Annotated in this window: 51 protein-coding genes and 1 tRNA gene; 12 read left to right on the top strand and 40 right to left on the bottom strand. The window is 42.9% G+C overall.

Annotated elements, in window-relative coordinates; translation table 11 throughout:
- Positions 1–305 precede the first annotated feature (305 nt).
- A complete protein-coding gene (locus ANME2D_RS17065) occupies positions 306–4415 on the top strand; it encodes an S-layer protein domain-containing protein (RefSeq protein ID WP_052368924.1) in 4110 nt (1369 codons plus the stop codon).
- Here ANME2D_RS17065 and ANME2D_RS12945 read toward each other — a convergent pair.
- Entirely contained in the window at positions 4390–4830 is a 441-nt protein-coding gene (locus tag ANME2D_RS12945; protein ID WP_048092495.1) for a nitroreductase family deazaflavin-dependent oxidoreductase, read from the bottom strand. The two genes, ANME2D_RS17065 and ANME2D_RS12945, sit on opposite strands and share 26 nt — an antisense overlap.
- A 148-nt stretch (positions 4831–4978) precedes the next feature.
- Between ANME2D_RS12945 and ANME2D_RS12950 the strand changes: the two genes are divergently transcribed.
- Positions 4979–5395 (top strand): DUF22 domain-containing protein, encoded by a 417-nt coding sequence (locus ANME2D_RS12950; protein WP_048092497.1) that lies wholly within the window; start codon positions 4979–4981, stop codon positions 5393–5395.
- 5 nt (positions 5396–5400) lie between these two features.
- Positions 5401–5907, top strand: a complete 507-nt coding sequence (locus ANME2D_RS12955) for a hypothetical protein (protein ID WP_048092499.1) — start codon at positions 5401–5403, stop codon at positions 5905–5907.
- Between the two features lie 50 nt (positions 5908–5957).
- On the opposite strand, the gene ANME2D_RS12960 is transcribed toward ANME2D_RS12955, so the two are convergent.
- The 18 genes from ANME2D_RS12960 to ANME2D_RS13050 all read right to left on the bottom strand — a co-directional run bounded on the left by ANME2D_RS12960 (position 5958) and on the right by ANME2D_RS13050 (position 23357).
- Positions 5958–6389: a peptidylprolyl isomerase gene (locus ANME2D_RS12960; RefSeq protein ID WP_048092504.1), complete on the bottom strand. Its 432-nt coding sequence runs from the start codon at positions 6387–6389 to the stop codon at positions 5958–5960.
- Between the two features lie 103 nt (positions 6390–6492).
- Entirely contained in the window at positions 6493–6915 is a 423-nt protein-coding gene (locus tag ANME2D_RS12965; RefSeq protein ID WP_052368925.1) for a putative toxin-antitoxin system toxin component, PIN family, read from the bottom strand.
- Positions 6916–6924: 9 nt separating this feature from the next.
- Positions 6925–7188, bottom strand: a complete 264-nt coding sequence (locus ANME2D_RS12970; RefSeq protein ID WP_052368926.1) for an AbrB/MazE/SpoVT family DNA-binding domain-containing protein — start codon at positions 7186–7188, stop codon at positions 6925–6927.
- Between the two features lie 138 nt (positions 7189–7326).
- Complete coding sequence (locus tag ANME2D_RS12975) at positions 7327–7761, bottom strand: universal stress protein (protein ID WP_048092506.1); 435 nt, start codon at positions 7759–7761, stop codon at positions 7327–7329.
- Positions 7758–8246: an NADH-quinone oxidoreductase subunit B family protein gene (locus ANME2D_RS18480; RefSeq protein ID WP_048092508.1), complete on the bottom strand. Its 489-nt coding sequence runs from the start codon at positions 8244–8246 to the stop codon at positions 7758–7760. Before ANME2D_RS18480 ends, ANME2D_RS12975 begins: the two co-directional genes overlap by 4 nt.
- Positions 8243–8581 (bottom strand): 4Fe-4S dicluster domain-containing protein, encoded by a 339-nt coding sequence (locus tag ANME2D_RS18485; RefSeq protein WP_198527432.1) that lies wholly within the window; start codon positions 8579–8581, stop codon positions 8243–8245. Before ANME2D_RS18485 ends, ANME2D_RS18480 begins: the two co-directional genes overlap by 4 nt.
- 8 nt (positions 8582–8589) lie before the next feature.
- Entirely contained in the window at positions 8590–10158 is a 1569-nt protein-coding gene (locus tag ANME2D_RS12990) for a hydrogenase large subunit (RefSeq protein ID WP_048092510.1), read from the bottom strand.
- Between the two features lie 4 nt (positions 10159–10162).
- Complete coding sequence (locus tag ANME2D_RS12995; protein WP_048092512.1) at positions 10163–11617, bottom strand: hydrogenase 4 subunit F; 1455 nt, start codon at positions 11615–11617, stop codon at positions 10163–10165.
- A 5-nt stretch (positions 11618–11622) separates the two neighbouring features.
- Entirely contained in the window at positions 11623–12282 is a 660-nt protein-coding gene (locus ANME2D_RS13000; protein ID WP_048092514.1) for a hypothetical protein, read from the bottom strand.
- A gap of 3 nt (positions 12283–12285) precedes the next feature.
- A complete protein-coding gene (locus ANME2D_RS13005) occupies positions 12286–13233 on the bottom strand; it encodes a respiratory chain complex I subunit 1 family protein (RefSeq protein WP_048092516.1) in 948 nt (315 codons plus the stop codon).
- The gene (gene hyfB, locus ANME2D_RS13010) at positions 13234–15261 is read right to left on the bottom strand and encodes a hydrogenase 4 subunit B (protein WP_081810283.1); all 2028 of its coding nucleotides are present in this window, start codon (positions 15259–15261) and stop codon (positions 13234–13236) included.
- A 154-nt stretch (positions 15262–15415) separates the two neighbouring features.
- Entirely contained in the window at positions 15416–17899 is a 2484-nt protein-coding gene (locus ANME2D_RS13015) for a vWA domain-containing protein (RefSeq protein ID WP_048092523.1), read from the bottom strand.
- Positions 17899–19764, bottom strand: a complete 1866-nt coding sequence (locus ANME2D_RS13020) for a vWA domain-containing protein (RefSeq protein ID WP_048092525.1) — start codon at positions 19762–19764, stop codon at positions 17899–17901. The genes ANME2D_RS13015 and ANME2D_RS13020 overlap by 1 nt, the downstream gene beginning before the upstream one ends.
- Positions 19765–19915: 151 nt before the next feature.
- Entirely contained in the window at positions 19916–20185 is a 270-nt protein-coding gene (locus ANME2D_RS13025; RefSeq protein ID WP_048092527.1) for a type II toxin-antitoxin system HicB family antitoxin, read from the bottom strand.
- Complete coding sequence (locus ANME2D_RS13030; protein WP_052368927.1) at positions 20178–20375, bottom strand: hypothetical protein; 198 nt, start codon at positions 20373–20375, stop codon at positions 20178–20180. Before ANME2D_RS13030 ends, ANME2D_RS13025 begins: the two co-directional genes overlap by 8 nt.
- A 95-nt stretch (positions 20376–20470) precedes the next feature.
- Positions 20471–21334: a DUF58 domain-containing protein gene (locus ANME2D_RS13035; RefSeq protein WP_048092529.1), complete on the bottom strand. Its 864-nt coding sequence runs from the start codon at positions 21332–21334 to the stop codon at positions 20471–20473.
- 176 nt (positions 21335–21510) lie between these two features.
- The gene (locus tag ANME2D_RS13045; RefSeq protein ID WP_048092533.1) at positions 21511–22458 is read right to left on the bottom strand and encodes an AAA family ATPase; all 948 of its coding nucleotides are present in this window, start codon (positions 22456–22458) and stop codon (positions 21511–21513) included.
- Between the two features lie 23 nt (positions 22459–22481).
- Positions 22482–23357: a DUF7502 family protein gene (locus tag ANME2D_RS13050; RefSeq protein ID WP_048092535.1), complete on the bottom strand. Its 876-nt coding sequence runs from the start codon at positions 23355–23357 to the stop codon at positions 22482–22484.
- A gap of 237 nt (positions 23358–23594) precedes the next feature.
- On the opposite strand from ANME2D_RS13050, the gene ANME2D_RS13055 reads away from it, so the two are divergent.
- From ANME2D_RS13055 to ANME2D_RS13065, 4 genes are all read left to right on the top strand, one after another.
- A complete protein-coding gene (locus tag ANME2D_RS13055; RefSeq protein ID WP_048092537.1) occupies positions 23595–23978 on the top strand; it encodes a hypothetical protein in 384 nt (127 codons plus the stop codon).
- A gap of 72 nt (positions 23979–24050) precedes the next feature.
- Positions 24051–24791 (top strand): 3-oxoacyl-[acyl-carrier-protein] reductase, encoded by a 741-nt coding sequence (fabG, locus tag ANME2D_RS13060; protein WP_048092539.1) that lies wholly within the window; start codon positions 24051–24053, stop codon positions 24789–24791.
- Between the two features lie 136 nt (positions 24792–24927).
- Entirely contained in the window at positions 24928–25083 is a 156-nt protein-coding gene (locus ANME2D_RS18165; RefSeq protein ID WP_157834122.1) for a hypothetical protein, read from the top strand.
- Positions 25084–25349: 266 nt separating this feature from the next.
- On the top strand, positions 25350–28118 hold the full coding sequence (locus ANME2D_RS13065) for a bifunctional acetate--CoA ligase family protein/GNAT family N-acetyltransferase (protein WP_081810284.1): 2769 nt from the start codon (positions 25350–25352) through the stop codon (positions 28116–28118).
- Positions 28119–28138: 20 nt separating this feature from the next.
- Here the strand turns inward: ANME2D_RS13065 and ANME2D_RS13070 are convergent.
- A tRNA-Ser gene (locus tag ANME2D_RS13070) sits at positions 28139–28224 on the bottom strand.
- 82 nt (positions 28225–28306) lie between these two features.
- Between ANME2D_RS13070 and ANME2D_RS13075 the strand changes: the two genes are divergently transcribed.
- A complete protein-coding gene (locus ANME2D_RS13075) occupies positions 28307–28975 on the top strand; it encodes a S4 domain-containing protein (protein ID WP_048092541.1) in 669 nt (222 codons plus the stop codon).
- Between the two features lie 261 nt (positions 28976–29236).
- Here the strand turns inward: ANME2D_RS13075 and ANME2D_RS13080 are convergent, their stop codons facing one another.
- The 5 genes from ANME2D_RS13080 to ANME2D_RS13100 form a co-directional block, all read right to left on the bottom strand.
- Positions 29237–29968 carry a sulfite exporter TauE/SafE family protein gene (locus ANME2D_RS13080; protein WP_048092543.1) on the bottom strand — a complete coding sequence of 244 codons (732 nt, stop codon included), beginning with the start codon at positions 29966–29968 and terminating at the stop codon, positions 29237–29239.
- Between the two features lie 149 nt (positions 29969–30117).
- On the bottom strand, positions 30118–30315 hold the full coding sequence (locus tag ANME2D_RS13085; protein ID WP_048092545.1) for a hypothetical protein: 198 nt from the start codon (positions 30313–30315) through the stop codon (positions 30118–30120).
- A gap of 14 nt (positions 30316–30329) precedes the next feature.
- Positions 30330–31568 carry a tetratricopeptide repeat protein gene (locus ANME2D_RS13090; RefSeq protein ID WP_157834123.1) on the bottom strand — a complete coding sequence of 413 codons (1239 nt, stop codon included), beginning with the start codon at positions 31566–31568 and terminating at the stop codon, positions 30330–30332.
- 276 nt (positions 31569–31844) lie between these two features.
- A complete protein-coding gene (locus ANME2D_RS13095) occupies positions 31845–32027 on the bottom strand; it encodes a hypothetical protein (RefSeq protein ID WP_048092549.1) in 183 nt (60 codons plus the stop codon).
- A 186-nt stretch (positions 32028–32213) separates the two neighbouring features.
- Positions 32214–33197, bottom strand: coding sequence for an EVE domain-containing protein (locus ANME2D_RS13100; protein ID WP_157834124.1), 984 nt, complete (start codon positions 33195–33197; stop codon positions 32214–32216).
- A 489-nt stretch (positions 33198–33686) separates the two neighbouring features.
- On the opposite strand from ANME2D_RS13100, the gene ANME2D_RS19095 reads away from it, so the two are divergent.
- The gene (locus ANME2D_RS19095; RefSeq protein ID WP_157834174.1) at positions 33687–33884 is read left to right on the top strand and encodes a DUF2193 family protein; all 198 of its coding nucleotides are present in this window, start codon (positions 33687–33689) and stop codon (positions 33882–33884) included.
- A gap of 147 nt (positions 33885–34031) precedes the next feature.
- Here ANME2D_RS19095 and ANME2D_RS13105 read toward each other — a convergent pair whose 3' ends face one another.
- The 11 genes from ANME2D_RS13105 to ANME2D_RS13150 all read right to left on the bottom strand — a co-directional run bounded on the left by ANME2D_RS13105 (position 34032) and on the right by ANME2D_RS13150 (position 40870).
- Complete coding sequence (locus ANME2D_RS13105) at positions 34032–34973, bottom strand: Vms1/Ankzf1 family peptidyl-tRNA hydrolase (protein ID WP_048092553.1); 942 nt, start codon at positions 34971–34973, stop codon at positions 34032–34034.
- Positions 34966–35394: a Brix domain-containing protein gene (locus tag ANME2D_RS13110; RefSeq protein ID WP_081810285.1), complete on the bottom strand. Its 429-nt coding sequence runs from the start codon at positions 35392–35394 to the stop codon at positions 34966–34968. The genes ANME2D_RS13105 and ANME2D_RS13110 overlap by 8 nt, the downstream gene beginning before the upstream one ends.
- Complete coding sequence (locus tag ANME2D_RS17505; RefSeq protein WP_081810286.1) at positions 35391–35528, bottom strand: DNA-directed RNA polymerase subunit P; 138 nt, start codon at positions 35526–35528, stop codon at positions 35391–35393. The genes ANME2D_RS13110 and ANME2D_RS17505 overlap by 4 nt, the downstream gene beginning before the upstream one ends.
- 24 nt (positions 35529–35552) lie before the next feature.
- Entirely contained in the window at positions 35553–35837 is a 285-nt protein-coding gene (locus ANME2D_RS13115; protein ID WP_048092557.1) for a 50S ribosomal protein L37ae, read from the bottom strand.
- A 2-nt stretch (positions 35838–35839) separates the two neighbouring features.
- Positions 35840–36628 (bottom strand): exosome complex protein Rrp42, encoded by a 789-nt coding sequence (rrp42, locus tag ANME2D_RS13120; RefSeq protein WP_198527433.1) that lies wholly within the window; start codon positions 36626–36628, stop codon positions 35840–35842.
- Positions 36615–37349, bottom strand: coding sequence for an exosome complex exonuclease Rrp41 (gene rrp41, locus ANME2D_RS13125; protein WP_048092559.1), 735 nt, complete (start codon positions 37347–37349; stop codon positions 36615–36617). Before rrp41 ends, rrp42 begins: the two co-directional genes overlap by 14 nt.
- 52 nt (positions 37350–37401) lie before the next feature.
- Entirely contained in the window at positions 37402–38199 is a 798-nt protein-coding gene (gene rrp4, locus ANME2D_RS13130) for an exosome complex RNA-binding protein Rrp4 (RefSeq protein ID WP_048092561.1), read from the bottom strand.
- A 4-nt stretch (positions 38200–38203) separates the two neighbouring features.
- Positions 38204–38899, bottom strand: coding sequence for a ribosome assembly factor SBDS (locus tag ANME2D_RS13135; protein WP_048092563.1), 696 nt, complete (start codon positions 38897–38899; stop codon positions 38204–38206).
- A 6-nt stretch (positions 38900–38905) separates the two neighbouring features.
- Positions 38906–39679 carry an archaeal proteasome endopeptidase complex subunit alpha gene (psmA, locus tag ANME2D_RS13140; RefSeq protein WP_048092565.1) on the bottom strand — a complete coding sequence of 258 codons (774 nt, stop codon included), beginning with the start codon at positions 39677–39679 and terminating at the stop codon, positions 38906–38908.
- Positions 39680–39797: 118 nt separating this feature from the next.
- Positions 39798–40199, bottom strand: a complete 402-nt coding sequence (locus tag ANME2D_RS13145; protein ID WP_048092567.1) for an Rpp14/Pop5 family protein — start codon at positions 40197–40199, stop codon at positions 39798–39800.
- Positions 40196–40870 (bottom strand): RNase P subunit p30 family protein, encoded by a 675-nt coding sequence (locus ANME2D_RS13150; RefSeq protein WP_052368928.1) that lies wholly within the window; start codon positions 40868–40870, stop codon positions 40196–40198. Before ANME2D_RS13150 ends, ANME2D_RS13145 begins: the two co-directional genes overlap by 4 nt.
- Before the next feature lie 275 nt (positions 40871–41145).
- Between ANME2D_RS13150 and thsB the strand changes: the two genes are divergently transcribed.
- Both thsB and ANME2D_RS13160 read left to right on the top strand, forming a co-directional pair.
- Positions 41146–42807 carry a thermosome subunit beta gene (gene thsB, locus ANME2D_RS13155; RefSeq protein ID WP_048092569.1) on the top strand — a complete coding sequence of 554 codons (1662 nt, stop codon included), beginning with the start codon at positions 41146–41148 and terminating at the stop codon, positions 42805–42807.
- A gap of 48 nt (positions 42808–42855) precedes the next feature.
- Complete coding sequence (locus ANME2D_RS13160; protein WP_157834125.1) at positions 42856–44022, top strand: hypothetical protein; 1167 nt, start codon at positions 42856–42858, stop codon at positions 44020–44022.
- Positions 44023–44283: 261 nt separating this feature from the next.
- On the opposite strand, the gene ANME2D_RS13165 is transcribed toward ANME2D_RS13160, so the two are convergent.
- Both ANME2D_RS13165 and ANME2D_RS13170 read right to left on the bottom strand, forming a co-directional pair.
- Positions 44284–44523 carry a type II toxin-antitoxin system HicB family antitoxin gene (locus ANME2D_RS13165; protein WP_048092575.1) on the bottom strand — a complete coding sequence of 80 codons (240 nt, stop codon included), beginning with the start codon at positions 44521–44523 and terminating at the stop codon, positions 44284–44286.
- Positions 44524–44525: 2 nt separating this feature from the next.
- Complete coding sequence (locus ANME2D_RS13170) at positions 44526–44720, bottom strand: type II toxin-antitoxin system HicA family toxin (protein ID WP_048092578.1); 195 nt, start codon at positions 44718–44720, stop codon at positions 44526–44528.
- A gap of 279 nt (positions 44721–44999) precedes the next feature.
- On the opposite strand from ANME2D_RS13170, the gene ANME2D_RS18490 reads away from it, so the two are divergent.
- Entirely contained in the window at positions 45000–45143 is a 144-nt protein-coding gene (locus ANME2D_RS18490) for a hypothetical protein (RefSeq protein WP_198527434.1), read from the top strand.
- Between the two features lie 414 nt (positions 45144–45557).
- Here the strand turns inward: ANME2D_RS18490 and ANME2D_RS13175 are convergent, their stop codons facing one another.
- The gene (locus ANME2D_RS13175; RefSeq protein ID WP_048092580.1) at positions 45558–45779 is read right to left on the bottom strand and encodes a type II toxin-antitoxin system HicA family toxin; all 222 of its coding nucleotides are present in this window, start codon (positions 45777–45779) and stop codon (positions 45558–45560) included.
- Entirely contained in the window at positions 45779–45997 is a 219-nt protein-coding gene (locus ANME2D_RS13180; protein ID WP_048092582.1) for a type II toxin-antitoxin system HicB family antitoxin, read from the bottom strand. The genes ANME2D_RS13175 and ANME2D_RS13180 overlap by 1 nt, the downstream gene beginning before the upstream one ends.
- Between the last annotated feature and the right edge of the window lie 1128 nt (positions 45998–47125).

The raw sequence follows: 47125 nt of genomic DNA on the forward strand, positions 1-47125 counted from the left end.
AACTAAATATAATTATTATGTATTAAATACTTCGGTCAAATGGGGTTTTTCAAAATTCTCTTGAGTCTTTTCAACTGATCTGATTTAGCAAATTCAATTAGATCAAAAAACTACATATCTAAAGATATAAAGATATTAAATTACATATAATATCGATAAAACTGCTTCAAGTTGGCGTTTGTCACAGAAATTATTTATAGAATGAGTTCTTAGGAAACAACAGTCCTATAGGTATCGCATGTTTGTGATATGGTTTATTAGGTGAGGTATGAGGATAATAGAGATACGGTTTTCAGAGGAAATATATGAGAATTAAGGGATTTATTACAGGGATTGCTTTTGTATTGTTGATGGTATTGAGCACGATATACTTAACAATGGCAGCGGCGCAAGATATAACTATAACAGTAATTTCGCCAGCCAATAATTCTGCTATAAATGGAACTTTTGAATTTTCAGCAACAGTAATCGACACACTTGATGATATAACAAAGGTTGAATTTTTTTATAAAAATGAATCTATACCTTGGATGAATTTTTTAACTAATACTACTGTTTTATCTCCAGGAACTTATAATTATAGTACTGCCCTTGATACAACAATTTTAGCAAATGGCACATACCAACTTAATGTAACCGTTACTGATGATAATTCCACCAACAACACGAAGAGTGATACCTCAACTTTCTTTGTTGTCGCAAATGCGCCTCCTACAGCGGCACAAGAATCATTCAATTTTAGCATTACGGCAGATGCTGATAGTAAAACTACTAAACCAAACATAAATGCTACGTACACATTAACGATAAATCATACAGGGGATAATGAAACAGATATTATAGAGTTAGAAGTAACTAATGAAAATGCTGCTGCGATTGCGAGTTTAAGTGAAACTTCAATTACTTTAAGTAAAGGTGTGCCAGTAAACGTTTTCTTGAACGTAACCAATGAGTCTGAAGGTTCTTTTAAAGTTACTGTTAATGCAACATCAGCAGGCAATCCTGCTATAGCTAAAAGTATTAGTACAACTACCAATGTAGTATCTCCTTTTAATGTTAGTTTAACTGTTGTTCCTCCATCAACTAAAATAGTACCCCCAGGGGTAAATGGTACTTACACGTTGACATTAACAAATATTGGAGAACAAACCGATTCATATAATCTCACGATTGAAAATAATCCAATTCAAGCAGTTTTGAGTCAATCTAATATAACTAACTTGGCTAATGGAAGCTCGATAGATATATCTTTAAATGTAAGTAGCCCTACTGATGGAACGTTCATTGTTAACGTCACAGCTACATCTATAAATAATCCGAACAAAACCGCAAGCGTGCTCACGACAACGGAAGTCAAAACAATCCATGATCTTGTGTTAGATGTAACTCCAGCACATAGGCAAGTATCTTTAAAAGAAAATGCGACTTTTACAATTGAAATTACCAACACAGGAAACGTGAACGACAATTTTACTATAACGACCAATGATACTAGAGCAATTTTAAGTAAGGAAAACACTGGTAGCCTCCAGCCAAGCGAAAAAGGGACTCTAAGCATGAACTTCTCTAGCAGCACTTCTGGAAACTTTACAATAAGAATAAACGCTACTTCTCAAGAAAATTCTAGCATATTTAAAACTCAAGACGTCACGATATTCGTCCCACCCAAATTCTTCTTCAAAGGCAACCGCATCTGGGACGGCGGCAGGCCGGATGAGTTCTCTACCACCTATACATGGAATCCTATGAGCTTCTCCGGGTTCTATTATGATTTCAGGGATAATGTCGGCAGCGAGGAGATTACGATAACGCTGGGTAATCACAATGATAGAAACATTGACAGGGATGATCTTACCTACACCACAAAGCCAGAAGAAGTGAGCTTCGGCTACTCCAATTTCGGCAAGTACGAGGTCATAGGCTTCATGGCAGAGAAGTATTTTGCAGGCTATACAGGCAACACCACTGTAGCCAACACAAGGCCGAGAACAAATTTTGATGGAATAAGCGTGCTCTCCCAGGGACAGCTTCACAAGGTGCTTATAGATGACGATACCCAGCGCACCGTATCTGTAGGAAGCACTCTTACCCTGAAGGAGGGCTATGTCCTTAAGGCAAAGGACATTGACATGGGTGCAAGGACGATGCTTATATCCCTGCTAAAGGACGGGGACGAGGTGGATTCAACCCCGCTTTCAGCAGGTGAGACCTATGTATATACAAAGAGGGTGGGAAGTGTATCAGACCTTCCTTTAATAATCGCAAGATTCGATAATGTATTCTCAGGTCAGGAAATTCAGGCTGCATTCCTGAAGGGGATGTTCCAGATATCCGAGAGCGCTACCACAGTTAAGAATGGGAACAGGTTCGGCAGGATGGAGGTCACAAGCGTAGATAAGGATAAAATAGAGATGAAGAATAAAGATACAATAAGCCTGAGTGAGGGGAGAACTGAGGATGTGATGGGCGATATAAAAATAGTTGTGGCAGGTAACAGCAGTGTTGTTCGCTTTGCCCTTTCTGTTGAAAAAACAGGGAAATTCGAGGTCAGAAGTACTGTCTATAGAGAAGATGACACTGTTGATATATGGACTCCTTACAACTTCGGAATGAACATAGGCAAGACAAGCATAGGGTTTTACTATGACCTTGACGATGGTATAGGCAGTGAGAGCCTGAAACTCGATGAGCCATTAACTAGCAGGACAATAAAGGACGGAAAACTCATCTACACCACAAAGCCGGAAGAAGTGAGCTTTGGCTACTCCAATTTCGGCAAATATCAGGTTATAGGCTTTATGGCAGAGAAATACTTTGCAGGCTATACAGGCAACACCGATATAGCCGATACAAGGCCAAGAACAAATTTTGCTGGAAAAAGCGTGCTCTCCCAGGGACAGCTTCACAAGGTGCTTATAGATGACGATACCCAGCGCACTATATCTGTGGGAGGCACTCTTACCCTGAAGGAGGGCTATGTCCTGAAGGCAAAGGACATAGATATGGGTGCAAGGACAATGCTCATATCACTTCTAAAAGATGGGGGCGAGGTGGATTCAACCCCGCTTTCAGCAGGTGAGACCTATGTATATACAAAGAGGGTGGGAAGTGTATCAGACCTTCCTTTAATAATGGTGCGGTTTGAGAGCGTATTCTCAGGTCAGGAAATTCAGGCCGCATTCCTGAGGGGGATGTTCCAGATATCCGAGAGCGCCACCACGATCAAAGGCGGGGATAAATTCGACAGAATGGAGGTCAGCAATGTAAATGAGAATGAGATAGAGATGAGCAATTATGGAAGTATAAGCCTGGATAAGGGCAGAACTGAGAACCTGATGGGTAACATTAAACTGAAGGTAGCAGATAGCGATACATTGAGGTTCTATTTTGCCGTGGACGTATCCCCTGAGATGGTGGCAAATCAGCTTATAATAGATGCTCCTGCTAAAGCTACGGCCGGGGATGCCATTAAGATAAAGGTTACAGCCGGGGGGAATGTGGTCGAGGGCGCATCTATATCTATCGATCCGGTGATCGGACAGATCGCTGATAAGACCGACAGTGACGGGGTGCTTAACTATACCCTTCCAAGAACAATGAAAGGTACCTACAATATAACAGCAGACATGCTTGGCTACCTGAAGACAAGTAAGAGCATAGAGGTTCTGGAATATATTGAGCTCAGGCTGAGCATAGATGCCCCTGCAAAGGCAGACCAGTTCGAAACAATAACCATACGGGTCATGCACAACGGCACACCTGTCAGTGGTGCGACCGTGGCATATGATAATGTGACCATTGGCACAACTGATAGCGAAGGCACCCTGAACTACAAGCTAGAGACAAGCGGAACACATACTATATCTGCATCAAAGGATGGTTATATCACAGTCTCCAGAGATATCGAAGTCAGGATGCCGTTCTCTGAGTATAAGGCCCTTGATATCAACGTCACACCAGATGTTGTTTTCACTAATCAGGAAGTCGTAATAAGATCAAATATCACAAACACAGGTACTAAAGCTGATACACTTCCTGTGGACCTTATCATTAACAACACTGTTGTGGATACCATGTCTGTTACTCTTGCTCCGGGTGATATAAAGGAGATCAACTTTACACGAAAAGCAAAGAGATTAATCTCATCAGAAGAGGATACTCTGCCGGGAAATTATACGATCGAGATCCTGGGGCAGAAAGGACTGGTAGAGGTTAAGGAAGAACCCACAAACTACCTCCTGATCGGTATAATAGCAACAGGCCTGGGAGTAATTATAATCTATATATTGACTGCAAAAAATATGATAGACCTTGAAACAATAAGAAGCAACATGAACATGGAAACAATAAGACGAAAATTAAATCTTGATGCGGTTAAAGAATTGCTGGTCAGATCTGGAAAGAAAGGAGCCTGATCATGACCCTGTCCTGTGCCGCCCTGGCGACATCCTCTGGGTCGGGATGACCCCCGGGATCAAGCCTCACCTTGAAGTATCTGCCATACTGGGGAACCTTTTGCAGATACTTCATTAATTCTTTTTCCACGCTCTCATAGTCCTCAATAACATCCCCTTCAGCCTCCAGGCTTCGGCCGCGCAGGCGCACAATGACATGAGCACCTCCCCGCAGGTTCCTCCACCAGGTGCGGCTGCGCAGGCTTACGATGTAAAGGACATCGCCGTCAGGCACATAATTGACTGGAGTGGTGTATGATTTGCCGCTCTTGCGCCCTGTAAAGGTTATGAGCAGCGTACTTTTACTGGCCAGCATGTGGAGAGGTGAGCGCAGGAGCAAAATCATGAAAGGGTTGAAAATATTGGTCAGTATCATTGGATATCACTGGATCATGAATTAATCCACGGGTATAAGTCCCTAATGATTACATTATTTATTTATTATCCTATTACTTATTGTCATTATTAACCATGATAAATTTTAAGTACTATGACCGCTATTTACTATAAGTAGGAGGAACTTTATGAGCGAGATCGTAAATGTTGTTTCCCGTGACACCGGGAAGCTAGACAGAAAAAAAGTTAGAGCATCGCCATATGAATTCACAATAGCCACAAGGGCAAAATGGGAGATGGTAATCGCAAACGAGGATATTACCATAGGTGCGGGGAAACTTGAGCGCATAAAGGTAAAGGAGATCAAGGTACAGAAGGATATGCTTGCGATGCCCTGCGCTTTTAGCCATCATGCACTGGTATCGGTAATAAAGGTGGGGGCTAAGGAAGGTCCGGCACCTGTGGAGATCGATCGTGTCATAGATACGGCTTATATACTGGGGCAGGAATCTGGCGAGATCAAAAAAGGGGATCTTCTCTCTGTACTGAACCTGTATCCCATAATGTTCACACGTGAAGCTACTAAACCTTTACAGGTCGGGTGAGGATAATGGAAACTTGCAAAATATGCAAGGGCGATCAGGACTCAAAACACTATGAAGACCATAACATATGCACCGAATGCGCCGATCTAATGGAAGACCTGATGAGTGAATACTTCCTTAGAACACTGAGATACGAGGGCTCCAGTACAAAAGCAGGTTATCTGAGATATCTTGAGAACAGAAAGCAGTTCATCAGTGATTATCAGCGGATAAGAAAACACAGCAAGCGCCATATCAAATCCATGGAAGAGCGTGTGTTTGAGGAGATGCGAAAAGGTGCTGAAGGTGGAAAACAGAGGTATCTTGAGAGACTTCTTCAGACGATCAACTGGCTTGAGCGCTATCCTTCGTTCTATAACTACTATTTCAAGAGATACTGTGTCTGTCCCAATTGCGGTACATCTATATTCGATCATTATGATAAACAGGATGTAGGCGACTGGCTCATGATAACATGCGGTAGATGTGATACTGTTATCAAAAAGTATTTCTCACCAAAGTTTGTGAGCTAGTCCCTCTTTTTACTTTTATTTATCTATTATAATTAGAAAAAGATATGAGTTTATTGTATAGTTGCTTTTAGAATCTTGTCCCCCTTTCTGATCTTTGCAACGACATCCTGACCTTCGATCACCTGTCCGAATACTGCATAGTTCTTATCCAGGAACTTTGCATCTTCAATACAGATATAGAACTGAGAGCTTGCACTATTCGGGTCCTGCGAGCGCGCCATTCCTACTGCGCCTTTCCTGTGGGTGAGTGATGGAGCTATCTCAAGAGGGATTGTCTTTCCTGAGCCTCCTGTACCATCTCCTTTTGGATCGCCGCCCTGAATCACAAATCCTGGCTCAACCCTGTGGAAGGTCAGGCCGTTATAGAACCCATTCTGGGTCAGGTCTATGAAGTTCTTTGTAGTAATTGGCGCTTCTTTTTCGTAAAGTTCGAATTTTATTGTTCCTTTTACAGTTTCCAAGATTGTAGTTCTGTTTGGCATAGGTATCACTTTTAACTGGAAGTTTCTTATAATTATTGGTCATGTAAAACAGGCAAAGTTAGAATTAAAAATTCTCATCTATTTTTTCTGGCATGATTTATGCTCACATTTCATCTTGTTTGATATCTAACAAATCGATAGCTTCTTTTGGATTTATTATCTTAATATTCCCATATTCTTTCAAATCAAGTAGATGTTTATCGCCTGAAACTATATACGAAGCACAGCATGCGACCGCACATTCCAGTATTTTATTATCATCGGAATCTGATTTTATAACATCCAGTTTAATTCCAGGATTTATAATTTCGGAGAATGACAAAATAGCTTCAATAGCTGTATCTATTCTTTCATCCGAAAAGCCGAATTTTTCTCTTGAAATTACACCTTCCAGTTCGCTGAGTATTTCTTTTGAGATATAGAGAGAGTAATTTTCCCCGGCAGCATCCAGTAGTAGGGCAGGATTGCTTTTGGCTGAGATTAAAGCTGAAACTAACACGTTAGTATCAAGAACTAATTTTATCATTCAGACTTCTCACGCTCTATAAGCTTTGATCTCTTCTTCTACATCTTTCTCAGTAAGACCTCTGGCTTCTGCTTCCTTGCGAACAGGCATCAATATCTCCCTTAAACTCTTCTCAAGCATTTCAGGTTTGATCTTCTTTAAAAGGATGTTTTCTCCCTTGCTGAAAATCAATAACTTATCCTGCTCCTTCAATCCAAGTGCTTTCAGTATCTTCTTGGGAATTACTATCTGGCCCTTTGAGGATATAGTTACCATATCAATTGTTGTGCTCATGGTAAGTCTTGTCTTGTTTGTAAGACATAAACTTTTCGTTGAAACTATCTTAGCTACATTCCCAAATGGTCGTTCTTCAGGTGTGAAAATGATTCTATATTTACCTATATTGCCAACTACTGGAAAGGGCGGGGTGGTTCATCTCGCCACCAGCACTGTGCATCTGGCTTTCCTGACCACTGCTTCTGCCACGCTTCCAAGCTCAGGATTAATCTCAGATTCACCCTTTCCGCCCATAACAATGGTATGCACCTTATACTTCCCGGCAGCATCCAGAATTGCGCGTGCGATCGTATCTGCGCGCACACCTATCTTTGGCATACGCTGCATACTTACTCCAACCAGGATCTTCTGCACATCAACACCCATCCTGGCTCCAGTCTCTACAACGCGGCTCAATACTTCTTCACCCTTAGCTACGAGTTCCTCACGCTCTGAGTCTTTGTGGGCAACGGCAACGTAGATGGCTGCCATGTGGATGTTATAAGATCTTGTGATTTTCATAGCCGCGATTTCTGCCTTCCTTGCGTAATCAGAACCATCCGTAGCTGCCAATATCTCATATCGTGTCATGTTTTTGCCTCTGTTTTTCTTATTTTTTGCTCAAGCTTATCAATAGCTACCATCAGGCCAAATATAACAGCCTGCGGCCTGGGCGGACATCCAGGAATATACACATCCACAGGGATGAACCTATCAACACCGCCACCGCTTGCATAAGTATCCCCGAATATCCCCCCACAGCAGGCGCACGATCCCATTGCAGCCACAAGTTTAGGTGAGGGCGTGGCATTATATGTTTTAAGAAGAGCAAGCTCCATGTTCCGCGTCACAGGGCCTGTGACCAATAACATATCTGCATGGCGTGGAGACGCCACAATGTGAAGGCCAAAGCGCTCAATATCATATATCGGGTTTGAGAGTGAGGTCACTTCAACCTCACAGGCGTTGCATGAACCCGCATCCACCTCACGTATGTGCAGTGAGCGCCCGAAGATGTTCTTTATCCTGTAATTTAGGCGCTGCCCCATGATCTCGATCTCATCCTCTACTTTCATAACTTCCTCCGTATTATAGTAAGTAGATCATCCTTTGTCTTTGATGCAATCTCATACTCCCGTGTGAGTTTGATTGCACCGTAAGGGCAGACATCTTCGCATCTGCCGCAGAATATGCACCCGCAGTACGATAATGTGAGAATTTTCTCGCCAATCTCCTCGGTCAGCCATATCACACCCGGCGGGCAGGCGTTCATACATTTGCCGCAGTACGTGCACATATCACTGAGGATCTCTGGTTTTCCGCGAAATCCCTCTGGAGCAATGTCGGGCTTTGCAGGATACCCTGTAGTTACTGTGCCTGTTTGGAGTCTTAGTTTCAGGATCTCAAGCATTTTCCCACCTACATATCATTACCTGAGTATGATAAGCTCAGGCTCTTGTTGATTATCGGAAAATCAGGGACTATATTATCAAGGACTGCATATTCTATAGCAAGCCAGTTGCAAAAGGATGGATCCCGTACCTTGCATCTCTCTATCCTGTTTCCCTGCGTTATCACCCAGTAAATGGTCTCTCCTCTTGGTGCTTCTGTGTAGCCAAGTGCACAGCCATCCGCGATCTCTTTGACCTCGGTTTTAATATCACCGTCCGGAAGCGACCGGAAAGCCTGCTCGATAATGCCTATGGATTCATGTACCTCATCTGCCCTTAACTTTGTCCTTGCATACACATCCCCGCTCTTATGTACCGGTACTTTGAAGTTGAGTTCAGGATAGGCTGCATAGGGATGGTCGCGCCTTGTATCCCTGTCCATACCTGAGGCACGTCCTGCAGGTCCAACAACATGCAGTTCCTTTGCAATATCGTTATATATGCGTCCAGTTGTTTCAATTCTATCAACGACGGACGGCATATCCATGAGAAGTTCCACAAGCTTCCTGAAATCCTGCTGGAGCGATGAGAGCTTAAGCAAAACATTGCCCTTTTTATCGCCGATATCCCGCCGCACACCTCCTGTAGTGATCATTCCCCGCAGCAGCCTGCTTCCTGTAATGAACTCATTTAGCTGTAATACGTCCTCCTTAAGCCTGCTGGCATGAGCTGCGCCGAAGGCAAAAGCAACATCAGTTGCTATACCGGCAATATCACCCAGATGGTTATACAGCCGCTCAAGTTCAAGCAGGATAGTCCTTATATATTTTGCGCGGGACGGGATTGCGATGCCTGCTATCTTTTCAACGGCCTGGCAGAAAGCCACTGCATGTGCTACCGAGCTGTCGCCTGAGATTCTCTCTGCAAGAAATACTGCTTTATCGATTGGTATGTTCTCAAACAGTTTCTCTATACCCTTATGGGTATAGAAATGTCTTATCTCAAGATTGAGGATAGGTTCACCCGCCACACTGAACCTGAAGTGCCCTGGTTCTATGACCCCTGCATGCACAGGTCCGACAGGAATCTCAAAAACACCTTCACCCTCCACCCTGCGGTAGATATATTCGCCTTGTATGCGCTCTGGTTTTGTCTTAATATTAAAATCCTTCCTGAGTGGATATAAACCTGCTGGCCAGTCCTCAAACAATACAAGGCGTCTTGGGTCTGGATGCCCCTGCGGAACCAAACCGAACATATCCTGTATCTCACGCTCATACCAGTTGGCAGCCGGTACCCTGTGGGTAAGGGACTTATACCGGGGTACCCTTTCTTCAATATTTACTTTTATTATTATGAAGGCATCTTCCTCATCAACTGAAAAAACATAGTGTACCTTAAAGCACCCGTCCTTTTCTCTCTCATCTGTAGCGAACATCAAAATTAAAGGAAATTTGAGATGGTGGTATAAGTAATCACATATCTTTACATTCGCATCTTTTTTTACTGTGAGGTAGGTCTCATTCTGAGAAAACGTTTCTTCTATAATAAGCTCTGTGAATTCTTTCCTTATAGCATCCACATATCCATTTCTCATTGTATCACCTCACAACATTAACGACTTTCATAAGCATTTCATAAAAATACGGAGGTATGTAAACACCGAGTACGAACATGAACACGATCAATACCGCCATTGCACCCAGCATCCACCTGCTCACTTCCCCGGTCTTTATCTCAGGTTTTGGTACCCCGAGCACCATCCTGCTGATATGATAGAAAAAGCCTGCAAATATTATTATTATAAATAGGAGGAACAGGACTGAAGAGACTATATATCCCCGCGAGAAACCTGCTGCAAGTATGGTGAATTCGCTTATGAATATGCTAAAAGGCGGTGAGCCTGTTATGGCAAGCCCCCCTATGATCAGCATTGGACCTGTAAAAGGCATTGATTTTAGGGTCCCGGATACCTTATCTATCTCTTTGGTCTTGTGCTTTAACAGCACATTTCCCGCACCAAAGAACATGAATGACTTTGTCATTGCATGGTTGAACATGTGAAGTATTGCACCAAACACACCGAAGATGCCGCCAAAACCTATCCCGAGTGCAACTATGCCCATATGCTCTACACTGCTGTATGCCAGGAGCCGTTTATAATCCTCCTGCAGAAGTATAAATGGCACCGCTATGCCAATAGATAAAAGCCCGAATACGATAAGAAGGTTGCTTGAGAACTCCGTGCCTGTTGATCTTGAGGCTATTGTATTAAAGCGTATGATGCCGTACATGGCGCAGTTAAGAAGAACGCCTGAGAGTAGCGCGCTTACAGGCGTGGGAGCCTCGCTGTGGGCATCGGGAAGCCATGTATGCATGGGGGCAAGCCCGGCTTTGGTGCCGTAGCCTATGAGAATAAAAATGAATGCAAGCCTCATTATAGCAGGATCGAACTGGTCTGCAACAGCAAGAAGGGATGTCCAGTTAAGCGCTTCTCCGGTCTCTCCTAAAATATTTACTGAGGCATAGTAGGTGAGTATAGTACCAAAGAGTGCAAACGTAATACCTACTGTACATATTATCATGTATTTCCATGCCGCCTCAATAGAGGATTTCCTGGAATAAAGGATCATAAGAAGAGCTGAGACAAGGGTTGTCATCTCTATTGCAATCCAGAGACCCAGGTTGTTCGTCACCCCTACAAGAAGCATGGTGAACATGAAAACGTGAAAAAGGGCATAGTATATTCTCAATTTTCTAAGATCAATGATTCTGTGCTCTAATTCATGTCCCATGTAACCGGTCGAGTATATCGAGGCTACAAAACCCACTATGGAAACGATCAGGACAATGAATGCGCTGAAGGCATCAGCAAATAATGCATTTTGCCATGAAATGATAATATCATACCTGTACACCTGCACCACCAGTATCAAGCCAAGGAGAAGTGTGATTATCGAGCCTGTTAAGCTTACAACCTCAACCTGTTTTCGCGTTTTTGTGAAAAGGCATAATATGCCTGTAATAACCGGAGCAAGAAGTAGATACTCGATCATGTTAATCAACCTATCAATGTTTTGAGCATATCTGTATCAATACACTCGAAGGTCTTATTTATCCTGAATATCAGTATGCCCATGATAAGAACACCTATCAGGACATCAAAGAATATTCCAAGCTCAACCAGTAATGGCATTCCATGCGTCAGTGATATGGCGCCAAGGAAAAGCCCGTTTTCCATTATCAGGATGCCAAGCATCTGCATTATAGCTTTTTTCCGTGAGATCATAATGAAAAGTCCGATTGATACCAGCGACATGGATGCTGAGAGGGCAAAACTTGAGAGCTCTGTCCTGATGTTTATCGAGCGTATAAGGTAATACGAAATAACAATAAGCACGCCTCCGATTATAAGTGAGGGTGATATATTGACATAGAGATCGATTTCCCTTTTAACTTTGATCTCACGGATTATATAAATAAAAATATACGGGATTACCGCTGCTTTTATAACCAGTGTAAGAAGGGCGATAATATAGATCTCATATCTTCCTGTCGAGTACGCTACTATACCTGCCACGCTTGCCAGTAAAAATGACTGGATCCCAAAGGCTCTCACGCATGAATAAAGCCGTGTCGAGCCCAGGATCATAAAGGTCGAAACCAGTATCAATGCGATTATCAACTGCATAATTTTAGAACCGAAAACAAGTTCTGACATATCCTATCCTCCTTTTACAATAATAAACGAAACAAGCGCAAGGAACGAGAGCATCAGAGAGATCGAAAGCAAATTGGGTAATCTGAACAATCTCCATTTTGCGGTCGAAGTCTCAAGCATCGCCATACATGCCCCCAGAAACACGATCTTGATGAGATAAACTATAAGAGATATGACTATCCCAATACCAAAGCCCGATGATATGCCCCAGGGGAAGAAAATGTTGGCAAGCAGTGAGAAAACCAGCAGTTGTTTTATCATTACTCCAAGTTCGATTATGGCCAGTTGCTTCCCGGAGTACTCAAGTATCATGGCCTCATGGATCATTGTCAGTTCAAGATGCGTGGCAGGGTTATCTACAGGTATTCTTCCAGTCTCTGCGATTGCAATAATAAACAGGGCTACAAATGCAAGCAGATGATACGGCGAGACTGCATCAATACCAGCCATTGAAATGGTCTGTGAAATATAGCTTAGATTTGTTGAACCCACATTGAGCGCTATCGCGAATACAGAAAGCATTAAAGCAGGCTCAACCATGGATGCGATGAACATCTCCCTGCTTGCACCCATTCCACCAAAGGAACTCCCAGTATCCAGCGACGCAAGAGCAGTAAAAAACCGCGCCAGGGCAAAGAGGTAAACAACAGCGATCAGGTCTCCTGCAAAATCAAAAGGCATATCTGAAATATAGATCGGAATAAGAAGACCTGCTGTCAGTATGGCGGCAAACGAGATCGCTGGCGCAGCATGGAATACCCATGAGACATTCTCAGATACCACCGATTCCTTACGCAGAAGTTTTGCAATATCGTAATAAGGCTGGAAGATGCTCGGGCCTTTGCGTATCTGGAAGAACGCCTTTATCTTTTTGATTATACCGCTTAAAAGAGGTGCAAGCGCAAGGATGATAAGTACCTGGAGAAGTACAATGCCAGCCTGTATGAGCATTTAGCCGCCTCCTGATATCACGAAAGCGAAAAGAATTATCAGCGTTATAAAGATATAGGCAAGGTATGCATGGATGCTGCCTGTCTGTATAACCCTCAATATCCTTGATACTGAAACCACAAGTCCTGCAACAGGCTCATACATATATTTCTCGAAGATTGGCTCGACCTGTGCATCGAAAGTTAGTCTCTCCTTGAAGTAAGGCGAGCCTGCATAGGTAATCTGTATCTCCCTGTGAGGGCGGTAGATATTGCCAAGCCACATGCGTATCGGCTTTGAGAAAGCGGTAGCTGTATATTCGTTCCGTGCTGTTGTGACTGGCTGTCCACATCCCCATGTATCATATGTTTTCGTTGGTGTCCTTCCACCGACTGCAAGTGCCAGAATGAACGGGAGGGATAAGAATATGAACAGCATCAGGAACAGCCACATCGTAGAGATGCTCTCTGATCTGAGGCTGAACACAGCAAGAGATAGATCAAATGTGACTTTTGATATTGTTGTGCCCACAAGAGGTGCTGCAATTGAATTAAGAACTGGCACAAAGTAGAAAGGTAATACGCCAAGGATAATACAGAGAAGCGAAAGTGTACCCATACCGAAAAGCATGCTTTTTGGCCCCTCTTTTGCGTGCTCTACCGCCTTACTGCGCGGGAGGGCAAGGAAGCTTATCCCGAACGCTTTGACAAAACACGCGGCTGCAAGAGCGCTTGTAAGGGCAAGGGCTGCGCCGCTGGATAATACTGCTATCTTTATGATGTTATCTGAGAGATTAATGCTCAGCAGTTGTGCCTGGAAGGTGAGCCACTCGCTCACAAAGCCGTTAAGAGGTGGAAGCGCAGAGATGGATATTGAACCAACCAGGAAAAACAGACCTGTCCAGGGCATCTTTTTAAGCAGACCGCCCATATCTTCCATGTTCCTTGTATGGGTTGAGTATATCAGTGAACCAGCCCCCATGAAAAGTAAGGATTTGAACACAGCATGGTTTACTGTATGGTATAATCCTGCGATCAATCCGAATGCAGCAAGCTCAGTATACCCTGAAGATACGAATATCATTGATACACTGATGCCGATAAGGATGATCCCGATGTTTTCGACGCTGTGGTACGCAAGGAGGCGCTTTATGTCGTGTTCCATGAGAGCATACATCACCCCGAGAAGTGCGGATGCTGATGCCAGGATCAATACTAATACACCCCACCACAGCACACCCGCGCCAAGGAAATCAAAGAAGACTCGGATCAGCATATAAATCGCAGTCTTAATCATAACCCCGGACATGAGCGCGGATACATTGCTTGGCGCTGCAGGATGCGCATAAGGGAGCCAGATATGAAGAGGCACTATACCTGCCTTTGCCCCAAAACCTATCAAAGCGAACAGGAAAACGAGGTCTTTGAGCATCTGCGGCATCGCCGCGCCTGTAGAGCTGAAGGTTTCGAAATCGAAACTGCCGCTTCCGCTTGCCAGGATCAGGAATGAGAGGATTATAAATCCGGTTCCGATATGGGTCATCACGATATAGATAAAGCCCGCCTTCCTGACCTCTGGTTTCTCATGTTCATATACCACAAGAAAATAAGAGATCACAGACATCAATTCCCAGACTATCAGGAACATGACAGCATTATTAGCTGTAACTACGAGAATCATTGAGAGAATGAATATGTTATACAGGAAACCAAGATAGCCGATATTCTTTTTTCCGAAATACTCTTTTGCATACCCGATTGAGTAGATCGAGACTGCAAAGACGGCAATCGATATCAAAAGAATGAAGAATGCAGATAGCCTGTCCACAAAAAAGCCGAAATTCAAAAACGATGAGCTCGATAGAGTGAAGGTAAAGGTTTCACCAAAAACTACGGACAATGAAAGAATAATCCCAAAAACTGATGCTATTGATGCGCTTATGAAAGCGGCACAGGCGCAGAGATGATCCTTTTTATTCAGTATGATTGATGATGCAGCGCCAATCAGATAAGAGATGATAAGTCCAATAAGTAAGTAAGTATATTCCATAAACACCACCAGAAGCAATCAATTCTATCGCCCTACGGTTTTAACCGCAAACACGAATGACATTTTTAGTACCTGCTTTTTAATTTTTAATTTATGAGCAACAGAGCCTCCCATTACCTACGTGTTTGTATTTAAGTTTAACCTGAGAAAAATATCATCCCACAGGATTATCCTGAATCAGTGGCCTCTCCTTCCTGTAGTCCTTAAGCCTTCTGATTATAACCTCGCCTAAAAACAGGATAAGGGCTGCAAGAAGGAATGGCTCTTTTTTGCTCACTGGCTCCTGAACAGTCCTTATTGCCCTCTCTTTAATATCCATCAGCAGTAGACCTTCAACTTCATTCTCGCTATATACGCGCCCGCCGCTTGATGCAATAGCAGTGCTCAGTTTCTCATTGAAGCCTATCTCCCTGTATTCAAGCGGATAGTTCACGGCTATCCCGTATCCTGAGAGATCATGGAACCCCTCTTTATCAGGATTGATCGAGGCTTCGTATGTTACCGGCCCTGTGCGGGAAAGATCAAGTGCCGTTCCATCGAGTCTGACCTGCGGCAGGGTATCGGACGTGATAATAACCCTGCCAGGAGTGCCGGCCCAGATATCCTCGGCCTGTATGACCACGCCTTCTTTTGGCCTCGGGTCTCCGATCGCCCAGTTGATCATGGAGGGGATGAGGCGCGAGTTCTCACCGCTGTAAACTGCTGGAGCCCAGCGCGTCTCACCTGCGCCGTTATCTGTGGTGAATGCAGCCACCCTGCCCAGGCCGAAGCTCCACACCGTAAGTATAGGCTTGTATCCCGGGGATGTTGCAACCAGCTCATCTGCCCCTAATTTCGGAATAACTTCATTGTAACCCGTTATATCGGCTGAGAGATTGATATATCTTGTAATAAAATGGCCAGTGTCGATTGGTTCGATATTATACTGACGGTAGTCTGGGGTGGGGGTTGGTGTGGGTGTTATTTCAGGCTGCTTCTCATCACCTTCAAGGCATGGTCTATTTTTTTCACATATTTTGTGCCCTGGATCCACGACCTTTGCATTCTCACCAAAAATTTTAGCTAAATCATCATATAGTTTATCAGCCTTTGCATTTACTTCATAGGACAAAATTATCTGTATAAAAGTTATATGAATGCCTTTACTCTTTAAATCCTCTACAGTTTTTTTTGCCTCTTCAAACCCATCCGGATGTATCTGACCATCCGATATTACTATAATCTCCTTTGTACCGCTGACTGAATTTAATAAATTTTCTGCAGCACGAAGTCCTTTGTCTATGTCAGTAGGATTTTCGCCACCTTTTGTATCTGGACCAATATCTCTTATGAATCGCTCAAGTTCAGCTCTATTGGCATCACTGCTCATTGACAGCATATCTGTTTCAGCTGTCACCCCACTAAATGCTGCAACGCCAATACGGCTGTCCCGTCCTATATTCTGAACAATGCTTATGGCATTTGCATTAATAAGACCTATGAATGTTAGGCCAGTGGTGGCATCTCCTAAAATAGTGCTTCCAGAAGAATCAATTAAGATTACAAGATTCCTTCCGCCCTTATACTCACCCGCCCTTGATATTATCGGCAATAGGGCTTCAACAGGTGAGTTATTGTAATTCCCTTTATCATATGATATATCCCCTCCCACCACTACAAGTCCTCCTCCGCCGCCCACGTATTCTCTCAGGACATCTGCACTTAACTGCGCCGCACCCCTGTTATCTATTATCACAGCCTTGTAACGGGAAAGGTCATCAGGCACTGTACTGGATCGGGTAACAGCATACAGGCTGTCTATTACGGTATAAAGCGGCGAGCCTGTATCATCCGTCACTGCCAGTACCTCTGGCTTTGGCACAACGAACACGGATTTGTAGAACACATTGTTATCCTTGAACCTGTCCTCACCCTCTGGTGTTATGGTCGCCGTTACCCTGTGCGTTCCAAGTGAATCGAAGGTATAGTATACCGAGGTGACATTGGTTCTCTCTGTCTGGGTAATCGCCTCGCTTTTCACAGGTGCGCCGTCTATATCCACATCAAGCCTGTAGCTTATCTCACTTCCAGCCTGCCTTACAATGATATTGAATACATTCTCATTCCCGATTATCAGGTTCTTGGCGCTCTCGATCTCAACACTGGCATCGTTGTGTATCGGTTCCTGTCTCACTGCATATACGCGCGTACCTGTGCCTGAGACAAAGGAAATGGCATCGAAGAGGTCTTTTCCGTAATTACTATTTCCGTCGCTTACAAGTACGATATTGTTATTCTCAGCAGCACTGATCACCTCATCCCCGATGGGCGAGTTTACCCCGGCGAACTGCCTGTACGTTGTGGGTGTCCTTGATTTCAGGGATTCGAACAGTTTTTCACCCGTATCCATGTTAAATAAATCCATACTCATAGTCTTATCAGATACAACGGCAATCCTGGGGGCTTCGTCCCGGATCGTGCTCGTTCCGAGGGTGAAAGGCGAAGCAAGCGCTATTATCAGCAAACTCAGGATTATCACGCGCGAGATCACAAGGGGTCTGGATATACCTCTCCTTATGGCATACCATCCTGCAAGAGCCAGAGGACTTATGAGTAATAGAATAAGCGGGTTAGCGAACTGGGGAGGGGTAAGATCCATCACAGCTCACCTCTCCAGCGCAGGTAGTACAGCTCAAGGAACACAAGGAACATTGCCGCTATTATGAAATAGATATCAAGATATCTTGGAGATCGTATTATCTGGGTAGTGACAGTCTCCTTTTCTCCTGGTATTGATGCTGATGAAGAGATACTGCCACCTGCCAGGTTTGATTCCCGTTCATCGTACAGGTTTACAGCCACATCCTTATCAGACAGTTTATATATCCCGACCTCATCAAGCAGCAGCATATCTGTTGTAATGCTGTCAGCAGGAGTCTTTATGGTCTGGCGTGAGGGAAGTTTGATAAACTGTCCTGTCCTTGCGTTATACTCGCTAACATCAAGGCTTCCGCTTATCCATTCCATCATCTGTTTCCAGAATAAAGGATATTCAAGATGCGCATGGAAATCACTCCATACATTCTCATTGAGGGGATCGTAGATATTATCCCCCTGCGGGTCGGCAAGTCCTGAATAGATCACCATCCCGCTTCCTGACTTCCAGTATGCGAGAATTGCGGATTTATCCCCTCCTTCAACAAGCGTCACTGCGCCCGTCTTTGCCGTGGCCTTAAAATGTTTTTTAACATCAACTTTTTCAATGCTGATGTCCTCTGTCATCCCGCTTGCCTTTACAATATTCAGCGATGTTCTAGTCGAGATAGGGCCAGGCTCAACAGGCAGTAGATCCATATCCTGTAGATCCGGTGATGCGATTATTACTGCGTTACCGCCAGCTTTAACGTAATCAGAAAGACTCTTTACCGCTTCAGATGGTAGTTGAGAACCAACAAAGACAGTCGAATACCCTGATAATGAAGGGATGCTCTTCGTATCTGCTCTCTTGACCGTGGTATGAGGAATAAGGCCAAGTGCAACGAGTGAAGGTGTTTTTGCATTATCTGTAATATACAGGATATCATTTTTTACTGATCCTGGTATTATGATATAGGCATTGTTATCCAGGGAAAGCGCATCATTTACAGTAAGAGAGATCTTCGTTATCCCGGGTGTTAAGTTACTGATCGTGAAGTATTCACTGGATTGCCCTCGCAGGTTAAGTGTGCTTGAGAGTATATTCCGGTTATCTGTGGTAACATCGATTTTTACGTCCTGTGCCTCTTTATTGAAATTTTTAATGTTGATCTTATAATCGCCAGATTCGAACCAGCCGCTCACTATACCGATATTATCCGTCCTTCCGCTTACTGTCACAAACTCAACATTGATACCATTGGCCTGCGCCAGTTTTTTTGCAACCAGGGGGTCATCGCCGCCCCAGCTTGCAAAATCTGAGAAAACCACAATTCTTCCGCCTTCGGGAAGCATCCGACGCCCCAGGAGAATGGCACTTGATATATCAGCGCCCGTGGCTTTTGCCTTCAATTTTTTCAGTGAATCTGCTGCGCTGCTGGAAGGTGCCTCTTTTATCACCATTACAGGCACGCTCTGTGCAAGTATCACCGTGTTCTTTGCGCTCAGGAAATTACCTGCCTGTTCAACTGCCCGCTCAAACCTTCCATCAGCCTGCATGCTTGCAGAGGCATCAAGAATGATCACTGTATGTCCTCCTCCTATCTCCTCGTTCGCCATAATAAAAGGCGCAGCAAGTGCAAGTGAAATTATTGTAAGCACAAGCAGTTGAATAAGGAAGAGCGGGTCTTTGAGGAATTTCCTGAAAACGTTAAGCCTCTTCTTTCGCTCAATGTCCATAAGGAACATTAAAGAGGGGATCTTTATCTTAAGCGGTCTGGGGCGCAGTAAATATATAATTATAAGCGGGATGATAGAAAGAAGCGCATAGAGCCCGGCCTGGTTTGCGAATTGAAGCGGGTTTGTGTATAGTATATCTAAAATACCCATCTTAAACCTCTATTTTCCGAAAGCCTCTGGCGCATTTTTCTAAATTCCCAGATGACTGCTGGGTGGCATTGAAATCTCACTGCAGAGAACGCAAAGGTCGCAACTATTTTTATTGCTATGATGCGAAAATTCTGTATAGTTGCATGGCTCCCTATTGTACGCTGACCCCCTTTGTACATGCATTGCTAAATGATGTCAGTTCCTCAACCACAACTCTCAAAAGTTCTTTTCCCGCGGGTTTGGGGATTTCTCTCCCCTCCTTTTTAGCGGTCTCCAGCCAGAGGTCAATTGCTATCTTAATCTCTTTCAATGCCTCTTCTTCTGTTTCCCCAAAAGCAGAGCATCCGGGGAGTTCTGGCACTATAGCAATATAACCCTCGTCTTCTTCGCTATAGAATATTTCTATTGCATATTTATACATTATTTTCCTCCTCCAGTAGATTATACTTATCAATAATTTTTAAAAGCTGTCTTACTTGATAAGGCTTTGCCCATCCGCCAACATTTTGGAAATTCAATGCCTCTCTTATTCCATTACGCATGTATGTCCTGTGGCTGCCTTTTCCACCCGAATAACTCTGCTGCACTGCAGAGCCTATTATAACGTACATTCCTGGGATTTTCCTTTAATTCCTCGTAGATAACATTTTTATTCATTAAACACCTATAATTTGATTATAAAATTATAGATTTCGCACTTCATGCTCTATTTTTCCATCTTTACATCTTGCCTGCTTACAACCTGGAATATGGTATCAAAAATCGGCATATCCGTGGTTACAGTATGAAAATCAGCCCCGACCATAAGACAGGTCTCTTTTATTTTTGCTATGTGATCGTTAAGGCGCCTCTCATATTCAGAACGAAGCTTCGGACTTGTATATATATCCATTTTATCATCAGTCTCAAGGTCGGTTAATCTTGCTTCCCCTCCAAGGTCAAGGTTTTTTTCCACAGGATCAAGAACCTGAATAAGTACAAACTCATGATCCCCGAGCCTGAAGATGCTGTTTTTTATAGAATCAATATCAGCCATGAAATCAGAGATTATTATTACAAGCGACCTTGATTTTATAATGTGGGCATACTTTTCCATACAATAATCGAATCTGGTCTTTCCCGATAGTTCGATGTTATTGAGAATATCGATGATCTGTGAAAGATATCTTCTTCCTCTCCTTGGTTTTGTGATATTTATCTCATCTCCAAAGGTAGATACCCCGAATTTCTCGTTATCCTTGGTCACAAGATAGGCAAACCCGAGCGCAAGCATTGCAGCATATGTGAATTTATTTCGAAAATCCATACTCCTGCTGGTATCAAGGAGTATGTGTGTTGTCAGGCTCTTCTCTTCCTCAAATTCCTTGACATAGAGCTTCTCAGTACGTCCGTATACCTTCCAGTCAATTATTTTAAAATCATCTCCCTGTGTGTACTCACGGTAGCTCACAGGCTCCATGCCCCTGCCTTTCAGGATCGAGCGCCGGCTGCCGCTGTAGGCTGTGGAGACGCGTTTGCGCACCATGAACGAGAAGCGGTCAAGCTCCTTGAAAAATGAAGTGTCTATCATAAAGCGACACCTCGCTTTATGCGGTCTAGGGGTATGGTCTTGCGACCATACCCCTTCGTTTGATAAACCTTTCTCAAAGGTTTAGCGACACCTCGCTTTATGCGGTCTAGGGGTATGGTCTTGCGACCATACCCCTTCGTTTGATATGCGAAGTAAAGCGGCGCAACGGTTTTCATCTATTTCACGTTTTTCAGTATATCCGAGATCACCTGGTCGGTTGTCTTGCCTTTGCGCTCTGATTCGAACGTGAGAATGATGCGATGGCGCAGCACAGGGTAGGCCATGGCATCGATATCTTCTGCGCTTACGTAATTGCGCCCCTTGATCAGTGCCCTTGCCTTTGCTGCCAGGATAATACCGATAGAAGCCCTGGGGGACGCACCGTATTCGATATGTTCATTCTTTTCTCTGGTTGAGATCACGATTCTGATCGCCCTGTTCCTTATATCATCGGCTACAGGGACATCGCGTGTAAGTTTCTGGAGCTCAAGGACATCGTTCTTTGTAACCACGCGGTTTAGCGAAGGTATGATGTTGCGCGTGTACCGGTGAACGATCTCTTTTTCATCCTCAAATGTGGGGTAGTCCATTAATATCTTGAGCAGGAACCTATCCAGTTGTGCCTCAGGCAGCGGGTATGTACCCTCCATCTCAATCGGGTTCTGGGTAGCGAGTACAAAAAAGGGCTTATCCAGAGGATATGTCTTATTCCCTACCGTTACCTGTTTTTCCTGCATGGCCTCAAGCATCGCGCTCTGAGTCTTGGGCGATGCCCTGTTTATCTCATCTGCCAGTATAATATTTGCGAACACAGGTCCTGGCTCGAAACGGTACTGCTTCTTTCCGCCTATATCCTCGATGATGTATGTGCCTGTGATATCTGAGGGCATAAGGTCAGGAGTACACTGGATCCTGCTAAATTTAAGGTCAAGCGCTTTTGAGATAGTGCTTATAGTGAGGGTCTTTGCAAGGCCAGGGTTACTTTCCACAAGCGCATGGCTGTTGCACAGGATCGCAATCAACATCTGCTCTATGGCTTCACGCTGTCCTACGATGACCTTCCCTATTTCATCAAGGAGTTCTTTGAAGGTCCTGCTTGAGCCTGTGTATATATCATTGCTCATTTTTTAACCTCTTTCTTTTAACTTTAAATCTTGCTCCGTTCGACTGCATATTTATTGATCAGCTCCTTTTCTGTTTCCGTTTTTTTCATAAGTGCGCCGTATCCTCCATCAGAGACATTTGAACCAAGGACATCCACAGGAAAATCCGCTGACCGGATAAACTGGTTTTTATCCGGGCTATACTCACTTATCGTACTACCTGCCCCTGAGCCCGAATCAAGAGACAGGTCAACAGGCTTGCCTTCAATAGGTGCAATATTCGGCTTGCCAAAGATGTCTCCCTGGCCGGTTGTTCCCACTTTATCGGTTTCAACGGGCGGGCCCTGGGCATTAAAAGTCTGATTATTAATATTTTCGATAGTTTCATTCACGGTGCTGGTGATGTTAGTAAAAGTTTCGGGTGGAATAGCGTACTTATCAGGGTTTAAAGAAACCATAGCTGCACCTGAGATAAATATAACAGTTACCAGGATCTTTGTGATCAACATACCTGTTGCCAGAAGATGCGATGATGAAACACCTGTCAGTGAAACGGAAACATGATCTTTTAATGAATCAACTATTATATTGTTCTCATTCCTGTTATCGTATGCGGTTCTTAGTCTCTCCTTTAATTCGGAATATTTATTTTCTATTAACAGATTAATATTAATTTTATTATCTTTTCTATGCAGCAGTAAAGCACTGATTATAGCAGTAACAAACGCCAGAATTGGTAAAATGACTTCAATAGGAACTGGTAAAGAATATTTATCTAAAAAATCTGCAGCATGTTGAAAGATAATTAAGACTGCATATAATATGCTAAAAATAGAGATTAAATCCAGGATAAAGATTAACCGCATGCGTTTGAAATAGCCTGATTGAATTTTTAAGAGCTTATCCAGAAAATCGCCCATTCAGCCACCTTCTACCGGCTTTATTGATATTATTTATACCTTAATATAAATTTTTAAGACCTTTGCCATCATTTTAATTTGCAACCAATGTCTCTAACTTACACTGCTTACAATACTTATTAAACTTTCGAGTATTGAGAGCCCATACATGCAAGCTTATGCGCAACCCTGGTGTCTCTAGATCAAATACGAAAAATTTATTATACAATAGACCCCAGTTTAGATGGGGTGAAAGAAATGGGAACATATGAAGATACGCTTGAAGATATGGAGAAGACGCTGGGATCAGTTCCTGAATTTATTAGGTTTATTTCAGAGAGATCGATTGTTAACGACTGGACTTCATGGAAGGAGGTCGGAGAGATAGACCTTGAGAGGGCAAGATATCTATTAAGTACAGATGAGATAATAAGCGAATGGCTGGATAAGGCCCATACTGCCAGTATGAATGCAGAATTTAGCAGAAAGGCAAGAACAGTTTGCTGCAGAATGCTGGTTGATACAGATAAAGCGCAAATGGCAGTAACAAAAACAGGTGAACAATTCCTTGTCTGCAATGATAACTGCAGAAGGTTTATTGAAACGGCAACTCCAGAACAGATAAAAGAGATTTCAGGATAACCGCAAAGTAAGTGCAGAAAAATCTAATTTTGAATCAAACCGAAAAGGGCCAAAACTAAGAGAGAGTATAAGATGAGACTTGAGAATAAGGTTGCAATTATTACAGGAGCAGGAAGCGGTATTGGCAGAGAAACGGCACTATTATTTGCCCGGGAAGGAGCTAAGGTTGTTGTAGCCGATATAAGCGAAAAAAATGGCAGGGATGTAGTAGAGGAGATTAAGAGATCGGGAGGCGAGGGATTCTTTATTAGGGTAGATGTATCCAGCAGGGAACAATCAAAACAGATGGCTAAAGATACACTGGAGAGATATGGTAGAATTGATGTGATGATATTTAATGCAGGTATTGTTCAGGACTCTCTCCTAATAAAAATGACAGAAGAACAATGGGATAAGGTTATTGATATAAATCTCAAAGGGGCTTTTAATTGCAGTCAGGCAGTGCTTGACGCTATGATCAGCCAGGGTAGCGGTGTAATCCTCAATGCATCTTCTATCGTGGGACTATATGGCAATGTCGGCCAGGTCAATTATGCTGCGTCCAAGTCCGGGTTAATTGGAATGACAAAGACTTTAGCAAAGGAGCTTGGAAGGAAAGGGATAAGGGTCAATGCAGTGGCCCCGGGATTTATAGCTACCCCGATGACAGCAGGTGTACCTGAGAAGATTCTTGAGATGATGAGAGAGAAAACACCCCTGCGCAGGCTGGGTGAACCCAGTGATATTGCATATGCATACCTGTATCTTGCTTCGGATGAGGCCAGGTTCGTTAATGGGGCAGTGCTCAGCGTGGATGGTGGACTGGTCATCTAATATTAATATTAGTAACAGGGTAATCCATTGCTATTAACCAGATTACCCTTCTTTTAATCCTAAATGGTTATTCATTTTCAAATAGCTTTATACTGAATGCTGATTCTTTTTGTATATAACAGGAGGGGTGAAAAATATGGACATATTTGATGTATTGACTGCTATCTCAGAGAGAAAAACAGCAGCCATACGCATGGGTATGAACGAGTATGATGCTCTAATGAAAGCTATATGTGATATATCTAAAGAATATCATATATCGTTACCTGATGTTAAAAAGTTAGTAGGATAGTGATGCATTTGATTTTAAAATCACTTGCAGCCGGGTAAATTCCTTCGAGGCGTATTGCTTTGAGATACATTTAAGCCTTGAAGGGCCTATATAATCTAAAAAATCTTACTAAGAATAGTAAATAAAACTAAGAACATCAGCGAAGAATAGCGAATGTTCTCTATCCAGATATTATCTATCAATATTATGTATCGCCGACAATACCAATACGATACAAAGTTTTATTTGCGATGTGTTCATACCTCCGTACTTGGGGAGATATAATCATGGTTACATCAAATCTCGACAAGATTTTTAATCCAAAAAGCATCGCGATAGTTGGAGCAAGCGATGAGGAGGGCTCTGTCGGATATATATTAATGAAGAATCTCATAGAACCGGGATATAAAGGCACTGTTTACCCTGTCAACATCCGCAAATCTGAGATTCTCGGCATCAGAGCATATCCATCTGTAGATCAGCTTCCAGAAGTCGTTGATCTTGCTATAATCGCTACCCCGGCTGAAACTGTTCCTGATATAGTAGAGGAGTGTGGAAAAGCTAAAATAACAGGGATAATCATTATTTCGGCCGGCTTTAAAGAAGTTGGACCTGCTGGCAAAGCATTAGAGGACAGGATTCTTGAGATAAAGAAGAAGTATAATCTTGATATTATAGGACCTAACTGTCTTGGCATTATCCACCCGGATATCAATCTTAATGCAACTTTTATATATAAAATGCCAAGAACAGGCAGTATCGCGTTTATTTCTCAGAGTGGCGCATTAGGTTCAGCCATTCTGGACATAGCCACCCATGAGAACATTGGCTTTAGCCATTTCGTTTCAGTAGGCTCTATGATCGATGTTGACTTCGGGGATCTGATAGATTATTTTGGCACCGACCCAAAAACAACCAGCACATTGATGTATATCGAAGGACTAACCAATGCCAGAAAATTCATAAGTGCTGTGAGACACTTTGCAAGAACAAAACCAGTTATTGTGGTAAAATCCGGAAGGTTTGCTGAAAGTGCAAAGGCAGCAGCTTCACATACAGGGGCACTTACAGGCGAGGACATGGTATATGATGCAGCCTTTAAACGTGCAGGTGTGGTGCGTGTTGAGGGAATTGGTGATCTATTCAATTGCGCTGAGGCTCTGGGCAGGCAGCCGCTTCCATTAGGACCAAACCTTGCCATCATTACTAACGCAGGCGGGCCAGGGGTAATGGCTGCGGATGCAATTATAGCCAAGGGTGGAAAGCTGGCCAAACTAAGTCCAGAAACGATAGAGACACTTAATAGCGTCTTACCTCCCTACTGGAGCAGAGGAAACCCGATCGATCTGCTGGGAGATGCAACGCCTGACCGTTATCGAATCACAGTGGAGGCATGCTTTAAGGATGATAACATTGATGGCGTGGTGATAATCTACACTCCCCAGGGCGTAGCTGATCCTGCTGAAATTGCCAGAAGTACTGTGGGAATATGCAAGACTATGGGTTTTTGTAAGACATATCTTACATCCTTCATGGGTTATGAAGATGTGGAGGAGGCAAACCGTATCTTTACTGAAAACGGCATTCCTACATATTATACGCCAGAGCAGGCGGTTGATACGTTCATGTATATGTATCAGTATAAACGTAACCTTGAGTTACTCTATGAGACACCTGGAGAACTGCCTGCGGATACTGTTCCATCCAAACGTCCTCTTACAGTGATTATAAAAGACGCCGCAAGGGAAGACCGCGAGATATTGACTGAATCTGAGACAAAGCATATTCTTGACCATTATAATATTCCTGTCGCTAAAACATTAATTGCAAAGACTGGCGATGAAGCAGCTGCTTTTGCTTCACAGATAGGCTACCCTGTGGTTCTTAAGATTCTCTCGCCCCAGATAATCCATAAAACAGATGCAGGAGGGGTAGTACTTGATATTAAGTCTGAGCCCGAAGTTCGAGCGGCTTTTGATAATATCATAAACAGGGCCAAAGAATATAATCCAGAAGCGCAGATCCAGGGTATCACGGTTCAACCCATGATCAGAAGAAGGGGCTATGAAGTTATTCTCGGTGCAAGAACTGATCCGCTTTTCGGTCCTGTAATCCTGTTTGGAAGGGGAGGTGTTGAGGTTGAGCTCTACAGGGACGTTGCTGTCGGACTTCCGCCACTGAACCGAACGTTAGCCAGAAGAATAATGGAGGAAACAAAGATCTACCAGATTCTGAAAGGCTATCGGGATCTGCCGCAGGCGAATATTAAGCTCCTGGAAGAGATAATGGTGCGTTTTTCTCAGATACTTGTGGATTTTCCACAGCTGAAGGAGTTTGAGATTAATCCATTATTAATAGATGAGAAAGAAGCTTTTGCTCTTGATGCCAGGGGTGTGATCGATAAAGAAAGTGTGTTTGCAAGGATTGAGCCGCATGCGCATCTTGTGATCAGTCCGTATCCTGAGAAGTATAGAACCCTCTGGAGGCTTCCTGATGGACGGGTTGTTCTGCTCAGGCCCATTAAACCTGAGGATGAACCCCTGTGGCTTGAGATGTTCTATAGCCTCTCAGAGGAGTCCATACGCTACAGGTTCTTTGGTGCCATTAAGGTGCCTATAGCACATGAGTTCAGTTCCAGGTACACCAATATTGATTATGATCGAGAGATAGCCATTGCGGCAGAACTGGAGGAGGAAGGGCGAAGGAAAATGCTGGGTGTTGTCAGGCTTTTTGTGCAGCCTGATGGGAAAAGCGGCGAGATAGTCTTTGGTGTCGCTGATCCCTGGCAGCGCCTGGGTATAGGGTTAAAACTGGTGGATTACATAATTGAGATCGGCAGAGATAAAAAACTTGATATAATATATGCGGTAATGCTGCCTGATAACTATCGGGCGATCGGGCTTCTTAAGGAGATGGGATTCACCATTGATTTTACACCTGAAGGCACCGTCAGGGCTACTTTAAATCTGAAAGAGGAGGAAGAAGGAGGTCCGGGCGAAGTACAGAAAGGCATAGCGCCGGCAGCAGAGAAGGAAGCAGAGGCTGTACAGGAGTGATCAGCCTGCTGGTAAATTTACGCCGAGGAAGGGATTTGAACCCTTGCTTACCTTTCGGTAAAACAGGTCTCGAGCCTGCCGCGTTAGTCCGCTCTGCCACCTCGGCACGGGTGTGGTTTTAATATAGTTCGTTAGCTATTAACCTCTGGAAATCATATAATATGATGCACTATATTATATAAGTATTTATGAGGCTTGATTCTTATCTTGTAGAGATGGGTGATTTCAGTTCACGCGGGCGCGCAAAACGGGCTATTATTGAAGGTCACGTGAGAGTAAATGATAGGATTATCACCAGGCCCTCGTATGATGTTGCCTATGCTGACAGGGTTGAGATAACGGGAGACCTGGATAAACCTGCAGGGTACTGGAAACTTAAGGAGATCCAGGAGAAGACCAATCTTATCAGGGAGGGCGATCGTGTACTGGATATAGGTTCAAGCGCAGGAGGTTTTCTACTATTCGCCTCTGAAATCGCCTCCCATGTCCACGGTATCGAGTTCAGCCGTGAGTTTCGCTCAGAACTCAAGAAACTTGCACATGAGCGCCCCAATATAACAATAGAATTCGGGGATGTGTTTACAATGCCTGTTGATAGGGAGAAATTTGATGTTCTGCTTATGGATATCACTGCAAGTCCTTTATCTTCTATAAAGGCACTTGAGAACGTACTTCCTGCACTAAAAAGCAAAGGTCTACTGCTTCAGGTGCTGAAATTACCGAAAGAGAGAGAAAGAGAGCCTGTTCTCATGAGACTGTCATCACTGGGACTGGAGATTATTCAAATACTGGAACCCGAGAAAGAGGAAATATATATTATAGCAAAGAAATCTACAAAGTATTTTGAAAAATTGTAATCTCCATAATATCCAACTTTCTTAAACTTAACCTGTTTGAAGAGATTTTCAAACTTTTTCTTTCCTAAAGCCATATAATTCATTGAATAAAATGCATGGTTAAAACCGATCGGCGTTTTTTGATGCTCAAAATGTTGAATACTACTTTTTCGGGATTCGGATACTCAAGAAAAAAGTAAAATGCTTGATCTTTGTGAATCCTTGCTTGAATAAACTTGGGTTTTGCTTTGAAAAATGAATCGGCAAAACCATTATCAATAACTATAGCAAAAATAGTATCCCATCATAAATAAATCTCAAACTTATAAGTGCAATTGCACCGAGCACAAGTCGTCTGAATGCACTTTGTGGAATCTTATAAACAATTTTTTTACCGGTATAAGAACCGGCAATGGCAATTATAAAAAGGAATGGAAGATAAACATAAAATCGTGGCTCAAGGAATCCGCTTCCAAAATATATAGGAATTCTAGTCATATCTACTGCCAGCGCAATAGCTGCAGCCGTTGCAATGTAAACGGTTTTCTTCAAGTTAAAAGCTGAAAGGAAAGCGCCTCTTAAAGCTCCGCCAGTGCCAATTAAACCTGCCAGGAATCCAGATAAACCTCCTCCAATAACCGCATTTTTATTTGAAGGTTTGAATTTAAAATCTGGTTTCACAATCGATGTAATTGAGAAGACAAGTAAAAAGACACCCAAAACTAATTTTAACACATCCTGTGGAGTATAGTTCACTAACAGAGCGCCAATCACAGTTAAGATTATGCTGGGTATACCAAAAATCAAAATTAACTTTTTGTCCAGCCCATGCCTGAAAAACGTTATTCTGCCAAGATTACCAAATATGTGGAAAAAGGCAACAAGGGTCAATGCTGTTTTGAAGTCCACAAAAAATAAAGCAAGAGGTAAAAATATAGTTGAAGAACCAAATCCCACAATAGTTCCAATCACTTCTGCTATGAAAGCTGAAATGAAGAACAATAATTCTGCCATGCAGGATATATTTCAAATGTTCTATAAAAGCATTTTGATTTATAGCAAGACAGAAGTGATTTCACTTAACGTATGTCATATCTGAAGTCCCGGGGGAGCCAGATACGCTCTGTTAGGCGATGGATTTTGCCCATTCATTTTGCTGATGTTCATCTCGTTAATTTTTCAATCAATTTTCTTCCTCTGCTTATCATGGCAGGACTGCCTGATTTCATCAGCTCTTTAAGTTTCTTGATTGAGAAAAATCTTTCGCCTAACGGCTGGCGTGTATGCGATGTTCCGCCGAAGGCGGAAATTTGGGTGAGCGATCGAAGGGAACGAACCGCAGTTACCACAGCAATCACCATAATGCCAGTTTCTTTTATAGTTCTCTTAACTCCTCCAGAAGTGCAGGACGTTTCTTAAATTCTACTTTTAAATTGGAAAAACGCTGTTCCCATCTCGATTCTTCATTTAATATATCGATATAAATGTGTTTTACCATCCCCAGATATCTTGCTGCGGTACGATATGTTCCTCTGTTACCATTCTGGATGTTACTATATGCTTTTTGCCAGTAATATTCAATGATATCTTCTGGGAACTCTTCTTTTAACCGTTTTGCGAACTCATCAAAGTTGTATTCTTTTTCAAACACAAATCCGATGCCAGGTCGTTTTTTGGGTGGATTTAATAATATGTTTACCACTTCTTTTTTCATGTTTTTATCAAGACATATTCGTATATAGTCTTCCAGGTCTTTCCCTCGAACTTCCTGGATAATTTTCGGCTCGATATCTTTCCAATCTGCCTCAACCATGAACTGTTTCATTTTATTGTAGTGCGCATATGATCTCACTTCGGGTATATATCCGGCTGCTTTCACATACTCGAATGCTTTTAGAAGTACTCTTTTTGCGTTTTCATAATCGTTCTCTGCTTTATAATATTCAAATAATCTATCCAGCATCTCTTTTTCGTCGCTTTTTTTCTTGATCGCGTACTGTACGACACGCTCCAGATTAGCGAGATCTCTGCTTTTTGCATAATGATCAGACAAAAATTCAAACAATTCCGTCAGTCGCCCATCTCCTTTTAATAATCCCTCTTCTGCTATTTCCACGGCTTTCTTTCGCTCGCCTTTCTGGATATAAAATTCTGCCAGATCCCAGTAATCCATACCATAGTGGAGATCCTCTTTCCGCATTTTCAAATATGCATCATTATCCTTTAGATGTTTTTTCTGGATATCCATGATCAGGTCTCTTCTCCACTCCGTTGGTCTTTCGTCAAGTTTTTTCACAAGATATTGCCATTCTTCTTTTGTCTTACAGAGTGTGAAGCATATATCCATCATCTTATCCTCAAATCCGGAGTTCCCAATATTATACTCCTCAAAGAGTTCATCCATAAATTCAAATTTCGCCTCTGTTGAGATCTCACCTTTTTTAGCCAGTTCCTCGATATCATCAAGATAACTATAGCATTCACTTTCTTCGTCTTCCGGTCCACCACCATATTTGTTGAATTGTGAAATAATGGATTTAGCATCATACCAATGTTCCCATAATAGTTCCTCGTTCAAAGCTCTTCTTTCTTGTTTTCTGTTAATATCTTCCATATCTTCTGACTTGTCCATAAACCATTTCAGAATCGATTTCCGAACTTCCGGGTTTTTATTCAACAAAGTCTGCACTAAATCATACATGTCTTTGTTACTGAGAGTTCTCAGCTTTTCATCTAAAGAAAAATCCTGAATTTGTATCTCCTTTTCTTTTCGATATTCTTTATGCGATGGCACAGTATAACTCCTTCTCATTTATCCCGCAAAGAAAATTCAACGACACGTTGTATTCCTTTCTTTCCGACACCGAGTGTGATGGGATTAATGTTCTATTCAATCAATCCCTCCATCAAGCTCTGATGGATCAATCTCATAACTAACATAAAGTCCAGGTTTTATTTTGCCTTTTTTGGGAAGTTCAGGCAGTTTACTCAGTAATTCTTTTGTTCCACTTTCTTCTAATGCCCAATCCTGTAAATCTATAGCCTGACCTCTACTAATTCGCCATCGAGACATGGTTATTTACTTCTTTGTTTATTATCCTTAAATCTTTGCCCACACGATTTCACTTAACATACGCTCATATCTGAAGTCCCGACCAAGTATTTGAGTCGGAGCGCAACGCCGCAGCAAGATATGAGCATGTTATCCGACCCGAAGGGCAAGATTGTAAAGCAAGCGCAGGGGCGTGAGTAAGGTCGATCAAATCCTCTTTGTTAATTCATTCCAAATTTTATTCCCAGATTCTCTATCTACAGAAAAACATGTCATCATAAATCTATAATCAATACTTGTAATAGTTTTAATTTCAGTTGCAGTAAGTGGCTTTTTGATCTCGGAAAAAGACTTTAATTCCACATAATATTCTTCATCTATATCTTTAGGTTTACCAGGGTAGTGGGATTTCTTAAGATCACTTTTCACTGTTCCCCTGGCAACTATACCGATACCAGATTGATAAAGAAAAACATAGTCTCCCCTTTGCAATCTTTTTACGTGATTCTTCCAGGGATGATAATAAGCTGCAGCTTTTTTATTTTCCAACATATCCTTATGGCATAAAGGGTTGTTACTATAGTTTGTATTTACAATATAATAGCCCTCTTCAATATCTTCAAATGGATCGTCTACTGTTTTATAAGTGTTAAATTCCAAATAGATCTCACCAGATGTTGTTTGATAAATTCGATAAATCCATCCTTTGATTTCTAATCCTTGTTTCTTCCAGTATAATATAGCTTCTCTCGTCTTGATATCAATTCCATTTGTCAAAACGATGTAATGTTGCTTCTTATTAAAATCACCCTCACAAATATTCGCGTCCGGAAATCTTTTTCTATGTGCCTCAATTAGGGTTTCCCTCGAGAAATTGGAAAATAAATTATTCAATTGTTCATAATCATACTGGCCAAAAATCTGTCCATATCGCAATACTTGTAGCACATTAGAACTTTGAGTCTCCCATGCTTTTAGCTCAAAAATATAAAGAGATCCCTTCTCATCTATAGCCATTAAATCAGGTTCCTCTTGCCACCTTCTTGATTGCATTATTACTAATAGTTCCTCTTCTCTAATGACTCTATCAAGGTTTTCAAATAATAATTTTTGCAATTTTCTTTCATCCCAATTTAGATCCTTTAGATACACTCTTTTAACAATGTCTATGCACTCGTTTTTTGTATCCAACTTAAATAGCATTTTTCACCTCGAATTAATTTTGATCTTACTCACGATTTCGCTTAACGACTGAGCGTATCTGGAGTTCCGAGCGAAGCGAGGAATTTGGGCGGTGTGACTAAGCTCTGAAATATCTGGCATTAATGTCATCTATACCACCATTTGCCTGAACTTCATTCATTTTTTACCTCTGGATTTAATAAAAAGTCCAGTGAACTTTTTATCTCACCTAAATCTCTATATGAATATATATATTTCTGTGGTCTTACTGCTTTTATGCCCCAACAGTTCTTGAATATATCGAAAGGCTGTACCATTTTCTATATTATCAGAATATCTACATCTGAGGCATAAAATAAAAACTATTACATCATCATGGCCAGAATAATCTAAATTGTTGCACAATATCAAGAGGTTTAAAACTTGTCAGAAAAAAATAGTTTGATCGAAAAAGTCGTGGACAATGCCATATCCGCTCAGAATGCAGCAGTATAGGCAATAAAGACCCACAGATACGAGCATTTCCTGCTTGAGCACTCACGTCCCTATGTGAACGTCATCAAAGGCTTTGAGTGTTCATTGGAGCAATCAAAAGAAGCTATGGACTTATACCAGAAAAGCCTGCTGCTCCATTATGATATCCTCGCCTCCCTCACAAAAACCATAACACCTCTGGACACTGCCTTTCTTGAGTGACAGCAGACGCCCGTCACTCTTGAGATAATGTATGTATTCGACCCCTTGCGCCCGTGGAGATGTGCAAGAACTGCGCCACCTCAAGATACTTACCAGCGAAATGTGATTACTGCGTATCTCCCGGATTGAACAGCACGCTCTGATCAGTCACAACCCATACATCCTCACTGACATGATCTCTTTTAGCAGTTTCTCAGGCTGGTAATCCATTAGTTGATTATTTATTATCAAAGGATAGTCGTATCCTTCCAGGATCATTCTTATTAATTTGCCCTCCCCGCCCGCAATAACATACTGTATATCCTTATGCTTCTCAATTATCGTGCCAAGCGCTGCCCTTACCTTATCTGCATGGTGCCTGATATCCTCCTCGACCAGGCTCTGGAAGCGCTTCTGGCTCCAGCCCCCTTTTGAGTGTTTCCCCATCACACTGCTTCGTACTATATCATGCTCCACGAAAGTGTCCTGCTCCAGTATCCCTATAAATGTCTCACCTGCATGGGCATTGATCACCAGTACTTTATCGCTTATGAGGCTGTTTTTTAATGGTTCTATATTAAAGCGCCGATCAAGTGAGTACTCTGAGTGCGATACAGGAAAAACAGGGATAACCACTAATTTTACAATCCCGATTGTATCATAAAAAATAACCTTGCCTGTTTGCGAGTCTATTTTCTCGATAAGATACAGCGCAGAGCTTTCGATCTGGTCCTCTATATCAGATATAATATTCTTAAGAATATCATCCCTTGCAAGATAAATAGTTATCAGAGTGGAAGTTTTCGATTGTAACGATTCAAGTAAAAAAAGAACATTCTCAAGTTTATTCCTGGATAAACTCTCAGAAAAATGGAAATTCAATTCACCGGATGATTCTTCTTTAAGTCTCTGTACCTCGTTCTCAAGCGAAGAGATTCTCTGCCTTGCCTCATTTAACTCACGGTCAACTTCCTGTTTGGTTGCTATTGTTCTCTTTGTTTTTTCACTCTTTTTCTCAAGCTGGAGCAGAAGTTTTTTGTTCTCTTCTTCAAGCTGCGTTATTCTTGCCTGCAGGGATTCTATCTTATCCTTCTTAAATAAATCAAACAATTACCTCACCTCTTCTCTCCAGCACTTTTAATACGATATACGGTACGTCCCTGTCAAGAAATCCGATGCTGTCATCAACACGGATCACCCTCTCTGAGCTTCCCCCTATCCTGAGCCCTGTCACTTTACTAAGAGCAAGAGCTAAAGGAGTATTCCCTTCAATTATCGGCTCCTGCCCGGGTTTTGTCTCTTTAAGTAAAGAGACATTAGCATGGATTGAGAGAATGCATCTGCCGTCTATAAAGAAATTGAAGCTCCACGGATTCCCTTTAGATTCCCCAATCAATAAAAAAGGCTCATCTGCAAATGCTGACAGGCTGCTCTTTCCACGGTTAATATATTCCCAGCCTGTAAACCTGCTCAAATGCCTGCAAAATGTACGGGTCTTTGAAGAGGGTTTACGTGCTGTGGTAATGATCATTCAGCTTTAACACGTTTTACAAGCACCGGCCTTTCCTTAACAAGGATACGGTGACCGCAATAGGGGCAGCGGATGCCGCTGTATTGATAATCGATCTCAACCGGCCGCTTGCATCGTGTACATTTATATACCATAACCTGACCTTATATATTTAGTGCTCAGCTTACTCTGGATCTCTCAACCTGTACTGCTCTCATGACCGTCAGATGAGCCGGAGTTTGAGGCACATATGAGCCGCCTGTAAACGTGGCTTCGCACTTGGTGCAGGTCCATATACCCGTGGCAGTTCTTCTAACTCTTTTAGCTCCACATCTTGAGCATGTGTATTCTGCATGCATCTTCTCCTCGATATCAGCCACGAGTTTTCTGCTCTTTGTACCGTACCTGACGCCGAATCTGCCAGCAGATCTTGTTTTTCTTCCTTTTGCCTTAGTTTTTGCCATAATTATATCACCAGAAATTTCTCTCTTATTTCTTTTGCCTTATCAATTGCAATATCCACTATATAAGATATCTGTTCAGTAGTAAGTGGGTGCACACCGCTTTTCTGCATGGCTGATATTGCTCCTTCCTGATTGGATGTAACAGTCAGCTTGGTTCCGGCTATACTCTCTTCATCCAGTGATGGATCAAGCATTATTGTACCGCCTATATCAACCGCAGTTATAGATACAGGCACATCCCTCATCGGCACATCCATATCCTCCTCACCAATGTTAAAGCGCTTGGCAGGTACTTTAGCTGTCAGAAGTGAAGCTATAGCTCCAAGCGCTGCAGCATCCATTATATTTCCACCATCATCAAGAACATGCACATCTATGAACACCATCCATACTTTTTCACCCGGTGTTATACACAGCTTTGAGAGGTCAATGGCTCCTGATTCACGAACACCCCTGTCAACCACCCTTGCAAGCTCAATAGCGTCCTCCCTTGGAGGCCCTGCTTCAAATACCGGTGATGCCAGCGGGATAAGTTCAAGGTTGGTAATGATTACACCCTGATCCGGCGTATCAGGAAACGGTGCCCCTGGCTGGATTTTTACACCAACAACTAGAAGTGTGTCCCCCAGTTGCACGCGCGCAGATCCCTCTGCTCTTTCGATAACATTCGTATCGATTGTTATTTCCCTGTACTGGTCAAATGCCCGTCCATCCTCTCGCTCTCCTTTAACCATAAGATTATAGATATAATCCTTGCGGAGTTCTGTCATTACCTCGTCACTCAATGACATCACCCCCCTCCATCTGCGAGGAGTACTTCTCAACAAGGGCAGCCCTCTGAAGTTCATAGATTGTCGTACATGCTCCCTTGGCCATCTCAAGGGCTTCCCTGAATTCATCCCTGGTGAGATGACCATCCATCTGCAGAAGTGTAATATTTCCATCAGGTGTCATTGCAACAGGCATATCTGCCTGGCCATAGTTATCCTCATCTTTATTTAGATCAAGAACCAGTGTATCATCTACTTTACCGACAGCGCATGATGAAACAAGGCTTTTCATCGGTATGCCTGCATCAGCCAGGGCTATGGAAGCTGCATTTATCCCTGCTGTCCTGGTACCTGCATCAGCCTGAAGCACCTCTACAAAAATATCGATAGCCGAGCGGGGAAAATATTCCTCGAATATAACTGGTTCCAGAGCCTCACGACTTACCTTTGATACCTCAATACTTCTTCTATCAGGTCCAGGGCGTTTACGTTCCTCAACAGAGAATGATGCCATGCTGTATCTGTACCGTACCACTGCACTGGTTGATTTCGCCATATGCCGCGGGTGCACTTCCCTCGGACCATAAACAGCGGCCATCACCTTATTTCCACCAAGTTCAAGGTAACATGAGCCATCTGCCCTGTTTAAAGCACCCACTTTGATTTTGATGGGTCTTAACTCATCAGGTCTTCTGCCATCAAGGCGAATGTCACCTTCAATTAATTTTTCCGGTCTATTCATAAAAATTCCTCTTCTCTTCCTTTATCTTTATGCTCTAATAAAAAGATAACAATTAATCATTCCCAAGGAGTTCGTCAAGGATTCCTCCTGATTTTCTCTCCTCAGCTTTTTCCCCCTCTACTGGCTGAGGCCCTTCTCTCTCTTCTATCTTCTCTTCTTCCCCTTTCGTTTCTCTCTCTGGTTCTTTTTCTCCCTCGCCTTTTTCTTCCTTTAAGAACCTGGTTATTCTATCAGTCAGGCCTGATATATGTGTCTCCCTTTCGATCTTGAGAATAGCCCTGGCTGCCAGGTCCATGCCTTTATCCTTTCCTGTTATCCAGATCCTGCCATTCTGCCCGATAAAGATACTGCAGCCAGTCTCGTTTTTCAGCATCGCTATCATAGAACCGCCACGGCCTATAAACCTTGGAACTTTAGAAGGTGTTACCTCGATGACACGCCCTTCTTTTATAGGTCTTAGCCTCTGGTCACTCAGGGTGAGTTCCACCTTCATATTCGCGTCAACATCCTTAACAAGGGTCAGGATAGAATCGCCGATATTGAGGTATCTGGGCATGTCCTGACTCTCGATCCTTTTAGGATATTCTGATATATGCAGCAGTCCCTCATAAGGCGACCTGATATCTACGATCCAGTTAGAAAAAGTGATCTCTTTTATAACACCGACTATCAGGTCGCCCGGTTTTGGTATATATTTACCGGATAGTGGAGCGACCCGGATACGGTTTTTAAATGATGCTATACCGAATACGGATGAGAATACCTTCCCGTTCTCAACATACGTGCCCTCATCTGCCAGTTTTGCATCATCGGACAGAAAATCACCTGGAATAACTAATGTTTTATCCATTTTATCACTTTAAGAACTTTGTTTCTGCAGAGCCTTTTGTGAGCTGATTTAATAGACTGTATAGCTCATCCTGCATCCCTGCGGGTATTGAAATAACCCCTATCCATGAGCCATCGTTCTGCCATTCCTGCTTTATCAGGTTCCCGAACTTTGCAACACTGCCGTATGCTTTTGCGGAATATTCAGGCGGAAGCTTGATTGCGATCTTTACCTCCTCAAAGCGTATCGGGATAATCGGCCTTATTGCCTTCATTGTGATATTAACCAGCTCATCCACGCTCTTCATGGGATCGATATGAATACCAGCCTCGTTCATTGCTGCTTCTATTCTGGCAGGAGGATGCGGAGCTTTTGTCTGAGGATTTATGGCATTCTGGGCAATAACCGTGATTACCTGCTTCTTCTTATCCTCCTGTATTTTCTTTTTCTGCTCTGTAGTAAGTTGAAGATCACCTTCACGGATGATCTTTTCTGCAATCTTAATTGCATCTGTAGTTCCGAATGCATTGATGGTATCCTGCTCAGCCGGCCTATCCCCGCTCTTTGCATCAGAGAACACATCTTCAACTGCCAATATATTCTCAACTTTTACAGGGTCGCCTCTTCTAAGAGCCAGTGCTCCATCAGGATCTACAAAAACCTCAAACGTCTTGCCGTGGGTCTTAAGCCGTGCGATTATGGACTCATCGAGGGTGACCATACCGATTCACTCTTCTTTTTTCTTCTCCTTCCCTTTTCCCTTTGCTTCTGAGGCATGCATCTTTATAACCCTATCAACATATTTCTCGACTTCATCATTTTCGAGTTTTCTGAATTTTTTGGTCGCAAGATCGATCACTCCGATCTCGATGGTTGAAGCATTGAATACACCCTCTGAGGTACTGTGAAGGGCATCAAGTCCGAGGATAATAGCATCTTCTAATTTAATATCATCAGTATATTTTTTCTCGAAGACTTCCATCGTTTCTGTCCTTCCTGAGCCTATACCTGTGGCTTTGTACTCAAGTAATGCTCCACTTGGGTCGGTCTCAAACAGCCGCGCCCTGCTGTCATCAACCCCTGCTATAAGAAGCGCGGTTCCGAACGGTCTTACGCCGCCGTACTGTGTATATGTCTGTTTAAAGTCGCATATTTTCTTGGACAGTACCTCGACACCTATTGGCTCATCATATGTAACCTTGTTAATCTGGGCTTCAACACGGGCACGGTCGATCAGCGCCCTTGCATCAGCGACTAACCCCGATGTTGCTGCCCCTATATGGTCATCTATCTGGAATATCTTCTCTATAGATTCTGCTTCAAGGAGTTTGCTTGTAACCCGCTTGTCCACTAATAGAGCCACTCCATCTGTTGCTTTCACTCCTACTGCTGTTGTTCCCCGTTTTACTGCCTCTCGTGCATACTCTACCTGAAACAACCTTCCATCAGGGCTGAATACTGTTATCGCCCTGTCATATCCCATCTGTGGTGCCATTTGCATTATATCATCTCCTGGATATCAAAAATGTAATTCCTATATATTTGTGTTCTAACAATTTTTATTCTCACATTAAGAGGGTCTCTGGGAATATATCAATTTCGTTTTTATATGATTGATTTTACTCCGCCAATATGCTGTTCATGTTTGTTAATTCTCTACTCTCTTCTCTCTTTCGAGACTCTTTATTGAGCAGCTTCTGTATAAACTTTTCCATTGCTCCTTTAATAGTGCCTGATATCCCGAGCACCAGAATTGAGACCCGGATCCCTCTAATTTTAGTTATGCAGGCAAGCGCTGCTCTTGTTTCCATAGTTTTCTCCTTTGCGCAGCGAATAATCCCGTATCTCCCATCGTAGGATAGAAGCCCTGCATTGATCTCGCTGCCCCCCGTATCGCCAAAGAGCGAGCATATCGAGTCCATGATCTCCCTTGATAGCTCAGACCTGGTTATTGTTTTCTCAGATGTAACCTCAAATGCGATGTATCGTTTTTTTTCTCGTAAGGTGGGAAGAGAACTCATACTATCTCAATGCCCTCCTGTATATACTCAGGGCTTTTTCGTCCCAGAATCCAGAGAGGAACTGCGCTCATGGCCTCAGCAGCCTCTTTTTCGGTCATACCAAAGAGGCTTGCAAGCGCTGCCATCTCTCTTGGTGAGCGAAGGTCGTAATGTGAATAAGGACTACCCGTCAGGATCATCTTTAAATCATACTTTCGTGCATACTTCAGGTTTGTTCTCATTATCCTCAACTCCCTGATACGTGCTTCTCCTCTCATGTGAATAATAGAGCCTGTGTTAAAACCAATGACTATAGAGTTATCACCTGCCATTCTTGCAATGATATGATTGAATCTCACTGGTTGCAAAAGGATATCAAGCCCTGCTGTTTCTACAGCCGCCCGATTGATCTCCTCGTTCTCACCTTTAACGATCAATATATCTTTGCTCCCTCTGTATTTTTTAATCTCATCCCTGAGTCTTGAGGGTTTGGATGATATCTCAACTGCACCATATATTGAAAAATCCTCTGGTATATTGCCCATATCCAGTTCATCTATCTTTGAGTTGGCTATGGCGATCCCGGAATACCCATATCTTTTCGCCTGTAATGCAAATCTGGTGATTGAATCAGGGCTTTCGGAAACCAGATGGACATCAAAATCATAGAACCTGGTATCAAACAGTGACATTCTCTGGCTTAATTGTTGAGGTATATTTTATAGGTATTGTCGTACTGCTTTTATAGTCTTATTTTTTGTTAGTATGTTATACCGTTCCACCAGATATTAATATGTTTTAAAAACATATATTTTGTGCTTACCCTGAGACCACCCGCCAATTCACCCGTCCCGAAATTTTTATATAGAATTACAAACAATGAGAACTCCTCGTACAAGCCTGGAGTTTGTACATACTATTAAAAATCAGATAAAATCAAACAATAAGATTTTAACGGAGGTTATTTATGGCAGGACAATTAGCAGGACAGCCTATCCTGATTTTAAGAGAAGGCAGTCAGAGAACAAGAGGTAGAGAAGCACAGAGCAACAATATCATGGCTGCAAAAGCAGTCGCGGCCGCAGTAAGAACAACCCTTGGACCAAGAGGCATGGACAAGATGCTTGTAGATTCACTCGGGGACATCGTAATCACAAACGACGGTGCCACCATTCTTAAGGAAATGGACATCGAGCACCCTGCAGCCAAGATGATAGTCGAGGTCTCAAAGACCCAGGACGACGAGGTCGGGGACGGAACAACAACAGCAGCAGTTCTTGCAGGTGAACTCCTCAAGAACGCAGAGGAACTTCTGGACCAGAACGTGCATCCAACCGTAATCGCAAACGGATACAGGCTTGCATCAATAAAAGCAAAAGAGATCCTTGCGACCCTTGCAATGGACGTGCGCCCGGATAACAGGGATTTACTGGTTAAAATAGCCTCAACTGCAATAACAGGAAAAGGAGCTGAGTCATCCAAAGAGGCTTTTGCCAGCCTTGCTGTGAGTGCAGTACTGGCCGTCGTAAATACCGAGAACGGTAAGAACACTGTTGATGTTGATGACATCAAAGTCGAGAAGAAAGTGGGCGGAAGCGTGGAAGGATCACAATTGATAGAAGGCATGGTAATAGATAAAGAGCGGGTTCATACAAACATGCCAAAGAGAGTAAAGGACGCAAAGATCCTCCTTCTCAATGAAGCCCTTGAGATCAAAAAGACAGAAGTGGATGCTGAGATATCAATAAAATCACCCGATCAGCTCCAGTTGTTCCTTGACCAGGAGGAGCAGATGCTGCACGACATGGTCAACAAGATCGTCGCAAGCGGTGCAAATATCGTGTTTGTGCAGAAAGGAATCGATGATATTGCACAGCACTACCTTGCAAAGGCAGGTATCTATGCTGCACGGCGTGTCAAGAAGAGCGATATGGAGAAGCTTGCACGCGCAACGGGTGCCAAGATACTCACAAGCCTGAAGGAGATCAATGAATCGGATCTCGGAAAGGCAGGACTGGTTGAGGAGAAAAAGATAGGCGAGGAGGCAATGACGTACGTCACAGAATGCCATAATCCCAAGGCGGTCTCGATCATCCTCCGCGGCGGAACTGAGCATGTGGTGGATGAGGCAGAGCGGGCACTGCATGATGCACTGCGTGTCGTCGGGGTTACGATAGAGGATGGAAAGCTTGTTGCAGGTGGAGGTTCGCCTGAGATCGAACTGGCACTGAGATTGAGGGAGTATTCAGCAACGTTGACAGGCAGGGAGCAGCTTGCAGTGGGCAAGTTCGCTGAGGCGCTTGAGATCATACCGAGATCTCTTGCTGAGAATGCAGGTCTTGATACTATCAATATGCTTGTTGATATGAGAAGCCAGCATGAGAGAGGCAATAAGACGGCAGGGCTTAATGTGTTCAAAGGTCAGGTCGTGGACATGCTGGAGGAGGGCGTGGTTGAGCCTCTCAGGGTTAAGATGCAGGCAATAGATTCTGCTACTGAGGCAGCGACCATGATCCTGAGGATCGATGATGTGCTATCAAGTAAGTCCGCACCTGGAGGAATGCCGCCAGGAGGACCGGGAGGCATGGGCGGAATGGGTGGAATGGGCGGAATGGAAGGAATGGAATAAACAGAAAATGGATAAAGCCTATAGTTGCGCCATTGAAAGGCCACACGTATGCCCGGAGGGCATACGTGGATTCTGCTCAGGGTTCTATTGATGGATATTCTTGATACCTCTACGCACACAAAAGAAGAATCAGTCAGGATTCTCTCAGAAGAACTGGAAAAATACCCCATTTTAATATTTACCGGGCCGCAGGGAGGTGGAAAAACAACCCTGGCTATCCAGATGCTCTCAGAGAATACTGGAGCTATGTTTGAAGGGAGGGCGCGTTCAGCCCAGCCTGTGGTACTTATCAGGAAAGATTTTGTTGAAAGAATGAAAGGGGAGCTCTACGAAAAGAGAAAGCTTCCGATCTTTGAAGGCGATGAGCCTGTATTTGTCGATGTTTCGATCTACGACCAGGTTAAATTGCTGGTCGAGAGCATATTCGATGTGATGGAGCTTGGAGAGCCTGAGTTAATCAAGCAGATATCGTTATTGACCCAGAAATTAGGCGCGGTACCAAAAGCAATTGAACTTACAGCCAGTGATGAGGAACTCATAAAAAGGAGACTTGCACGCCACCTTGATGCAAAAGAGCGGCTTTCTACCTTAATTGAAAAAGAGAAGAAGTACGGGATAGAATCAAACCTGCTGGGCATTCAGGGAGCAAAGATCACTGATATCTTAAAGCGCGATGGTGTGGCAGATTATTCAGAGGATCAGATCTCAAGGACGATCAAGGATTTTGACAGGATAATCCCCACAATGGATATGTCCCTGGTTGATTGCTTGATAATGATGATCGAAATCTCAAACAACGAGAATAAAGAGAGCGGTTTTATTGTACTTCACACGGATGAAGGTGAGAATATCATAAGCGACCTTGTTGTGGGAAAACATACCAATTCCCTCATCGGCGTCACGCTCCTTGAGATATATGTGGGCTTCAGGCAGAACAGGTCTCTTTACCGTGCATACAAGCATGAAAAGGATGGAAAACTTGAGGTCATTCACTCATATACTCCGACTCTTCAGGAGATGGAGTTCATGACAAATCCATGGACTCCGCCATGCGCTGATAATCCGATAATGTCATCTGCTGATGCTGCAGCAGCAGAGAGGTTTGATATCATGGTGTCTGTGGTTGAAGCTGACGGGAAAGTGGAGTCATCGAGTAAGAAGAGGAAAAAAGAGCTTGAAGAGATTGTTTCTGATATGATGGAAATAGAAGAATAAACTACCATAATCACCCCATCGCTCACTACTATGCTCAAGTTTCCGTCGTGACCGGGGACGTCACATCACGATAAGGCCACTTCTGGTTCACTTGCTGTTTTATGTTTCGAGGCACGCCAGTCACTACTCCCGACCGAGGTCGGAGGCATCAACGCACATGCTCGATGGTTTATTCCGTTGTTGGTTTACACTATTTCAGTGTTTTAATTCAGGCGCAGAAATTCAATAGAGAAACAAATGTTTGGAGTAAGCAGCTTGTCGTTAAGCCGTCTGCTCCATATTTGATTTTTCAGCAACAGCAACATATTCTGCAAATGATTTTGATTCTGGAATAGGTAATTTATCCTCCAATAATCCCTTTATATGCATTTCAATAGCTTCATACATATTCTTTTCAGCTTCTTCGCGAGTGGCGCCTGTAGCCACGCATCCCGGTAAATCCGGCGAATATGCTGAATAGTTATTATTTACCTTTTCGATCACTACAAGGAACCGATACATTTTCACTTCACCTTCTTCAATTGAGCTTGCTTTAATATACTGTTTAATGTTCCTGCCGACAAATCATCACTTGGATGACCTGCGATTGTTACTCTGCCTGGTTTGGTTGGATGCTTATATTGTTGATGACTGCCTTTTGTAGTAACAAGATACCAACCGTCGGCTTTTAGCAATTTTATGATTTCACGTATTTTCATTGTAATCTGTATTTATGTATATTTAACCATAACTCGATGTACTTTATAATTTTATGCTTTTTATATTCTTTCCTATTCGCACCTGAATTTTAGCTTTTCATGTGGAGTTCTGGCTTTCCATCGCCAGTCAGGAGCATGAATCCGAGCGCGGAGAGGTAGAGTAAAGAGGAGGTCTTTCAACCTCCGCCTCCTCATCAAACTGCACGGACGGATTTCCCGTATGCAGCTTTCGTCTGGCTTTTCCCTTTGCAAGATAGACTCAATTCTGATCAAATAGCAATGGCTAAAGAACTTGGGATGAATCCAAAGAAGTTTGGAAGTTTAGCACCTAACAAATCAGAACCATGGAAGGGACCTTTGGGGGAATTCATCGAAGAATGTTATTGGAAAAGATTCAAAAAACGAGAGCTATTTAAAGATTAAAGCCTACAAGCGGTCACTCGCCGCCATCCCTGCCATGATCACCCCATCGCTCACTACTCTGCTCAAGTTTCCGTCGTGACTGGGGACGTCACATCACGATAAGGCCACTTCTGGTTCACTTGCTGTTCAGGGCTGTGGTTTACGATACTTGGAACTCCGCACCATGCTTCACAGCATCGCACTTCCCGTTCTCTTCATTCGAGAGCAGACTCGAATGGTGGGATTTCAACCCCAGAGACATTTTGTTATTATTTTCTGATGTCTTATTTGTCATACCTTCTCTCTTATGTTTTGAGGCACGCCAGTAACGGACACCGAAATAAATTTCGATGCATCATTGCCCATGCTCGATACTTTTGCATCTTCTGATGGTTTCCTGTTCTTTATGTTTCTTTTCAGGCGCAGAATTATCTATCACAACAACTTTTCAAATTCTTCCACAGTAAGCCCGGCAGCTTTAATCAAGTGCCTTAACAATCCTGGTTTTAATTCCTTATGCTTTGGAACAGATAACGTTACCTTAGATCCTTCTTTCCTTAGAACCACATGACTACCTACCTGGCGATGAGGAATCCAGCCGACCTTGGAAAATGCCTTGATGGCTTCAATTCCTGAAATTATTGGGAGTTTGGGCATCAGGCAACCACATCAATTACTTGAGTTGAGGGCTTTGTCAAATACGACTTAATTTCATCTTCAGCAAGGGATTCAAGGCATGCCTGTATAGCTTCTTTGATGTTTTCCAGAGCCTCTTCTACTGTTTCCCCCTGTGAAAAACAGCCAGGAAGGCTTGGACAGCTAACGACATAGCCTCCAACTTCTTCGTCTTTTTCTAGGACGACTTTAAAACGCATACCATTCTTTATTAAAGTTTATGTTTAAATTCCTTATGCTTGTTGATATTTTAACTTGAACAGTAGTTGGCAATGTACGTAAATATAGGATCATTTTCAAACATTTTAAAACTGATAAAGTCTTTTTTGTAGTTAAAGTAATTAGCCTCAAAGTTTAGCTTTAGTTTGCGTGATCAGTTGCAGCATATAGTAAACTCACCGCAAAGGACGCAAAGTTCGCAAAGGAATTTGCGGCTACTCTTTGTGTTCTTTGCGCTCTGGTATGAAAAAGTCCGTTACCGATACTTTTTCATGTTCATTTATGAACAACAGTTCATGGCTAACTTTGCGGTGTTTAATCTAATCAATCCACAGAATATTTCAGAAGACTGCGGATATTTGAGCCTCCTATAATGGCTATAATTCACGGTTAGTTACTATATATACAAGCAAATTATAACAATAAATAGAGTATTTCTACTTTGCCAACTACTGTTTAAGGGTACAGGGCTTGTTAGCGTTTTTTGCCTATTAAGCTTTTTCGCCGCTAGTAAAGTTCTGGGTAGAAATGTATTTTTCAACCACTTCCCAGCCCTGCCCAACCGAGCCATGATAGCAACAAGGAACCCAGAGATGATCTTCAAATCTTTAAAAGTCGGCGCAGGGCTTCAATGTGGGGCGACTATAAAGGTACGCTGCAAGCCTTACCCACCTGGCTTGCCATTTCCTTCGAAGTCACCTGCACCAGATAATGTTACGTGTATGATCTCATATAAGTAAGACGCAAAGAGACGTTATCACGATAAACATAGTTAAGAAATCCTTATTGTAGCCTCTGTGTTCTCTGTACCTGGTATGAAAAAGTTCAACTATATAGCATCTTAGACTCAGATGTGGTTGAGCTAATATAACAACGAACTGGTACAAACTCGATACGAACTCGGGCTGATGAGTTCGTACCAGTTCGGTGCGACAAGAAAGCTATGCTATGAATTGCCAACGAGCTACCCCTTCCATCTGGGGTAATCTTACCGGGATGTGCTTTTGCAGTAATGCAGAGGTGCAAAGCTCCTGGGACAATGTGAAGACATCTAAAAATCCAATTTAGACAATTTGCTAAGATAAGGATGTCATGGAGAAGTTAAAATG

The organism is Candidatus Methanoperedens nitratireducens, from assembly GCF_000685155.1.
Classification (GTDB): Archaea; Halobacteriota; Methanosarcinia; order Methanosarcinales; family Methanoperedenaceae; genus Methanoperedens; species Methanoperedens nitratireducens.

What these genes read in the sequence shown, in the direction of transcription:
- ANME2D_RS18480 (WP_048092508.1), bottom strand. Translation starts at nt 8,246, where the DNA reads ATGAAAGTAGAGGATGAGATCGAGATCATGGGGCAGCGCCTAAATTAC.
- ANME2D_RS13180 (WP_048092582.1), bottom strand. Translation starts at nt 45,997, where the DNA reads ATGCGTTTTAAAGTCGTCCTAGAAAAAGACGAAGAAGTTGGAGGCTAT.
- rrp4 (WP_048092561.1), bottom strand. Translation starts at nt 38,199, where the DNA reads ATGGATAAAACATTAGTTATTCCAGGTGATTTTCTGTCCGATGATGCA.
- ANME2D_RS13030 (WP_052368927.1), bottom strand. Translation starts at nt 20,375, where the DNA reads ATGTACGTTATAATAGGCTCTGCAGTGCAGCAGAGTTATTCGGGTGGA.
- ANME2D_RS13085 (WP_048092545.1), bottom strand. Translation starts at nt 30,315, where the DNA reads ATGGTGATTGCTGTGGTAACTGCGGTTCGTTCCCTTCGATCGCTCACC.
- ANME2D_RS18165 (WP_157834122.1), top strand. Translation starts at nt 24,928, where the DNA reads ATGGACATATTTGATGTATTGACTGCTATCTCAGAGAGAAAAACAGCA.
- ANME2D_RS12960 (WP_048092504.1), bottom strand. Translation starts at nt 6,389, where the DNA reads ATGCCAAACAGAACTACAATCTTGGAAACTGTAAAAGGAACAATAAAA.
- ANME2D_RS12995 (WP_048092512.1), bottom strand. Translation starts at nt 11,617, where the DNA reads ATGATCGAGTATCTACTTCTTGCTCCGGTTATTACAGGCATATTATGC.
- ANME2D_RS13035 (WP_048092529.1), bottom strand. Translation starts at nt 21,334, where the DNA reads ATGATAGACACTTCATTTTTCAAGGAGCTTGACCGCTTCTCGTTCATG.
- ANME2D_RS17505 (WP_081810286.1), bottom strand. Translation starts at nt 35,528, where the DNA reads ATGGTATATAAATGTACACGATGCAAGCGGCCGGTTGAGATCGATTAT.
- ANME2D_RS13065 (WP_081810284.1), top strand. Translation starts at nt 25,350, where the DNA reads ATGGTTACATCAAATCTCGACAAGATTTTTAATCCAAAAAGCATCGCG.
- ANME2D_RS18485 (WP_198527432.1), bottom strand. Translation starts at nt 8,581, where the DNA reads ATGCTTGAGATCCTGAAACTAAGACTCCAAACAGGCACAGTAACTACA.
- ANME2D_RS13165 (WP_048092575.1), bottom strand. Translation starts at nt 44,523, where the DNA reads ATGTATCGGTTCCTTGTAGTGATCGAAAAGGTAAATAATAACTATTCA.
- ANME2D_RS12955 (WP_048092499.1), top strand. Translation starts at nt 5,401, where the DNA reads ATGGAAACTTGCAAAATATGCAAGGGCGATCAGGACTCAAAACACTAT.
- rrp41 (WP_048092559.1), bottom strand. Translation starts at nt 37,349, where the DNA reads ATGAATAGACCGGAAAAATTAATTGAAGGTGACATTCGCCTTGATGGC.
- ANME2D_RS13145 (WP_048092567.1), bottom strand. Translation starts at nt 40,199, where the DNA reads ATGAGTTCTCTTCCCACCTTACGAGAAAAAAAACGATACATCGCATTT.
- ANME2D_RS13075 (WP_048092541.1), top strand. Translation starts at nt 28,307, where the DNA reads ATGAGGCTTGATTCTTATCTTGTAGAGATGGGTGATTTCAGTTCACGC.
- ANME2D_RS13095 (WP_048092549.1), bottom strand. Translation starts at nt 32,027, where the DNA reads ATGTCTCGATGGCGAATTAGTAGAGGTCAGGCTATAGATTTACAGGAT.
- ANME2D_RS13055 (WP_048092537.1), top strand. Translation starts at nt 23,595, where the DNA reads ATGGGAACATATGAAGATACGCTTGAAGATATGGAGAAGACGCTGGGA.
- ANME2D_RS13135 (WP_048092563.1), bottom strand. Translation starts at nt 38,899, where the DNA reads ATGGTCACCCTCGATGAGTCCATAATCGCACGGCTTAAGACCCACGGC.
- ANME2D_RS12945 (WP_048092495.1), bottom strand. Translation starts at nt 4,830, where the DNA reads ATGATACTGACCAATATTTTCAACCCTTTCATGATTTTGCTCCTGCGC.
- ANME2D_RS13080 (WP_048092543.1), bottom strand. Translation starts at nt 29,968, where the DNA reads ATGGCAGAATTATTGTTCTTCATTTCAGCTTTCATAGCAGAAGTGATT.
- ANME2D_RS17065 (WP_052368924.1), top strand. Translation starts at nt 306, where the DNA reads ATGAGAATTAAGGGATTTATTACAGGGATTGCTTTTGTATTGTTGATG.
- ANME2D_RS18490 (WP_198527434.1), top strand. Translation starts at nt 45,000, where the DNA reads ATGGCTAAAGAACTTGGGATGAATCCAAAGAAGTTTGGAAGTTTAGCA.
- ANME2D_RS13045 (WP_048092533.1), bottom strand. Translation starts at nt 22,458, where the DNA reads ATGAGCAATGATATATACACAGGCTCAAGCAGGACCTTCAAAGAACTC.
- ANME2D_RS13015 (WP_048092523.1), bottom strand. Translation starts at nt 17,899, where the DNA reads ATGGATCTTACCCCTCCCCAGTTCGCTAACCCGCTTATTCTATTACTC.
- ANME2D_RS12965 (WP_052368925.1), bottom strand. Translation starts at nt 6,915, where the DNA reads ATGATAAAATTAGTTCTTGATACTAACGTGTTAGTTTCAGCTTTAATC.
- ANME2D_RS12975 (WP_048092506.1), bottom strand. Translation starts at nt 7,761, where the DNA reads ATGACACGATATGAGATATTGGCAGCTACGGATGGTTCTGATTACGCA.
- ANME2D_RS13050 (WP_048092535.1), bottom strand. Translation starts at nt 23,357, where the DNA reads ATGGGCGATTTTCTGGATAAGCTCTTAAAAATTCAATCAGGCTATTTC.
- ANME2D_RS13175 (WP_048092580.1), bottom strand. Translation starts at nt 45,779, where the DNA reads ATGCCCAAACTCCCAATAATTTCAGGAATTGAAGCCATCAAGGCATTT.
- thsB (WP_048092569.1), top strand. Translation starts at nt 41,146, where the DNA reads ATGGCAGGACAATTAGCAGGACAGCCTATCCTGATTTTAAGAGAAGGC.
- ANME2D_RS13005 (WP_048092516.1), bottom strand. Translation starts at nt 13,233, where the DNA reads ATGCTCATACAGGCTGGCATTGTACTTCTCCAGGTACTTATCATCCTT.
- ANME2D_RS13160 (WP_157834125.1), top strand. Translation starts at nt 42,856, where the DNA reads ATGCCCGGAGGGCATACGTGGATTCTGCTCAGGGTTCTATTGATGGAT.
- ANME2D_RS13115 (WP_048092557.1), bottom strand. Translation starts at nt 35,837, where the DNA reads ATGGCAAAAACTAAGGCAAAAGGAAGAAAAACAAGATCTGCTGGCAGA.
- ANME2D_RS12950 (WP_048092497.1), top strand. Translation starts at nt 4,979, where the DNA reads ATGAGCGAGATCGTAAATGTTGTTTCCCGTGACACCGGGAAGCTAGAC.
- ANME2D_RS13090 (WP_157834123.1), bottom strand. Translation starts at nt 31,568, where the DNA reads ATGGAAGATATTAACAGAAAACAAGAAAGAAGAGCTTTGAACGAGGAA.
- ANME2D_RS13150 (WP_052368928.1), bottom strand. Translation starts at nt 40,870, where the DNA reads ATGTCACTGTTTGATACCAGGTTCTATGATTTTGATGTCCATCTGGTT.
- ANME2D_RS13170 (WP_048092578.1), bottom strand. Translation starts at nt 44,720, where the DNA reads ATGAAAATACGTGAAATCATAAAATTGCTAAAAGCCGACGGTTGGTAT.
- ANME2D_RS13025 (WP_048092527.1), bottom strand. Translation starts at nt 20,185, where the DNA reads ATGTATAAATATGCAATAGAAATATTCTATAGCGAAGAAGACGAGGGT.
- fabG (WP_048092539.1), top strand. Translation starts at nt 24,051, where the DNA reads ATGAGACTTGAGAATAAGGTTGCAATTATTACAGGAGCAGGAAGCGGT.
- ANME2D_RS12970 (WP_052368926.1), bottom strand. Translation starts at nt 7,188, where the DNA reads ATGAGCACAACAATTGATATGGTAACTATATCCTCAAAGGGCCAGATA.
- ANME2D_RS12990 (WP_048092510.1), bottom strand. Translation starts at nt 10,158, where the DNA reads ATGAGAAATGGATATGTGGATGCTATAAGGAAAGAATTCACAGAGCTT.
- ANME2D_RS13020 (WP_048092525.1), bottom strand. Translation starts at nt 19,764, where the DNA reads ATGGGTATTTTAGATATACTATACACAAACCCGCTTCAATTCGCAAAC.
- rrp42 (WP_198527433.1), bottom strand. Translation starts at nt 36,628, where the DNA reads ATGTCATTGAGTGACGAGGTAATGACAGAACTCCGCAAGGATTATATC.
- hyfB (WP_081810283.1), bottom strand. Translation starts at nt 15,261, where the DNA reads ATGGAATATACTTACTTACTTATTGGACTTATCATCTCTTATCTGATT.
- ANME2D_RS13000 (WP_048092514.1), bottom strand. Translation starts at nt 12,282, where the DNA reads ATGTCAGAACTTGTTTTCGGTTCTAAAATTATGCAGTTGATAATCGCA.
- ANME2D_RS13110 (WP_081810285.1), bottom strand. Translation starts at nt 35,394, where the DNA reads ATGATCATTACCACAGCACGTAAACCCTCTTCAAAGACCCGTACATTT.
- psmA (WP_048092565.1), bottom strand. Translation starts at nt 39,679, where the DNA reads ATGCAAATGGCACCACAGATGGGATATGACAGGGCGATAACAGTATTC.